This window comes from Enterobacter sp. YSU, assembly GCF_016082135.1.
GTDB classification, from domain to species: Bacteria; Pseudomonadota; Gammaproteobacteria; order Enterobacterales; family Enterobacteriaceae; genus Enterobacter; species Enterobacter hormaechei_C.
On sequence record NZ_CP059487.1, the window covers coordinates 3,057,838 to 3,115,508 of the forward strand.

44 protein-coding genes (2 of these 44 only partly in view) are annotated in these 57,671 nt (G+C 57.4%); 31 read left to right on the top strand and 13 right to left on the bottom strand.

Features of this window, described 5'->3' with window-relative positions; genetic code table 11:
• A protein-coding gene (gene sseB, locus H2Z33_RS14885; RefSeq protein WP_023325069.1) for an enhanced serine sensitivity protein SseB crosses the window boundary here: on the top strand, window positions 1-161 show its 3' end. It extends 616 nt beyond the left edge of the window; 161 of the gene's 777 nt are visible here — the last part of the coding sequence; its start codon lies beyond the left edge, outside the window; its stop codon occupies window positions 159-161.
• 17 nt (window positions 162-178) lie between these two features.
• On the opposite strand, the gene H2Z33_RS14890 is transcribed toward sseB, so the two are convergent.
• The 4 genes from H2Z33_RS14890 to H2Z33_RS14905 all read right to left on the bottom strand — a co-directional run bounded on the left by H2Z33_RS14890 (window position 179) and on the right by H2Z33_RS14905 (window position 4,808).
• Window positions 179-949, bottom strand: a complete 771-nt coding sequence (locus tag H2Z33_RS14890) for a MurR/RpiR family transcriptional regulator (protein ID WP_015572161.1) — start codon at window positions 947-949, stop codon at window positions 179-181.
• Window positions 949-1,794 carry a 3-mercaptopyruvate sulfurtransferase gene (gene sseA, locus H2Z33_RS14895; protein ID WP_017383536.1) on the bottom strand — a complete coding sequence of 282 codons (846 nt, stop codon included), beginning with the start codon at window positions 1,792-1,794 and terminating at the stop codon, window positions 949-951. The genes H2Z33_RS14890 and sseA overlap by 1 nt, the downstream gene beginning before the upstream one ends.
• A gap of 89 nt (window positions 1,795-1,883) precedes the next feature.
• Entirely contained in the window at window positions 1,884-3,251 is a 1,368-nt protein-coding gene (locus tag H2Z33_RS14900) for a 6-phospho-alpha-glucosidase (RefSeq protein ID WP_063134575.1), read from the bottom strand.
• Between the two features lie 12 nt (window positions 3,252-3,263).
• Window positions 3,264-4,808 carry a PTS transporter subunit EIIC gene (locus H2Z33_RS14905; RefSeq protein ID WP_063134574.1) on the bottom strand — a complete coding sequence of 515 codons (1,545 nt, stop codon included), beginning with the start codon at window positions 4,806-4,808 and terminating at the stop codon, window positions 3,264-3,266.
• Window positions 4,809-5,094: 286 nt separating this feature from the next.
• On the opposite strand from H2Z33_RS14905, the gene H2Z33_RS14910 reads away from it, so the two are divergent.
• From H2Z33_RS14910 to H2Z33_RS14990, 17 genes are all read left to right on the top strand, one after another.
• Window positions 5,095-10,047 carry an alpha-2-macroglobulin family protein gene (locus tag H2Z33_RS14910; protein ID WP_063134573.1) on the top strand — a complete coding sequence of 1,651 codons (4,953 nt, stop codon included), beginning with the start codon at window positions 5,095-5,097 and terminating at the stop codon, window positions 10,045-10,047.
• A gap of 1 nt (window position 10,048) precedes the next feature.
• On the top strand, window positions 10,049-12,376 hold the full coding sequence (pbpC, locus tag H2Z33_RS14915) for a peptidoglycan glycosyltransferase PbpC (RefSeq protein ID WP_063134572.1): 2,328 nt from the start codon (window positions 10,049-10,051) through the stop codon (window positions 12,374-12,376).
• Between the two features lie 88 nt (window positions 12,377-12,464).
• The gene (locus H2Z33_RS14920; RefSeq protein ID WP_045347560.1) at window positions 12,465-14,843 is read left to right on the top strand and encodes a DMSO/selenate family reductase complex A subunit; all 2,379 of its coding nucleotides are present in this window, start codon (window positions 12,465-12,467) and stop codon (window positions 14,841-14,843) included.
• Window positions 14,840-15,469: a DMSO/selenate family reductase complex B subunit gene (locus tag H2Z33_RS14925; protein ID WP_015572168.1), complete on the top strand. Its 630-nt coding sequence runs from the start codon at window positions 14,840-14,842 to the stop codon at window positions 15,467-15,469. The genes H2Z33_RS14920 and H2Z33_RS14925 overlap by 4 nt, the downstream gene beginning before the upstream one ends.
• Window positions 15,462-16,241, top strand: coding sequence for a dimethyl sulfoxide reductase anchor subunit family protein (locus H2Z33_RS14930; RefSeq protein WP_032103986.1), 780 nt, complete (start codon window positions 15,462-15,464; stop codon window positions 16,239-16,241). Before H2Z33_RS14925 ends, H2Z33_RS14930 begins: the two co-directional genes overlap by 8 nt.
• Window positions 16,241-17,116, top strand: a complete 876-nt coding sequence (locus H2Z33_RS14935; protein ID WP_047745908.1) for a 4Fe-4S binding protein — start codon at window positions 16,241-16,243, stop codon at window positions 17,114-17,116. Before H2Z33_RS14930 ends, H2Z33_RS14935 begins: the two co-directional genes overlap by 1 nt.
• Before the next feature lie 124 nt (window positions 17,117-17,240).
• On the top strand, window positions 17,241-17,672 hold the full coding sequence (gene ndk / locus H2Z33_RS14940; RefSeq protein WP_063134571.1) for a nucleoside-diphosphate kinase: 432 nt from the start codon (window positions 17,241-17,243) through the stop codon (window positions 17,670-17,672).
• Between the two features lie 147 nt (window positions 17,673-17,819).
• A complete protein-coding gene (locus tag H2Z33_RS14945; protein WP_003860623.1) occupies window positions 17,820-18,986 on the top strand; it encodes a bifunctional tRNA (adenosine(37)-C2)-methyltransferase TrmG/ribosomal RNA large subunit methyltransferase RlmN in 1,167 nt (388 codons plus the stop codon).
• A gap of 291 nt (window positions 18,987-19,277) precedes the next feature.
• Window positions 19,278-20,288 (top strand): cytoskeleton protein RodZ, encoded by a 1,011-nt coding sequence (rodZ, locus tag H2Z33_RS14950; protein ID WP_032649072.1) that lies wholly within the window; start codon window positions 19,278-19,280, stop codon window positions 20,286-20,288.
• A 26-nt stretch (window positions 20,289-20,314) separates the two neighbouring features.
• Window positions 20,315-21,433 carry a flavodoxin-dependent (E)-4-hydroxy-3-methylbut-2-enyl-diphosphate synthase gene (gene ispG, locus H2Z33_RS14955; protein WP_017383528.1) on the top strand — a complete coding sequence of 373 codons (1,119 nt, stop codon included), beginning with the start codon at window positions 20,315-20,317 and terminating at the stop codon, window positions 21,431-21,433.
• 81 nt (window positions 21,434-21,514) lie between these two features.
• Window positions 21,515-22,789, top strand: a complete 1,275-nt coding sequence (gene hisS, locus H2Z33_RS14960; RefSeq protein ID WP_022649001.1) for a histidine--tRNA ligase — start codon at window positions 21,515-21,517, stop codon at window positions 22,787-22,789.
• A 13-nt stretch (window positions 22,790-22,802) separates the two neighbouring features.
• On the top strand, window positions 22,803-23,423 hold the full coding sequence (locus H2Z33_RS14965) for a YfgM family protein (RefSeq protein ID WP_017383526.1): 621 nt from the start codon (window positions 22,803-22,805) through the stop codon (window positions 23,421-23,423).
• A 10-nt stretch (window positions 23,424-23,433) separates the two neighbouring features.
• Window positions 23,434-24,612, top strand: a complete 1,179-nt coding sequence (bamB, locus tag H2Z33_RS14970) for an outer membrane protein assembly factor BamB (protein ID WP_017383525.1) — start codon at window positions 23,434-23,436, stop codon at window positions 24,610-24,612.
• A gap of 112 nt (window positions 24,613-24,724) precedes the next feature.
• Window positions 24,725-26,197, top strand: coding sequence for a ribosome biogenesis GTPase Der (der, locus tag H2Z33_RS14975; protein WP_022648998.1), 1,473 nt, complete (start codon window positions 24,725-24,727; stop codon window positions 26,195-26,197).
• Window positions 26,198-26,496: 299 nt separating this feature from the next.
• Window positions 26,497-28,038, top strand: coding sequence for a peptide MFS transporter (locus H2Z33_RS14980; RefSeq protein ID WP_015572174.1), 1,542 nt, complete (start codon window positions 26,497-26,499; stop codon window positions 28,036-28,038).
• A 61-nt stretch (window positions 28,039-28,099) separates the two neighbouring features.
• The gene (locus tag H2Z33_RS14985) at window positions 28,100-29,134 is read left to right on the top strand and encodes a Gfo/Idh/MocA family oxidoreductase (RefSeq protein WP_063134570.1); all 1,035 of its coding nucleotides are present in this window, start codon (window positions 28,100-28,102) and stop codon (window positions 29,132-29,134) included.
• A gap of 50 nt (window positions 29,135-29,184) precedes the next feature.
• Entirely contained in the window at window positions 29,185-29,406 is a 222-nt protein-coding gene (locus tag H2Z33_RS14990; protein WP_017692930.1) for a zinc ribbon domain-containing protein, read from the top strand.
• Here the strand turns inward: H2Z33_RS14990 and H2Z33_RS14995 are convergent.
• The 3 genes from H2Z33_RS14995 to xseA are packed head-to-tail and all read right to left on the bottom strand — an operon-like array spanning window position 29,403 to window position 32,205.
• Entirely contained in the window at window positions 29,403-29,753 is a 351-nt protein-coding gene (locus H2Z33_RS14995) for a protealysin inhibitor emfourin (protein ID WP_006811517.1), read from the bottom strand. The genes H2Z33_RS14990 and H2Z33_RS14995 overlap by 4 nt on opposite strands.
• On the bottom strand, window positions 29,754-30,773 hold the full coding sequence (locus H2Z33_RS15000) for a M4 family metallopeptidase (RefSeq protein WP_063134569.1): 1,020 nt from the start codon (window positions 30,771-30,773) through the stop codon (window positions 29,754-29,756).
• A gap of 58 nt (window positions 30,774-30,831) precedes the next feature.
• A complete protein-coding gene (xseA, locus tag H2Z33_RS15005) occupies window positions 30,832-32,205 on the bottom strand; it encodes an exodeoxyribonuclease VII large subunit (protein ID WP_063413214.1) in 1,374 nt (457 codons plus the stop codon).
• Between the two features lie 159 nt (window positions 32,206-32,364).
• Between xseA and guaB the strand changes: the two genes are divergently transcribed.
• Both guaB and guaA read left to right on the top strand, forming a co-directional pair.
• Complete coding sequence (gene guaB, locus H2Z33_RS15010) at window positions 32,365-33,831, top strand: IMP dehydrogenase (RefSeq protein ID WP_003860601.1); 1,467 nt, start codon at window positions 32,365-32,367, stop codon at window positions 33,829-33,831.
• Between the two features lie 67 nt (window positions 33,832-33,898).
• The gene (gene guaA / locus H2Z33_RS15015) at window positions 33,899-35,476 is read left to right on the top strand and encodes a glutamine-hydrolyzing GMP synthase (protein WP_006811514.1); all 1,578 of its coding nucleotides are present in this window, start codon (window positions 33,899-33,901) and stop codon (window positions 35,474-35,476) included.
• A 55-nt stretch (window positions 35,477-35,531) separates the two neighbouring features.
• Here guaA and H2Z33_RS15020 read toward each other — a convergent pair whose 3' ends face one another.
• A complete protein-coding gene (locus H2Z33_RS15020; RefSeq protein WP_032654464.1) occupies window positions 35,532-36,362 on the bottom strand; it encodes a MurR/RpiR family transcriptional regulator in 831 nt (276 codons plus the stop codon).
• A 291-nt stretch (window positions 36,363-36,653) separates the two neighbouring features.
• On the opposite strand from H2Z33_RS15020, the gene H2Z33_RS15025 reads away from it, so the two are divergent.
• The 10 genes from H2Z33_RS15025 (at window position 36,654) to iolB (ending at window position 49,774) form a co-directional block, all read left to right on the top strand.
• Window positions 36,654-38,159 (top strand): CoA-acylating methylmalonate-semialdehyde dehydrogenase, encoded by a 1,506-nt coding sequence (locus tag H2Z33_RS15025; RefSeq protein ID WP_063134567.1) that lies wholly within the window; start codon window positions 36,654-36,656, stop codon window positions 38,157-38,159.
• 11 nt (window positions 38,160-38,170) lie between these two features.
• Window positions 38,171-40,096: a 3D-(3,5/4)-trihydroxycyclohexane-1,2-dione acylhydrolase (decyclizing) gene (gene iolD / locus H2Z33_RS15030; protein WP_063134566.1), complete on the top strand. Its 1,926-nt coding sequence runs from the start codon at window positions 38,171-38,173 to the stop codon at window positions 40,094-40,096.
• Window positions 40,097-40,395: 299 nt separating this feature from the next.
• Window positions 40,396-41,382, top strand: a complete 987-nt coding sequence (iolG, locus tag H2Z33_RS15035; protein WP_032669395.1) for an inositol 2-dehydrogenase — start codon at window positions 40,396-40,398, stop codon at window positions 41,380-41,382.
• A gap of 31 nt (window positions 41,383-41,413) precedes the next feature.
• Window positions 41,414-42,343, top strand: coding sequence for a substrate-binding domain-containing protein (locus H2Z33_RS15040; protein WP_032654457.1), 930 nt, complete (start codon window positions 41,414-41,416; stop codon window positions 42,341-42,343).
• A 48-nt stretch (window positions 42,344-42,391) separates the two neighbouring features.
• Window positions 42,392-43,939 carry a sugar ABC transporter ATP-binding protein gene (locus H2Z33_RS15045; protein WP_032669396.1) on the top strand — a complete coding sequence of 516 codons (1,548 nt, stop codon included), beginning with the start codon at window positions 42,392-42,394 and terminating at the stop codon, window positions 43,937-43,939.
• Window positions 43,940-43,950: 11 nt separating this feature from the next.
• Window positions 43,951-44,979, top strand: a complete 1,029-nt coding sequence (locus tag H2Z33_RS15050; protein WP_032669397.1) for an ABC transporter permease — start codon at window positions 43,951-43,953, stop codon at window positions 44,977-44,979.
• 8 nt (window positions 44,980-44,987) lie between these two features.
• Window positions 44,988-46,121 carry a Gfo/Idh/MocA family protein gene (locus H2Z33_RS15055; RefSeq protein ID WP_063134565.1) on the top strand — a complete coding sequence of 378 codons (1,134 nt, stop codon included), beginning with the start codon at window positions 44,988-44,990 and terminating at the stop codon, window positions 46,119-46,121.
• Between the two features lie 12 nt (window positions 46,122-46,133).
• Window positions 46,134-48,038, top strand: coding sequence for a bifunctional 5-dehydro-2-deoxygluconokinase/5-dehydro-2-deoxyphosphogluconate aldolase (locus H2Z33_RS15060; RefSeq protein WP_063134564.1), 1,905 nt, complete (start codon window positions 46,134-46,136; stop codon window positions 48,036-48,038).
• A gap of 11 nt (window positions 48,039-48,049) precedes the next feature.
• On the top strand, window positions 48,050-48,940 hold the full coding sequence (gene iolE, locus H2Z33_RS15065) for a myo-inosose-2 dehydratase (RefSeq protein ID WP_063134563.1): 891 nt from the start codon (window positions 48,050-48,052) through the stop codon (window positions 48,938-48,940).
• 9 nt (window positions 48,941-48,949) lie between these two features.
• Window positions 48,950-49,774 (top strand): 5-deoxy-glucuronate isomerase, encoded by an 825-nt coding sequence (gene iolB / locus H2Z33_RS15070; protein ID WP_032654443.1) that lies wholly within the window; start codon window positions 48,950-48,952, stop codon window positions 49,772-49,774.
• A gap of 340 nt (window positions 49,775-50,114) precedes the next feature.
• On the opposite strand, the gene H2Z33_RS15075 is transcribed toward iolB, so the two are convergent.
• On the bottom strand, window positions 50,115-50,303 hold the full coding sequence (locus tag H2Z33_RS15075) for a YfgG family protein (protein ID WP_032654440.1): 189 nt from the start codon (window positions 50,301-50,303) through the stop codon (window positions 50,115-50,117).
• 349 nt (window positions 50,304-50,652) lie between these two features.
• Here H2Z33_RS15075 and H2Z33_RS15080 point away from each other — a divergent pair, with 349 nt between their 5' ends.
• Window positions 50,653-52,893 (top strand): EAL domain-containing protein, encoded by a 2,241-nt coding sequence (locus H2Z33_RS15080; RefSeq protein ID WP_063134562.1) that lies wholly within the window; start codon window positions 50,653-50,655, stop codon window positions 52,891-52,893.
• A 4-nt stretch (window positions 52,894-52,897) separates the two neighbouring features.
• Here H2Z33_RS15080 and ppx read toward each other — a convergent pair whose 3' ends face one another.
• The 4 genes from ppx to purM all read right to left on the bottom strand — a co-directional run.
• The gene (gene ppx, locus H2Z33_RS15085) at window positions 52,898-54,436 is read right to left on the bottom strand and encodes an exopolyphosphatase (RefSeq protein WP_032671813.1); all 1,539 of its coding nucleotides are present in this window, start codon (window positions 54,434-54,436) and stop codon (window positions 52,898-52,900) included.
• 3 nt (window positions 54,437-54,439) lie between these two features.
• Window positions 54,440-56,500: a polyphosphate kinase 1 gene (ppk1, locus tag H2Z33_RS15090; RefSeq protein ID WP_015572188.1), complete on the bottom strand. Its 2,061-nt coding sequence runs from the start codon at window positions 56,498-56,500 to the stop codon at window positions 54,440-54,442.
• A 228-nt stretch (window positions 56,501-56,728) separates the two neighbouring features.
• Window positions 56,729-57,370: a phosphoribosylglycinamide formyltransferase gene (purN, locus tag H2Z33_RS15095; RefSeq protein ID WP_063134561.1), complete on the bottom strand. Its 642-nt coding sequence runs from the start codon at window positions 57,368-57,370 to the stop codon at window positions 56,729-56,731.
• Window positions 57,367-57,671 carry the 3' portion of a phosphoribosylformylglycinamidine cyclo-ligase gene (gene purM, locus H2Z33_RS15100; RefSeq protein WP_017383509.1) on the bottom strand. 733 nt of this gene lie beyond the right edge of the window, so the window shows 305 of its 1,038 coding nt (coding positions 734-1,038); its start codon lies beyond the right edge, outside the window; the stop codon is at window positions 57,367-57,369. The genes purN and purM overlap by 4 nt, the downstream gene beginning before the upstream one ends.

The window sequence follows — 57,671 nt, forward strand, 5'->3', positions numbered from 1 at the left end:
TAGCAACCGACACCCTGCCGGGCGATGAGCCGATTGATATCTGTCAGGTGAAGAAAGGTGAGAAGGGGATCAGCCACTTTATTACCGAGCACATCACCCCGTTCTACGAGCGTCGCTGGGGCGGCTTCCTGCGCGATCTCAAGACCAACCGCATTATCTGATTACGGCGGGGTGATCTTCACCCCGTTGCTTCAAGCAGCAGTAAATCCATCAGCAGCACCAGATTCGACTCAAACGACGTCACCCCTGCGGCTTCGGCGGCGAAATGTACCGCTTCGTCATAGAGGGCAAAATGCACGTCCGCCATACCCGCCAGCGTATTGGCCGACGCGCGGGTAAACGCGACGATGGTCATGCCGACGTTTTTGGCGATCCGCGCTTTATCCAGTACCTGCTCCGTTTCGCCGCTGCGCGAAACGGCAATAAACACCTGATAGCGCGCGGCGTTGCTGAGGAAAATATTCCGGCTGTCCCCCGGTCCGGAGATGAACGCCGTTTTTCCCAGCACCTGCAACTTCTTGGTCAGGTACTCGGCAAAAAGGTACGAAAACCCGGCGCCGTAGAGAAAGAAGCTCTCTTTCTGGCGCAGCAGGCTGGCAAACTGCTGGCGTTTGTCCTGAGTGACCCACTGGAAGGTCTGCTGATAGTTGGCAACGAACCGGGTAAAAAGCGCGGGCATTTCCGCATGTTGCTCAGGCTGTACGGTGATATGCGGCGTGTCAGAAAGCAGCTGCTTGCAGTGCCAGATAAACTCGCTAAAGCCGCTAAACCCCAGTTTCTGACACAGCCGCATAATCGTCGCGGTAGAGACAAATGTCGCCTGCGCCAGCTCGCGCACCGTGATGTTGCCCACCAGCAATGGATGCTCAGTGAGGTGGGCGAGGACGCGATACTCCGCGCGGGTCAGCGACGATCCGCGCGTTAACAGCGTTGCCAGGCGGTTATCCATTATTTCGCCGGTTCAACCGGCAGATCGTCCCGTGCACCCCATTCACTCCAGGCGCCGTCGTACAGAGTCACGTCATTCGCGCCAAGGGTTGCCAGCGCCAGGATCACCACGCAGGCCGTCACGCCGGAGCCGCAGCTGGCAATAACCGGACGATGCAAATCCACGCCCTGACGTTCAAAAATGGCACGCAATTCATCGGTGGTTTTCAGCTCGCCTTCAAACACCAGATCGCCCCACGGTACGTTCAGCGCCCCCGGGATATGTCCGCGTTTCAGTCCCGGACGCGGCTCGTCCGCTTCTGCGTTGAAACGTGGAGCGGGACGCGCATCGACGATTTGCGCCGTGTTTTCGTGGCTCACGACCAGCACATCGGTCAGGCGCTTGACCACGTTAGCGTCAAACGTGGCATCAAATTCCCCTTCCGGCAGCGTGACGTCACCCTGCTGAAGCGGTAGTTCGTCGCGCTTCCAGCCTGCAAGTCCGCCCGCCAGAATCGATACCTTTTCCACGCCGAAGTTTTTCAGCATCCACCACGCTCGCGGCGCGGAAAACAGATTACCTTCATCGTAAACAACAAGATGTTTATCTTTGCTGATGCCCAGCTCGCGCATCGCCACGGAAAACGCTTCCGGGCGAGGCAGCATGTGCGGCAGGGGAGAGGTGTGATCGGAGAGGGCTTCGATATCAAAAAATACCGCGCCAGGCAGGTGCCCTGCACGGTATTCAGCGGGAACGTCACGATGCTCCTGGCCCGGAGGGGCCATGCGCGCGTCGATAATCTGAACTTCCGGGTCGTCGCCGTGCTCAATCAGCCAGTCGGCAGCGACAAAATATGAGGTGGACATGGTTGCCTCCATTCTTTTCCGTAAAAAAGGATTGTCGGTGTTTTTTCTGACACCGACAAGCTAACCACGTTCAACTCGCGAGCAAGCCCCTATTTTTTCACCGCTTCACCGTCCTGCCAGGCCTTTTGCAGCGCAGGCCAGTAGTCGCGGTTGGCTTCGATCATCTCATCCAGAATCGCTTTCGCGTGCTCCATGGTCGGCACGGTGCGGTTCAGAGTGAACGCCTGCAACGCTTTCTCGTAGCTGCCTTCGATGGTTGCCTCAACCAGCAGCTGTTCAGAGGCCAGCTGCTGTTGCAGGAGCGTCTGGTGGAACAGCGGTACCTGACCCACGCGGACAGGCTCCGGCCCTTCGGAGGTGATATAGGCAGGCACTTCCACCACCGCATCGTACGGCAGGTTGGTAATCGCCCCGCGGTTTTCCACCATCACCAGATGGCGTTGGCGCAGGTTGAACGCCAGTGAGCAGGCGACATCGACGATAAATTCGCCGTGAACACCTACGTGGAAGGCGTCCGGTAAAATTCCGGTGCACTGGTACTCTTCGGCGGCGGCAAACAGCTTTTTCTCACGCCCGTTCATCACTTCGTTGGCGCGGGTATAGTCAGGGTTCTGATGCTCCACAATCTGGTTTGGCATCAGGTAGTACTGTAGATACGGGTTCGGCAGGTACTCCGGGAAGTTATCCATAATCGGCTTGATGTTGCGCCAGGTTTTCACCCACGACGGATCCGAGTGCTGCGGGTCGGTTTTCGCGGCATCTTCCGTCAGCAGGCCAAACTTCGCGATATGTTTACGCAGCTCCGGCAGCTTGTCCTCGCCGTCCACCCGCACGCGGGTAAACCAGCCGAAATGGTTGAGGCCAAAATAGTCCACCTCCAGTTTATGGCGATCCACGCCCAGAATGGCGCCCATATTGCGCATCGCGGCAACCGGCATATCGCAGATGTTCAGCACGCGTGCGTTGGGGCGCAGGCGACGCACGCCCTCAGCTACAATCGCCGCCGGGTTGGAGTAGTTCACGATCCACGCCTTTTCGTGCGCGTAGCGTTCCACCCGATCGATCAGCTCTACCATCGGCAGGATAGTACGCAGGCCATATGCCAGCCCGCCGGGTCCGCAGGTTTCCTGGCCGACCACCCCGTGGCGCAGCGGGATCTTTTCATCCTGCTCGCGCATTTTGTACTGTCCGACGCGCATCTGGGCAAAAACAAAATGCGCGCCGCTGAAGGCCACTTCCGGGTCGCTGGTGACGGTGAATTTGATGCTCTGGCTGTGGTCGCGAATAACCTTCTCCACCACGGGCGCAATGGTGTTCTGGCGCGCCTCGTCAATGTCATACAGGCGGATCTCTGCCAGAGGGAAATCATGCAGACGTACCATCAGGCTTTTCACAATACCTGGCGTGTAGGTGCTACCGCCGCCGGCAATCGACAGAATAAATGGGGGTGTAAACATCTTTAGCTCCTTTCAGAGAAACGTCTCAACGGCTTCTCGCATTTTTTTGACATGCAGCCCGTAGACCACCTGAACGTTGTTACCTTGTTTGATTATCCCTTTCGCGCCGGTCGCTTTCAGGCGCGGTTCGTCGATGATGGCGACGTCCTTCACCGTGACGCGTAAGCGGGTGTAGCAGTTATCTACCACCTCTATGTTTTCCCGACCGCCCAGACCCACCACGATGGATTCGCCCAGCCTGTCGTTATTGCCCTTCGCCTGGTACTCCTGCTTGCTGTAAAGGCGCGTCTCCTGGTCCTCATCCTCACGGCCCGGCGTTTTCATGTTGAAGCGCAGGATCAGGAAGCGGAATACCACGAAATAAAGGGCGAACATAATCAGCCCGACCACGATGTACATGGGCCAGTTGGACTTCTCCGTGCCGAGCGGCAGGTTGTAGAGGATGAAATCGATAATCCCGTTGGCGCCGATGGCGTGAACGCCAAACAGCGAGAACAGCATCATGCCGATGCCGGTCAGCACCGCATGCACCACGAACAGCAGCGGGGCGACGAACAGGAAGGAGAATTCAATCGGCTCGGTTACGCCGACCAGCAGCGAGGTCAGCGCCGCCGGGATCAGAATCGCTTTCGCAATCGCTTTACGCTCTGGCTTCGCGGTCATGTACATCGCCAGCGCGGCGGCAGGAAGGCCGAACATCTTGCTGATGCCGCGCGCATCCCACACCACGGTACTGCTGAGCTGCTTCACGTCCGGGCAGGCCATCTCGGCGAAGTAGATATTGCGCGCGCCCTGATAGGTTGCGCCACACACCTCCTGCGTACCGCCCAGTTCGGTATACAGGAACGGCGTATAGACCAGATGATGCAGGCCCGTCGGCACCAGAATGCGTTCAAGGAAACCGTAGATCGCCACGCCAAACGGACCGGACCCTTTGATCGCCAGCGCCAAAGCGCTTATTCCATGCTGTGCGTACGGCCAGAGTTCGCTCATGACCACGCCGAGCAGCATAGAGACAGGCAGCATCACAATCGCGACAAAGCAGTGGCCGGAGTAAATCGCCATCGCGCCGTTAAACTGGACACCGGAATATTTGTTGTACAGATAACCGGAGAGCGCCCCGGTCAGGATCCCGGCGAAAACGCCCATCTCCAGCACCTGGACGCCCAGCACCATGCTTTGTCCGGCGGCTTTCATCTGTTCCGCAGGGGCCAGTTCTCCCTGAAGCTGTAACGTCACGTTCATCGCGTTAATGAATACGATAAAGGTCACCAGCCCAATCAGCGCCGCGTAGCCTTTGTCTCGTGTTGCCAGTCCAATGGGGATCCCGACGGCAAACACCAGCGCCAGGTTGACCAGCACCGACACGGCAGATTTGGCGATCAGCTGGCCGACACTCTGGATCAGCGGGTGGCCGAGAAACGGCAGGTACTCGGCCAGATTGCCGTTACCCAGTACATTCCCGAAGGCGATAAACAGGCCGACGATGGGTAAGATAAGTACAGGTCCGTACAATGATTTTCCGAAATTTTGTAGGGCGTTCACGGCTCGTTTCATGGCTTTCTCTCTTATTGAACCGCGCACTCGGGGTGCGTCATGGTCATAAAACTAGCAGGCCTGATGCGAGCTTATCCAGCTATCTTCTTGTTTTAAAAACAAATGACGCGAAAGGTAACATGTTACGTTATGCGCTGTGATCGCCGTTCCATCACGGTTTGGCTGCGTGATGCCATTCTGCGAGGTGCTTTCCAGATTATAAAATTGGACTTTTTGTATTAACGAAACTTGCGGATAATACTTATCCGGACGATGACCAACAGGCCCCTCAGGCCAGGGACACAGGATGAAACCGTTTCGCTTAGCTGCGATCTCTCTCGCGCTGCTCACCACCTTTACGCTTGTCGGCTGTGATAACAGCGACGACAAACCTCAGGCCGCTGCCCCCGCAGCGTCTACTGCATCAGAACAGAAAACCCCGGCAAAACCGGATCCTGAAAAGCTGGCTAAGCTGGCCGCGCAGAGTCAGGGCAAGGCGTTGACGCTGCTGGATGCCTCTGAAGTGCAACTCGACGGCGCTGCGACGCTGGTTCTGACCTTCTCTGTACCGCTGGATCCCAGCCAGGATTTTGCGAAAACGGTGCATGTGGTGGATAAAAAAAGCGGCAAAGTGGACGGCGCCTGGGAACTGGCCCCCAATCTGAAAGAGCTGCGCCTGCGCCATCTGGAGCCGAATCGTAATCTGGTCGTCACCGTCGAACGTAATTTGCTGGCGCTGAACAAAGCGACATTCGGCATCGACTATGAAAAAGCGATCACCACCCGGGATGTTGAACCGACGGTCGGATTCGCCAGCCGCGGATCGCTGCTGCCGGGTAAGGTGGTGGAAGGATTGCCGGTGATGGCGCTCAACGTCAACAATGTGGATGTGAACTTCTATCGCGTGAAGCCGGAGTCGCTGGCCTCGTTTGTCAGCCAGTGGGAGTACCGTAACTCGCTGACCAACTGGGAATCTGACAACCTGCTGAAGATGGCGGAACTGGTCTACACCGGCCGTTTCGACCTCAACCCGGCGCGCAATACGCGTGAAAAACTGCTCCTGCCGCTCAAAGATATTAAGCCGCTCCAGCAGTCTGGCGTGTATATCGCCGTGATGAATCAGGCTGGTCACTATAACTACAGTAACGCCGCGACGCTCTTTACCTTAAGTGATATTGGGCTGTCCGCTCACCGTTATCATAACCGCCTGGACATCTTCACCCAGAGTCTTGAAAACGGTGCGGCGCAGTCAGGTGTGGCCATTACCCTTCTGAACGATAAAGGGCAGACCCTGGCCGAGGCGAACAGCGACGCCGATGGTCATGCGAAACTGGAAACCGATAAAGAAGCCGCGCTGATCCTGGCCAGTAAAGATGGCCAGACGACGCTTCTCGACCTCAAACTTCCGGCGCTGGATCTGGCGGAGTTTGATATCGCCGGTAACCCGGGTTACAGCAAACAGTTCTTTATGTTTGGCCCGCGCGATCTCTATCGTCCGGGTGAAACGGTGATCCTGAACGGCCTGCTTCGCGACAGCGATGGCAAACCGCTTCCCGATCAGCCGGTAAAACTTGACGTGCTGCGCCCGGACGGACAGGTGGCGCGTACGGTCGTTGTGCAACCTGAGAACGGCCTTTATCGCTTCAACTATCCGCTCGATAGCGGCGCCCAGACCGGCATGTGGCATATTCGCGCGAATACGGGCGATAACCAGCAGCGCATGTGGGATTTCCACGTCGAAGATTTTATGCCTGAGCGTATGGCGCTGAATCTGACCGGGCAAAAAACGCCGGTTTCCCCGCAGGATAATGTCGACTTTAACGTTGCTGGCTATTACCTGTATGGCGCGCCGGCTAACGGTAATTCTCTGCAAGGCCAGCTTTTCCTGCGTCCGCTACGTGACGCGGTGCCTGCGCTGCCTGGCTTCCAGTTCGGTGATATTGCCGAGGAGAACCTGAGCCGCAGCCTGGATGAAGTGCAGCTTACGCTGGACGAACAGGGGCGTGGGCAGGTTACCACCGAAAGCCAGTGGAAAGAGGCGCACTCGCCGCTGCAACTGATTTTGCAGGCCAGCCTGCTGGAATCAGGTGGGCGTCCGGTAACGCGACGCGCCGAGCAGGCTATCTGGCCTGCGGCTGAACTTCCGGGGATCCGCCCACAGTTCGCCAGCAAGGCCGTTTACGACTACCGTACCGATACCACCGTCAATCAGCCGATTGTCGATGAAAACGGCAACGCCAGCTTTGACATCGTCTATGCCGATGCCAGCGGGACGAAAAAAGCGGTATCTGGTTTGCAGGTGCGTCTGATCCGTGAGCGTCGCGACTACTTCTGGAACTGGTCCGAGAGTGAGGGCTGGCAGTCCCAGTTTGATCAAAAAGATCTGGTTGAGGGCGAGCAGGAGCTAAACCTCAAGGCCGATGAAACCGGTAAAGTCACCTTCCCGGTGGAGTGGGGCTCATACCGTCTGGAAGTGAAAGCCCCTGATGACATGGTCAGCAGCGTGCGCTTCTGGGCGGGGTACAGCTGGCAGGATAACAGCGATGGCACGGGCGCTGCTCGCCCGGATCGTGTGACGCTGAAACTGGACAAGCCATCCTATCAGCCAGGCGATACCATCAACCTGCATATTGCAGCGCCGGCCGCAGGCAAGGGCTATGCAATGATCGAATCCAGCGAAGGACCGCTGTGGTGGAAAGAGATCGACGTGCCAGCAAACGGTCTGGATCTCGCCATTCCGGTGGACAAGGACTGGAAACGTCACGATCTCTACCTCAGCACGCTGGTGGTTCGTCCTGGCGATAAATCCAAATCCGCCACGCCAAAACGGGCGGTTGGCCTGCTGCATCTGCCAATGGGGGACGAAAATCGTCGCCTGGCCATCGCACTGGATAACCCGCAAAAAATGCGTCCGAACCAGACGCTTTCTGTGAAAGTGAAAGCCAGCGTAAAAGAGGGGGCTGTGCCACAGAAGGTGAACGTGCTGGTCTCGGCTGTCGATAGCGGCGTGCTGAACATTACCGACTACGTCACGCCGGATCCGTGGGAAGCTTTCTTCGGTCAGAAGCGTTATGGCGCGGACATCTATGATGTTTACGGCCAGGTGATTGAAGGTCAGGGACGTCTGGCCGCACTGCGCTTTGGCGGAGACGGCGATGAACTGAAACGCGGCGGTAAGCCACCGGTGAACCATGTCACCATAATTGCCCAGCAGGCGCAGCCGGTTACGCTTGATGCCAACGGCGAAGGCACCATCACGCTGCCGATTGGCGATTTCAACGGCGAACTGCGTCTGATGGCGCAGGCCTGGACGGAAGACGATTTCGGCAGCAGCGAAAGCAAAATCATTGTGGCGGCTCCGATTATCACCGAGCTTAATACGCCGCGATTCCTCGCAAGTGGCGATAACTCTCGCCTGACGCTGGACCTGACTAACCTGACGGACCAGCCGCAAACGCTGAACATTGCGTTAACCGCAACCGGTAAGTTGTCGCTCGAAGGTGCTCAGCCAGAGCCGGTTAAGCTGCCGCCTGGCGCACGTAGCACCCTGTTTATTCCGGTGCGCGCCCTGGAAGGCTATGGTGATGGTGAAGTGACTGCTCAGGTGTCGGGGCTTCAGCTCCCTGGTGAGACGTTTGCGCCGCAGCAGAAGAGCTGGAAAATTGGCGTGCGTCCCGCATTCCCGGCGCAAACGGTGAATACGGGCACGATGCTGAACCCTAGCGAATCCTGGATTGCACCAGCACAGCATATCAACGGTTTCTCGCCTGCCACGCTACAGGGGCAGCTGTTGCTCAGCGGTAAACCACCTTTAAATCTGGCGCGCTACATTCGTGAACTTCAGGCCTATCCATACGGATGTCTTGAGCAGACCACCAGCGGCCTGTTCCCGTCGCTTTTCACCAACGCGGCACAACTTAAGGCACTGGGTATTAAAGGCGATACCGACGATAAACGCCGTGCGGCCATTGATATCGGGATCTCCCGTCTGCTGCAAATGCAGCGTGACGATGGCGGTTTTGCCTTGTGGGATAAAAACGGCCCGGAAGAGTACTGGCTGACCGCCTATGTCACGGACTTCCTGGTGCGGGCAGGGGAGCAGGGTTACAGCGTGCCTGCCGAGGCAGTGAATAACGCCAACAGCCGACTGTTGCGCTATTTACAGGATCCGGGGATGATGTCCATCCGCTACAGCGACGACACCCAGGCCAGCAAATTTGCTGTTCAGGCGTACGCTTCGCTGGTGCTGGCTCGTCAGCAAAAAGCGCCGCTCGGTGCGCTGCGTGAAATCTGGGAGCGCCACGCTCAGGCTGCTTCCGGGCTTCCTTTGATGCAGCTGGGCATGGCACTCAAACTGATGGGGGATGCACCGCGCAGCCAGCAGGCGCTGGATCTGGCTCTCAAAACTCCCCGTAACGACAGCCGAAACTGGATGGCGGATTACGGCAGCCAGCTGCGTGATAATGCCCTGATGCTCTCCCTGCTGGAAGAGTACAAGCTGCTGCCGGATGCGCAAAACAGGCTGCTGAACGCGTTATCTGAAGACGCGTTCAGCCAGCGCTGGCTGTCTACCCAGGAGAGCAATGCGCTGTTCATGGCCGGACGTTCACTGCAAACCTTGTCAGGCGCGTGGACGGCAACGACCAGCCTCTCTGAACAGACCCAGAGCAGTGATAAAGCGCAGGTAGAAAACCTGAACGGCGACCAGCTTGATGCCTTGCAGGTGACGAATACCGGCACTACGCCGCTGTGGGTACGACTGGACACTACTGGCTATCCGGAGTATGCGCCTCAGCCATCCTCTAATGTCTTGCAGATTGAACGTCATATCCTGGCGACAGACGGCAGCAGCAAGTCGCTCTCTTCTCTGAAGAGCGGTGAACTGGTTCTGGTATGGCTGGAGGTGAAGGCCAGCCAGAACGTGCCGGATGCGCTGGTGGTGGATCTGCTCCCGGCAGGTCTGGAGCTGGAAAACCAGAATCTGGCGAGCAGCAGCGCCAGCTTGCAGGACAGCGGCAGTGAAGTGCAAAACCTGCTGAATCAGATGCAACAGTCTGATATTCAGCACATGGAATTCCGCGACGATCGCTTTGTGGCCGCTGTGCCGGTCAATGAAGGTCAGCCGGTCACGCTGGTTTACCTGGCCCGTGCCGTTACGCCGGGAACCTACCAGGTGCCTGTTCCGATGGTCGAGTCCATGTACGTTCCGCAGTGGCGGGCAACGGGGGCGGCCAGTGGCCCGCTGATCGTTGTTCCGTAAGATGCGGATAGCACGCCTGATTCGCTCCCGCTGGCTGTGGCTGGCGGGAGCGCTTCTCGTTTCAGGGGGGCTGATTGTCGTCGCTGACCGCGTATGGCCGTTGCCCCTGAAAGAGGTCAACCCAGCGCGAGTGGTGGTGGATGAGCAGGGTGTTCCGCTGTGGCGTTTTGCCGACAGCGAAGGCATCTGGCGCTATCCGGTTACCATTGAAGAGGTTTCCCCACGCTATCTTGAGGCGCTGATCCAGTATGAAGATCGCTGGTTCTGGGATCACCCGGGCGTCAATCCGCTTTCTGTACTGCGTGCCGCCTGGCAGGATCTCACCTCCGGGAGAGTGGTTTCCGGCGGGAGCACGCTTACCATGCAGGTGGCGCGCCTGCTGGATCCGCATCCGCGTACCTTTGGCGGTAAAATTCGTCAGCTGTGGCGGGCGATGCAGCTGGAGTGGCATCTCTCCAAGCGTGAAATTCTGACGCTGTATCTTAACCGTGCCCCGTTTGGCGGCACGTTGCAGGGCGTGGGCGCGGCAAGCTGGACTTACCTTGGCAAACCGCCGTCTCAGCTGAGCTATTCCGACGCGGCGCTGCTGGCAGTGCTGCCGCAGGCACCCAGCCGTCTGCGCCCGGATCGCTGGCCGGAACGTGCCGAAGCGGCGCGGAACAAAGTGCTCGACCGTATGCTGACTCAGGGCGTCTGGTCTGAGAAGCAGGTGAAAGAGTCCCGTGAAGAGCCGGTCTGGCTGGCTCCCCGGCAGATGCCGCAGCTGGCGCCGCTCTTTTCCCGCATGATGCTGAGTAAAAGTCGTGACACAAAAATAGTCACCACGCTGGATGCAGCTTTGCAACGACAGCTTGAAGAGCTGGCAATGAACTGGAAATCACGCCTGCCTGCCCGCAGTTCGCTGGCGATGATCGTCGTGGATCATACATCCATGAAAGTGCGTGGCTGGGTAGGCTCGGTAGATATCAATGATGACAGCCGTTTCAGCCACGTGGATATGGTCAATGCGATCCGATCGCCGGGATCGGTCCTCAAGCCATTCATCTATGGCATGGCGCTGGACGATGGTCTGATCCATCCCGCTTCGTTATTGCAGGATGTGCCAAGAAAAACGGGGGATTATCGTCCCGGCAACTTTGACAGCGGCTTCCATGGGCCGGTCAGTATGAGCGAAGCCCTGGTGCGTTCCCTCAACCTGCCTGCGGTGCAGGTTCTGGAAGCGTACGGCCCAAAACGTTTTGCCGGAATGCTGAGCAACGCGGGATTACCGCTCATTCTGCCTGCGGGGGCACAGCCCAACCTCTCTCTAATCCTGGGGGGCGCAGGCGCACGCCTGGCTGATATCGCTGCCGCCTATAGCGCCTTTGCGCGTCAGGGTAAGGCGGGCCGGCTGCGTTTACAGCCGGGCGATCCGCTGATCGAACGTCCGCTGTTATCGCAGGGGGCGGCGTGGATCATTCGACGCATTCTCGCAAATGAAGCACAGCCCCTGCCGGACAGTGCGCTGCCCCAGGTTGCGCCGCTGGCGTGGAAAACGGGCACCAGCTATGGCTACCGGGATGCCTGGGCCATCGGCCTGAATGCCCGGTATGTCATTGGAATCTGGACCGGACGCCCGGACGGCACGCCCGTTGCCGGGCAGTTTGGTTTCGCCAGCGCGGTACCGCTCCTGAATCAGGTCAATAACATGCTTCAGTCCCGCTCGATGGTGGATGAAGCGCGCCTGCCGCGCGATCCGCGTCCTGCAAGCGTAGGACGGGGCGTGATTTGCTGGCCGGGGGGCCAGTCCCTGCCTGAAGGGAGCGAAAACTGTCGGCGTCGGCTGTCAACCTGGCTGCTGGAAGGCAGTGAACCGCCTACGCTACTGCTGCCGGAACAGGAAGGTATTCGCGGGATCCGTTTCCCGGTCTGGCTGGATAAAGAAGGCAAACGCGTTGCGGCGGATTGTCCTGATGCGACAGAGAAAGTGCTGGATGTCTGGCCGCTACCGCTGGAGCCCTGGCTGCCTGCTGCTGAAAAACGGGCTGCTCGTCTCCCCGCCCGTTCAGCTATTTGCCCTCCGCTGGATAACCATAATGCGGCGCCGATGATGTTGTCAGGCGTCAGAGAAGGGGCGGTAATTAAACGTCTTCCGGGTGAGAAAAATATGACCCTCAACGTTTCAACCAGCGGCGGGGAGGGACAACGATGGTGGTTTTTGAATGGCGAACCGCTGGACGGGCATCAGAAGAATTATTCACTGCAATTATATTTGCCGGGTGAATATCAATTAATTGTATTAGATGAAACAGGACAAACGGCGACAGTGAATTTTGAATTAGATCGCTAAGTATTACCCCTCAAGAGTTAGCTTGATAATTATCAATATTCGTTCCTGAAAAAAAACGAGAATGCGTTTTTATTTGAAGGAACGAGCAATGAAAAAAAATAAACATCAGGGAGAAGGGCTTATTCCCGCCATATCCCGGCGTCAGTTTATTCAGGCAGGGTCGGCGCTCGCCGCCCTGCCGTTTGTCGTCAAAACCGGCAAAGTACAGGCACAGGGCGCGGCGGTTTCAGACGCTACGCCTGAAGAAAAAGTGGTGCAAACCTGTAGTACGTTTGACTGCGGCGGGAAGTGTGATATTCGTGCTCACGTCAGTGATGGCGTTGTGACCCGAATTTCAACGCGTCCGGATAACGCGCTGGATCCGCAGATGCCAGTAATGCGCGCCTGCGTTCGTGGTCGGGCTTATCGGAAATTTGTTTATCACCCCGATCGACTGAAATATCCAATGAAACGCGTAGGTAAACGTGGCGAAGGAAAATTCGAGCGTATTACCTGGGATGAAGCCACCACCCTCATTGCGAATCAATTAAAAACTATTACGCAAAAATACGGTGCTGCGTCACGCTATGTTCATGTGGGCACCGCGGTGTCCGGCGGGACCTTTTCCGGCGATAAAATGGTTCGTCGTCTGCTCAACTTAACCGGCGGCTATCTCGAAAGCTATCACTCGGTCAGTATGGGTAACACGGCGGCGGCAACGCCGTATACCTATGGCACCGCCGCCAGCGGCAGCTCTCTGGACACGCTGCTGGACACCAAACTGGTCATTCTCTGGGGGCATAACCCGACGGAAACCATCTTCGGGCACAGCAACCACTTCTACCAGAAGATGAAGCAAAACGGCACGCGCTTCATTGTTGTCGACCCACGCTATTCCGATACGGTTTCCTCCCTTGCCGATCAGTGGATCCCATTGCTTCCTGCCACGGACAACGCCCTGATGGACGCGATGATGTATGTGATCGTCACGGAGAATCTGCACGATCGCGACTTTATTCAACGCTACACCCTGGGCTTTGACGAAGACGCCATGCCAGAGGGCGTTCCGGCCAATGAATCCCTGATGGCTTACCTGAGCGGTGCAAAGGATGGCGTGGCGAAAACGCCTGAGTGGGCAGAGAAAATCACCCACGTGCCTGCACAAACTATTCGTCAGCTGGCGCGTGACTACGCAACCACCAAACCCGCCGCGCTGATCCAGGGCTGGGGACCGCAGCGTCACAACTGCGGCGAGCGCACCGCGCGCGGCTCGACGATACTGGCCACGCTAACGGGTAACGTCGGGGTGAAAGGCGGCTGGGCAGCAGGCTATGGCGGCTGCGCAAACCGCAAATTTGCGGCCGGGCCAGAGATGCCGGACAACCCGGTCAACGCCAAAATTTCGGTCATGAACTGGGTGCAGGCCGCGGATGATGCTTCTAAGGTAACCGCGGAAGATGGCCTGAAGGATGCTGAGAAGCTGGACAGCAATATCCGCATCCTGTTCTCGCTGGCGGGCAATTATCTGGCTAACCAGAACCCGGATCTTCATCAGGCAACCCGTGTACTGGAAGACGAGTCGAAAATCGAGTTTATCGTCGCAAGCGATCTGTTTATGACGCCGAGCGCCAGATACGCCGACCTGCTTTTGCCGGAAACCAGCTTCATGGAACGCTGGAATATCGGCGAAACCTGGGGTACGGCAAGCTATCTGATCCTGTCAGAAAAGCTGATCGAACCTGAATTTGAACGCCGTTCAGACTACGACTGGCTGCGGGAGGTCGCTGCTAAGCTTGGCGTCGAGCCAGCGTTCAGCGAGGGCCGTGACGAAAAAGCGTGGATTGAGCACATCTGGGAGCAGACGCGGCTGTCCATGCCGGATGAAAACCTGCCGGACTTCGCGACGCTACAGAAGACGCGTCAGCATCTTTTCAAAAGCGCGCCGTACGTTGCCTTTGAAGACAACATTCGCGATCCGCAGAATCATCCGTTCCCGACGCCGTCCGGAAAAATTGAGATCTTCTCGAAGCGTCTGTACGACATGCAGCACCCGGAAATCCCGGCGCTGTCGCACTACGTGCCTGCCCATGAAGGGCCGGAAGACGAGCTGGTCAAAACCTTCCCGCTCCAGCTGATCACCTGGAAAGGGAAAAACCGCGCTAACTCCACCCAGTACGCCAACCCGTGGTTAATTGAGGCGCAGCAGCAAAAGCTGTGGATCAACCCGCAGGATGCGCAAAAGCGCGGCATTGCGCAGGGGGATACCGTGCGTATTCATAACGCGCGCGGCATTTGCGAGATCCCGGCGGAGGTCACGCCGCGCATCATTCCAGGCGTGGTGGCCATGCAGGCAGGCGCCTGGTGGCAGCCGGACGCGCAGGGTATCGATAAAGGCGGCTGCGCGAACGTGCTCAGTTCCGCCCGTATTACCGCGCTTGCGAAAGGGAATTCCCATCAAACCATGCTGGTGGAGGTAGCTAAAGCATGAGTCAGTTTAAACATTACGCACCGGTGAGCGACAAACAGCTGGGTTTTTATATCGACTCTTCTCGCTGCTCGGGCTGCAAGGCATGCCAGGTGGCGTGCAAAGATAAAAACAACCTTGAGGTCGGACGTCGTTTCCGTCGCGTTTATGAAGTCAACGGCGGGAGTTTTATCCCGACCGGGCAGGGCGGCGTCAGCAACAACGTTTTTGCCTACACGCTCTCTATTTCCTGTAACCACTGCGCAGACCCTGTCTGCACCAAAAACTGTCCAACCACCGCGATGCATAAGCGTCCGGGGGACGGCATTGTGCGCGTTGATACTGATAAGTGTGTCGGCTGCGGCTACTGCGCATGGTCTTGCCCTTACGGCGCGCCACAGCTCAACGAGCAGACCGGGCAGATGTCCAAATGTGATTTCTGCGTGGATCTCCAGGCGAAGGGAGAGCAGCCCGTCTGTGTGGCAACCTGTCCACTCGAAGCGATTAAATTCGGGCCGATTGATGAACTGCGGGCGAAGTATGGTGCGGTCTGTGATGTGAAAGGCCTGCCTGATTCCTCCATCACCAAACCAAACCTGGTGATCAAAGCGCATCAGGGCGCAGAGAAAGAGGGGAAACGTCATGCATGAGTTACCGCTGCTGATTTTTACGCTGTTCCTGCAAGGATCGGTTGGCGTTACGCTGTGGCTGGCGTTCGGAAGCACGCAACGCAGCGCGCTGCTGCCGGCAGCCGGAGCGTTTGTGCTGGCGAGTCTGGGGCTGCTCGCCTCCGCGCTGCACATGGGCTATCCGCTTAATGCTCTTAACGCGCTGCGCCACGTATCCAGCTCCTGGCTGAGTCGTGAGATTATCTTTGCCAGTCTTTATCTTGCGGCGCTTGGCTTCGCAACGCTGCTGATGTTTGTCAAAAAGCCAGGCTGGAAGCCACTGTTGGTTGTGGCAGGTCTGGTTGGTTTAGTCGACGTGTTCTGCATGGCGCAGATCTACATGCACGCATCCGTGGTGACATGGCAGCACGTTAACACGCTGGTGCTGTTTTTCGGTTCGGTGGGGATTATCGGTTCAGCCTGCATGGCCGTTGGGACGCGTTCCCAGACTACCGTGCGTGCGGCGGTTGTCATTATCACGCTGCTGGTGCTTGTGCGTCTGGTGATGCAGCCCGTCTGGCTGGCAGATATTACGGCTATGGACAACACTGTGGTGACGTTCCCTCACGCACCGCTACAGATGCTGGAGCAACTGCGAACCGTTCATCTGCTGAGCTGGTGCGTATCCGTTGCGGGTATGCTGTGCTTTGCTGCGGGCGGTCTGAAAGCGGCGCGATCTCCCATGCTGCTGGGAAGCGCATTGCTGATTGTCGGTGAGCTGATGCTGCGCTTCGTTTTCTTCAGTATTGGCTGATGGGCGGATTGACCTTTGCCCCGGCGATGGACGTGACGCATGCGTGCGTCCGTCGCCGTTTTCGCCACGCTTCCTGCCTCGCCTGCGCGGACGTCTGTCCTGTGCAGGCTTTTTCTTTTACCGACTCAAGCGTCTCGGTTGATGACAGCCGCTGTATTGAATGCGGTGACTGCCTGTTCGTCTGCCCCGCTGAGGCCATCACCGGCATCACGCCGCGAAAACGCTTTCTGTGTGGCGATACGCTTGTTGGGCCGTTTACTGACCGTGCGCCAGGGGTGAATGAGCTTCTGCTGTGGCACGCGCAGTACCACGTTCGTTTTATCAGTATCGACGCGGAGCAGAATCCTGACTGGTTGCTGGCGATTGCCCGGCTGAATCTGGCGCTTCGCCGACGCGGTGAAGCGGCGTGGGCGTTTAAATATATACCCGTCAACGAGGTTAATACCGCCCGGCGTGTGCTGATGCACGTTCCCCGAGAGGATGTCCAGGCCTGTAGCGTCGTGCCCGGTCAGCGTGAACTGCGCAGGGCGTTTTCTGCGTTTAGCGAGGCAGAGATAACTCTCGATACCGAATCCTGCGTACTGTGCGGCGCGTGCTGGCGGAGTTGTACGGAAAACGCGATTCGGTTTGAGAACGCTGAACTGGTCGTGGAAACCGGACGCTGTACGGGGTGCGGCGGCTGCGAAGCGGTATGCCAGCATGCGGCGATAAACGTGACGCAAACAGACGGGGTAGGGAAAAGCGTGACCATACCGGCATATGAAGCCGTTTGCCTGACGTGCCACCGTCATTTCTGGTCATTTACGTCTGATGAAAAGCAGTGTCCGCTCTGTTTTCATCATCAACACGGTATGCGAAATACGAGCTGTTGCTAATCTTCGTCTCATTTTAAAAAAATGTTATGCATAACCATAGGCAATGGCGCTATTGCTCTTTATAATCCGCGCCACACCATACTCAGGTATGCAAAAACAACAGAACATTTTACAGAGGTTATCAATGGCTATTGAACGTACTTTTTCCATCATCAAACCAAACGCGGTGGCAAAAAACGTTATTGGCAACATCTTCGCTCGCTTTGAATCAGCAGGGTTTAAGATCGTTGGCACCAAAATGCTGCACCTGACCGTTGAGCAGGCTCGCGGTTTCTACGCTGAGCACGAAGGTCGCCCATTCTTTGATGGTCTGGTCGAGTTCATGACCTCTGGCCCAATCGTGGTATCCGTACTGGAAGGCGAAAACGCGGTACAGCGTCACCGCGATCTGCTGGGTGCAACCAACCCGGACAACGCGCTGGCAGGTACTCTGCGCGCCGACTATGCAGACAGCTTCACCGAGAACGGCACCCACGGTTCCGACTCTGTTGAATCTGCTGCGCGCGAAATCGCGTTCTTCTTCGCTGAAGGCGAAGTGTGCCCGCGCACTCGCTAATAATTTCGTAAATGCCGCGTGCAAACGTGGCATCCCTGCGCCAGACTTTGTACAATGCAACGCCCCGGACGAGCAGACTGCTTACCGGGGCGTTTCTTTTCAACCCACCAAGGGCCACAACGTGTAACAACGAGGCCGGAAAAAATTATGTCTGAATTAGTGAATACCTCCGAAGTCGCCATTCCTGCGGTTCCCAATAAAAATGGAAAAATTAACCTGCTGGACCTGAACCGTCAGCAGATGCGCGAGTTCTTTAAAGAGATGGGTGAGAAGCCATTTCGTGCCGATCAGGTCATGAAATGGATGTACCACTATTGCAGCGACAACTTTGATGACATGACGGACATCAACAAAGTGCTGCGCAATAAGCTTAAAGAAGTGGCGGAAATCCGCGCACCGGAAGTGGTGGAAGAGCAGCGCTCTTCAGATGGAACCATCAAGTGGGCCATTGCCGTTGGCGATCAGCGCGTTGAAACCGTGTATATCCCGGAAGACGATCGCGCCACGCTGTGCGTCTCTTCTCAGGTGGGCTGTGCGCTGGAGTGCAAATTCTGCTCTACGGCGCAGCAGGGCTTTAACCGTAACCTACGCGTGTCGGAAATCATCGGCCAGGTCTGGCGTGCCGCGAAAATCGTGGGCGCGGCGAAAGTCACCGGTACACGTCCAATCACCAACGTGGTGATGATGGGGATGGGTGAACCGCTGCTCAACCTGACCAACGTCGTTCCGGCGATGGAAATTATGCTCGACGATTTCGGTTTTGGTCTGTCCAAGCGCCGCGTTACGCTCTCTACTTCCGGCGTTGTGCCTGCGCTGGACAAACTGGGCGACATGATTGACGTTGCGCTGGCCATCTCCCTTCACGCGCCAAACGACGCCATCCGTGACGAAATTGTGCCGATCAACAAAAAGTACAATATCGAAACCTTCCTGGCTGGCGTGCGCCGTTACCTGGAGAAATCCAATGCCAACCAGGGCCGCGTGACCATTGAATACGTGATGCTGGATCATGTTAACGACGGTACCGAACATGCACATGAGCTGGCTGAACTGCTGAAAGATACGCCATGTAAGATCAACCTGATCCCATGGAACCCGTTCCCGGGCGCGCCGTATGGCCGTAGCTCGAACAGCCGTATCGATCGCTTCTCAAAAGTGCTGATGGAGTATGGTTTCACCACCATCGTTCGTAAAACGCGTGGCGATGATATCGACGCAGCCTGTGGTCAGCTGGCGGGTGACGTTATTGACCGTACAAAACGTACGCTGCGTAAGCGCATGCAGGGTGAGTCAATCGCGGTCAAAACCGTTTGATTATTATGCATACACGGCGCGTTTTTTGCGCCGTGAAGCATTAATTTACTGAATATTCAGTCACAATCATTATGACTGATTAATAATTACGGTGCGTTTCATACGACTTTCGGGCAGTATGTAACGACGTAACAACAGTTTAGCGTGAAGGCCTGCCAGCGCTGTCATCTGCGGCCCGACAGTCTTATACTGTTTGTTCCAGGTTAACTGACCTAAAGTTTCGCGGTGCGGGTGGCATTGTGACTCACCGGCACCTGAACCCTTATTTTCACGTACCAGTAGTTGTAGCGAATGAATACTGAAGCCACTCACGATCAAAATGCAGCACTCTCCACTGGCGTTCGTCTTCGCAACGCCCGTGAACAACTCGGACTCAGCCAGCAAGCCGTTGCAGAACGCCTGTGCCTGAAGGTTTCCACCGTTCGCGATATTGAAGAAGATAAGGCACCCGCCGATCTGGCTTCAACATTTCTGCGCGGTTATATCCGTTCTTACGCCAAACTGGTTCATATCCCTGAAGACGAATTACTGCCGATGATGGAGAAGCAGGCGCCTGTGCGTGCGGCAAAAGTTGCGCCGATGCAGAGCTTCTCTCTGGGTAAACGTCGTAAAAAACGCGATGGCTGGCTGATGAGCTTTACCTGGCTGGTCCTGTTCGTGGTTGTCGGCCTGACGGGCGCATGGTGGTGGCAAAACCACAAAGCGCAGCAGGAAGAGATCACGACGATGGCCGATCAGTCCTCCGCTGAGCTCAATCAGTCTGGTAATAACGGCGCGCAAAGCGTGCCGCTGAGCACCGAAGGAGCTGCGACCTCCAGCGAACCTCAGGCGGCAGCAAGCAGCACGCCTGCAACCGAGCCAGCGACGACGCCAGAAGCGACGGCGAATACCGCACCAGCCACCCAGGCCCAGGATCAAAACGCGGTCGTATCACCTTCACAGGCCAATGTTGATACCGCCCCTGCGGCAACGGCACCGGCAGATAACACCGCGGCGTCACTGCCAACTGACCCGGCGGGTACGGCGGCACCTGCCGTTGATCCGAATGCGCTGGTGATGAATTTCACGGCGGATTGCTGGCTGGAAGTGACTGATGCGACAGGTAAAAAGCTGTTCAGCGGCCTGCAACGTAAAGATGGCACGTTAAATCTAACGGGCCAGGCACCTTACAAGCTTAAAATCGGCGCACCGGCAGCGGTACAGATCCAGTATCAAGGAAAACCTGTCGATCTGAGCCGCTTTATCAGAACTAACCAGGTTGCGCGTCTTACCGTTAATGCCGAACAATCAGCAGCACAGTAACAGACGGGCAATGCGGGAGATTTTACATGCATAACCAGGCTCCTATTCAACGTAGAAAATCGAAACGGATTTACGTTGGGAACGTGCCAGTCGGCGATGGGGCGCCTATCGCCGTCCAGTCGATGACCAATACGCGTACTACGGATGTAGAAGCGACGGTCAATCAAATCAAAGCATTAGAACGCGTAGGCGCGGACATTGTTCGCGTCTCTGTACCGACCATGGATGCCGCCGAGGCGTTCAAACTGATCAAGCAGCAGGTGAGCGTTCCGCTGGTTGCCGATATTCACTTCGATTACCGTATCGCGCTGAAAGTTGCTGAATATGGTGTCGATTGCCTGCGTATTAACCCAGGCAACATCGGCAACGAAGAGCGCATTCGCATGGTGGTTGACTGCGCCCGCGACAAAAACATTCCAATCCGTATCGGCGTGAACGCTGGCTCTCTGGAAAAAGATCTCCAGGAAAAGTACGGTGAGCCGACGCCGCAGGCGCTGCTCGAATCCGCAATGCGTCACGTCGATCATCTGGATCGCCTTAACTTCGATCAGTTTAAAGTGAGCGTGAAAGCGTCTGACGTCTTCCTGGCCGTTGAATCGTATCGTCTGCTGGCAAAACAGATCGATCAGCCGCTCCACCTTGGGATCACCGAGGCGGGCGGTCTGCGCAGCGGTTCGGTAAAATCGGCGATTGGTCTCGGCCTGCTGCTCTCTGAAGGCATCGGCGACACGTTACGCGTCTCCCTGGCCGCCGATCCGGTGGAAGAGATCAAAGTCGGTTTCGACATCCTGAAATCACTGCGTATCCGCGCGCGTGGGATCAACTTCATTGCCTGCCCAACCTGTTCACGTCAGGAGTTTGACGTGATCGGCACCGTGAATGCTCTGGAGCAGCGCCTGGAAGACATCATTACCCCGATGGACGTTTCCATCATCGGCTGCGTGGTGAACGGTCCGGGTGAAGCGCTGGTGTCCACGCTGGGCGTGACCGGCGGTAACAAGAAAAGTGGTCTCTATGAAGATGGCGTTCGTAAAGATCGTCTGGATAATAGTGATATGATCGACCAGCTCGAAGCCCGGATTCGCGCGAAAGCGACGATGATGGACGAAGCGAAGCGCATCAGCGTTCAGCAGGTTGAAAAATAACGTGATGGGAAGCAGGCTGCTTCCCATGTATGATTGAACCCATTCTTTGGGTTCTTTTTTGTATATAGAAAGAGAATAAACGTGGCAAAAAACATTCAAGCCATCCGCGGCATGAACGATTATCTGCCTGGCGAAACCGCCATCTGGCAGCGCATTGAAGGCACACTGAAGCAGGTGCTCGGCAGCTACGGTTACAGCGAAATTCGTTTGCCGATTGTAGAGCAGACCCCGTTATTCAAACGCGCGATCGGCGAAGTAACCGACGTGGTTGAAAAAGAGATGTACACCTTTGAGGACCGCAACGGCGACAGCCTGACTCTGCGTCCTGAGGGGACGGCGGGTTGCGTACGCGCCGGCATCGAACATGGTCTCCTGTACAATCAGGAGCAGCGCCTGTGGTATATCGGCCCGATGTTCCGCCACGAACGTCCGCAAAAAGGCCGCTACCGTCAGTTCAACCAGCTTGGCGTGGAAGTGTTTGGTCTGCAAGGACCAGATATTGATGCCGAACTGATTATGCTTACTGCCCGCTGGTGGCGTGCGCTCGGTATTTCTGAGCACGTTTCCCTGGAGCTGAACTCTATCGGTTCTCTGGAAGCGCGTGCGAACTATCGTGATGCGCTGGTGGCGTTCCTGGAACAGCACAAAGAGAAGCTCGACGAAGACTGTAAGCGTCGTATGTACAGCAACCCGCTGCGCGTACTCGATTCCAAAAATCCTGACGTACAGGCGCTGCTGAACGATGCGCCAGCGCTGGGTGACTACCTGGATGAGGACTCCCGCGAACACTTTGCCGGCCTGTGCAAGCTGCTTGAAGCGGCGGGCATTGCTTATACCGTTAACCAGCGTCTGGTGCGCGGTCTGGACTACTACAACCGCACCGTATTTGAGTGGGTCACCACCAGCCTCGGTTCGCAGGGCACCGTCTGTGCCGGCGGTCGTTATGACGGACTGGTCGAGCAACTGGGTGGTCGTGCAGCACCGGCTGTAGGCTTCGCGATGGGCCTTGAGCGACTTGTTTTGCTGGTTCAGGCAGTTAATCCGGAATTTAAAGCCGATCCTGTTGTCGATATATACCTGGTGGCTTCAGGTGCGGATACGCAGTCTGCGGCGATGCAGCTTGCCGAACGCGTGCGCGATGCGCTGCCGGACGTTAAGCTGATGACCAACCACGGCGGCGGCAACTTTAAAAAACAGTTTGCTCGTGCCGATAAGTGGGGCGCAAGTATCGCACTGGTGCTGGGTGAGTCCGAAGTGGCCAACGGCGAAGTGGTAGTCAAAGACCTGCGCTCTGGTGAGCAAACTACGGTAACGCAGGATGGCGTTGCGGCGCACTTGCGCACTCTATTGGGCTAAGGAGAAGGACTGCGTGGAAATTTACGAGAACGAACACGACCAGGTTGATGCGGTTAAGCGCTTCTTTGCTGAAAACGGCAAGGCACTGGTTGTAGGGGTTATTTTAGGTGTTGGTGCGCTGGTAGGCTGGCGTTACTGGAACAATCATCAGGCTGACTCTGCTCGCGGTTCGTCCCTGAACTACGAAAATACCGTTAGCGCAATCCGTGCCGATCAGCCGCAAACGCTGACGGCTGCGGAGAAATTTGCCGCTGACAACAAAAACACCTACGGCGCGCTGGCTGCGCTGGAAGTGGCTCAGCAGTATGTTGATAAAAACGAACTGGACAAAGCCGCTGCGCAACTGTCTCAGGGGCTTGCTGCTGCCAGTGACGAAAATCTGAAAGCGGTGATCAATCTGCGTCTGGCGCGTATTCAGGTTCAGCAGAAAAAAGCCGACGACGCGCTGAAAACGCTTGATACCATCAAAGGCGAAGGCTTTGCCGCTATTGTTGCCGATCTTCGCGGTGAAGCACTGCTGAGTAAAGGTGATAAAGCGGGCGCGCGTAAAGCGTGGCAAGCTGGCGTGGATAGTAAAGCTTCACCTGCGCTGAGCGAAATGATGCAGATGAAAATAAATAATTTGTCCGTCTGAGAGGGACCCAATGCAATTGCGTAAATTACTTCTGCCAGGACTGCTTTCTGTTACGTTATTGAGTGGTTGTTCACTGTTCAGTGGCGAAGAAGACGTTGTTAAAATGTCCCCGCTGCCGACGGTTGAAAACCAGTTCACCCCATCCACCGCCTGGGACACCTCCGTGGGTGATGGTATTGGCGATTTTTATTCCAACCTGCACCCGGCATTTGCTGACGGCGTTGTCTATGCGGCCGATCGCAAAGGCACCGTTAAAGCGCTGAACGCTGATGACGGAAAAGAAGTGTGGTCCATTAACCTGGCGGAAAAAGACGGCTGGTTCTCCCGTAAACCTGCACTGCTTTCTGGCGGCCTGACCGTTGCTGGCGGTCACGTGTATGTGGGCAGCGAAAAAGCGCAGGTTTACGCGCTGAATGCCAGCGACGGTTCGGTTGCATGGCAGACCACCGTTGCCGGTGAATCCTTGTCGCGTCCGGTTGTCAGCGACGGCCTGGTGCTGATCCATACCAGCAACGGCCAGTTGCAGGCGCTGAACGAAGCCGATGGTCTGGTAAAATGGACGGTTAACCTGGATATGCCAGCGCTGTCTCTGCGTGGCGAATCTGCTCCGGCGACCGCCTTTGGCGCCGCCATTGTGGGCGGTGACAACGGCCGTGTCAGCGCGGTACTGATGCAGCAGGGCCAGATGATCTGGCAGCAGCGTATTTCCCAGGCGACCGGTTCAACTGAAATTGACCGTCTGAGTGACGTGGACACCACGCCAGTTATCGTCGACGGTGTGGTTTACGCGCTGGCGTACAACGGCAACCTGACGGCGCTGGACCTGCGTAGCGGCCAGATCATGTGGAAACGTGAGCTGGGTTCCGTGAACGATTTCATCGTCGACGGCAACCGTATTTATATGGTGGATCAGAACGACCGTCTGCTGGCGCTGAGCACCGAAGGTGGCGTGACGCTGTGGACGCAGAGCGATCTGCTGCACCGTCTGCTGACCGCACCGGCACTGTATAACGGCAGCCTGGTGGTGGGCGACAGCGAAGGCTATATGCACTGGATCGATCCAGAGAATGGTCGCTTCGTGGCACAGCAGAAAGTGGATAGCTCAGGCTTCCTGACGGAGCCCGTTGTGGCTGACGGCAAACTGCTGATTCAGGCAAAAGACGGCACGCTGTACGCGATCACGCGTTAATTACACGGCGGTTGTAGTATACTAAACGGCTCCTGTTCACTCAGGAGCCGTTTTGACATTTTTAAAAACGCTGCGAAAGCGACGTTATTTTGAATTTTATGAGGCTTCAAACATGGTACCTGTGGTCGCGCTTGTCGGGCGCCCTAACGTTGGAAAATCCACTCTTTTTAACCGTTTAACACGCACCCGTGATGCGCTGGTTGCGGATTTCCCGGGGCTGACGCGTGACCGTAAGTACGGTCGTGCAGAGGTGGAAGGACGCGAGTTCATCTGTATCGATACCGGGGGTATTGACGGTACGGAAGACGGCGTAGAAACCCGCATGGCAGAGCAATCTCTGCTGGCTATCGAAGAAGCGGATGTGGTTCTGTTTATGGTGGATGCTCGCGCTGGCCTGATGCCCGCGGATTCTGCTATTGCTAAACATCTGCGTTCACGCGAAAAGCCTACCTTCCTGGTGGCGAACAAAACTGACGGCATCGATGCCGATCAGGCTGTTGCGGATTTCTGGTCTTTAGGCCTGGGCGATATTTATCCTATCGCGGCCTCGCATGGTCGTGGCGTCACCAGCCTGCTGGAAACCGTTCTGCTGCCGTGGGTAGATGAAGTGAACCCGCCGGAAGAGGTGGACGAGGACGCTGAATACTGGGCGCAGTTTGAAGCCGGAGAGGAAGGCGAGGAAGAGCCGGAAGACGACTTCAACCCGCAGGATCTGCCTATCAAGCTGGCTATCGTGGGTCGCCCAAACGTAGGTAAGTCTACGCTTACTAACCGTATTCTCGGTGAAGAGCGCGTGGTGGTTTACGACATGCCAGGCACAACGCGTGACAGCATTTACATTCCAATGCAGCGCGATGAACGTGAGTACGTACTTATCGACACCGCAGGGGTGCGTAAGCGCGGGAAAATCACCGATGTGGTGGAAAAATTCTCGGTGATCAAAACCCTTCAGGCGATTGAAGACGCCAACGTGGTGCTGCTGGTCATCGACGCACGTGAAGGTATCTCCGATCAGGATCTCTCTCTGCTTGGCTTTATCCTCAATAGTGGGCGCTCACTGGTTATCGTCGTCAACAAGTGGGACGGCCTGAGCAATGAAGTGCGCGAGCAGGTGAAAGAGACGCTGGACTTCCGTCTGGGCTTTATCGACTTTGCCCGCGTTCACTTCATTTCTGCCCTGCACGGGAGTGGTGTTGGCAACCTGTTCGAATCCGTTCGTGAAGCCTATGACAGCTCTACCCGCCGTCAGAGCACGGCGATGCTGACCCGTATCATGAACATGGCTGCTGAAGACCACCAACCGCCGCTGGTGCGCGGTCGTCGCGTGAAGCTGAAATATGCTCACGCCGGGGGGTATAACCCGCCTATCGTGGTGATCCACGGTAACCAGGTGAAGGATCTGCCGGACTCCTACAAACGCTACCTGATGAACTACTTCCGCAAGTCGCTGGACGTGATGGGTACGCCTATCCGTATTCAGTTCAAGGAAGGGGAGAACCCGTTTGCGAATAAACGCAACACCCTGACGCCGAACCAGATGCGTAAGCGTAAGCGTTTGATTAAGCACATTAAGAAAAGCAAATAATTCTTACCGAACTCACTAAAACCCGCGCCTGTCGCGGGTTTTTTTCGCCCATTCAAAAGGCCTGCCTTCCCTGTGTGATGTCAATCACTATTCGCTTTTAACCATGTTTATATCTAAGAAAGTAGACAATCATCGAATTTTCGTCTTAAAGTCCAGGGTTCGGTACTAGACAAAACTAGCGCCTGGTTATCAAATGGTTAACCAACATTTCGCCGCATGTAAAAAATCGATCGGATACGTAACCGTTCGGCGTACATGCTGGTGTTTACAAGCACGACACATACCTTTTCGGGAGAATTATGCAATCCTCTGTTAATCAAAAAGAGAGCCGAACCTTCTTCGGCCATCCTTATCCGCTCGGTTCGCTGTTCTTCACCGAGATGTGGGAGCGTTTTTCGTTTTACGGTATTCGCCCGCTACTGATTCTGTTTATGGCCGCCACCGTCTATGACGGCGGGATGGGCCTGGCGCGTGAAAACGCCTCGGCGATTGTCGGCATCTTTGCCGGCACCATGTACCTCGCTGCGCTGCCGGGCGGCTGGCTGGCGGATAACTGGCTCGGCCAGCAGCGGGCCGTCTGGTACGGTTCGATTTTGATTGCGCTCGGGCACCTGTCGATTGCCCTGTCGGCCATCATGGGCGACAACCTGTTCTTCATTGGCCTGATGTTTATCGTGCTCGGCTCCGGCCTGTTCAAGACCTGTATCTCGGTCATGGTGGGGACACTGTACAAAAAGGGCGATGCGCGTCGTGACGGCGGTTTCTCGCTGTTCTATATGGGCATCAACATGGGCTCGTTCATTGCCCCTCTGATTTCCGGCTGGCTGATTAAAACCCACGGCTGGCACTGGGGCTTTGGTATCGGTGGTATCGGGATGCTGGTCGCCCTGATTATTTTCCGCGTGTTTGCCGTTCCGGCCATGAAGCGCTACGACAGTGAAGTCGGTCTGGACTCCACCTGGAACAGTCCGGTAGTGAAACGTAACGGCGTGGGTGCCTGGCTGCTGGCGCTGGCTGTGGGTGTTGCAATCATCGTAACGTTGATTGCCCAGGGCGTGATTGTGATAAATCCGGTCGCGGTCGCCAGCGTGCTGGTGTATGTGATTGCCGCCTCCGTCGCGCTCTACTTCATCTATCTGTTCATCTTCGCCGGGCTGAATCGCAAAGAGCGCGCAAGGCTGCTGGTGTGCTTTATTCTGCTGGTCTCCGCCGCGTTCTTCTGGTCCGCGTTCGAGCAGAAGCCAACCTCCTTCAACCTGTTCGCCAACGACTACACTAACCGCATGATCGGTGATTTTGAGATCCCGGCGGTGTGGTTCCAGTCGATCAATGCCCTGTTCATCATTCTGCTGGCCCCGGTATTTAGCTGGGCATGGCCGAAGCTGGCGAGCAAAAACATTCGTCCGAGCAGCATCACCAAGTTCGTGATCGGTATTCTGTGCGCGGCGGCGGGATTTGGCCTGATGATGCTGGCGGCGCAGAACGTGCTGAGCAACGGTGGGGCAGGGGTTTCTCCGTTCTGGCTGGTGGGCAGTATCCTGATGCTGACGCTCGGGGAACTGTGCCTGAGTCCGATTGGTCTGGCGACCATGACCCTGCTGGCGCCGGAGAGAATGCGCGGCCAGATGATGGGCCTGTGGTTCTGCGCCAGTGCGCTGGGTAACCTGGCTGCGGGGCTGATTGGTGGTCACGTGAAGGCCGACCAGCTGGATATGCTGCCAGACCTCTTTGCCCGTTGCTCCATTGCGCTGCTGATTTGTGCTGCGGTGCTGATCGTCCTCATTGTTCCGGTGCGCCGCATGCTGGAAAATGCGCAGACTAAACCGGCCGCTAACGCCTGATAAACCTCGACCTTGCCGGGGTGGCGTTATGCCCCGGCAATTGACTTAACGAGGTAAGAACATGCTGTTAGGGTTTGTTGGGCTTGGTGCTGTGGTTGAAACGGCTTACTTACCGGCAATACGAAATCTTTTTCCTGATACTCCGCGCTGTTTAGGTTTTGATATTCATCCCGAGAAGCAGCCTGAAGGGGTCACACGTTGCGCGTCGCTCGGTGAACTTCTTTCCCACCCGCTGGATACCCTGTTTATCACCACTTCCTCCCTGTACCATCTCGAGGTACTTGAGCAGGCGCTGGCCTCACCCGCGTCGTGTATTGTGGTAGAAAAACCGATTGTCGCCACGCTGCCCCAAATTGAAAAACTGAAAGCGCTGCTGGCTCAACCGGGAGCCGCCGACCGCGTGCTGGCGCTCGATCACTGGATGGCGCGTCTCGATAGCGTAAAGCAATCACTGGTCGCTCATGTTTCTGACATCGTCAAAATCGAAGGTTTTTTGCAGGAGCCAAGCGGGTATAACGCCGAAGGAGAGCCCATTGCGCTCAACTTCGCCACCGGCGAGCCAGACGCGCGAACGCTTCGCCATCCAGATGGTGTGATTCTGGATATCGGCACGCACGTGCTGGCGATGCTGCGTGAAACGGTGCGTTACCTGGGCGGCAGTGACGATATGACGTTGCAGGTGGTGACAGCAAAAGACCGCCTGGGCAGCGATATTGAAACGGGCGATCTGACCACGGCGGAAGGCGAGGCGCATTTGCAGGGAAGCATCAGCGGCGTGCCGGTGGACATCTGGCTTAACAAATACGCGGGGCCAGCGGGCGGGCAAAAGGGATTACGCTTCCATTTGCGCGACGGGCGCATCGTCAGCCACGACCGACGCGGCGCAGAAGATGTGCTGGAGCTGATTAAGGGTAAAGAAATTCAGCGCTGGCATATTCCCGGTACGATCTACGAGCATTGCCTTGCGGAGCATATTCTGGGAGCAAAAAGTCTCTTTGAACGGGATCCGCACCAGGTGAGCCGCACGACGCGCCGCAGGGTCGAGGAGGTGACGCTGCTGCTGACCTTACAGCAACAGTTGCGTGGCCCGCACTGAACGCGACGTGGTAAAATTATCGCAGACCTGAACGCTTTGAAGGAGTCACCATGACGATTACCTGCCCGGATTGCCAGACACCGCTGGAGCCCCTGAATGGGGTAGCGCACTGCGAAAATTGTAATAAAGATATCGCGCTCGAAGCCCGCTGCCCGGAGTGTCATCAGCCACTCCAGGTACTAAAAGCCTGCGGTGCGGTGGACTATTTTTGCCAGAACGGCCACGGTCTTATCTCTAAAAAACGCGTGGAGTTTGTTCGGGCTGAAGGTTAATCGCACACGCAGCCTTCACCTTTCTGCCACAGTTCCACCAGCGACTCGGGTGCTTCCTGCTCGGGTACCAGCACGATGATATCGGCGTAGTGCGCCTGATTTTGGCCGGTCCAGATAATCTGGATGCGGAAATAGCGCTGGTCACCGCTGCCGGGGGAAGAGGCTTGCCCGGGCGGCTGGCCGCGCGGGAAAGCCTGCTCAAGAATGCTCACCAGGCGCTGGCGCTGGGCCTCATTAAGCGAGGAGAGCGCAATGGTGCGCTGGCCGCTCAGCTTAGGGATAAAGGCGACGCCGCCTTCCCGGGCCAGCTCAACCACGGCGTCATCCGTCAGTTCCGGAACCTGCATTTACAGCACTCCTACCTGTTCCCAGGCTTGTTTAATGGCCGCCCCAACGTCGCTACCGGATCGTTTCTCGCCGTGCGCGATCGTCAGTTTTGCAAAGGCGTCAAAATCCGCATCCTGCGCCAGGTTGCGATCGCAAACCGTGTCGTACCAGGCATAACCCGCTTTTTCCCAGGCGTAGCCACCGATCGCCGTTGCGGCCAGGTAAAACGCGCGGTTGGGGATGCCGGAGTTAAGATGCACGCCGCCGTTATCCTCGCGCGTTTTGATGAAGTCTTTCATGTGCGCGGGCTGCGGGTCTTTGCCGAGCAGCGGATCGTCGTAGGCGGTACCGGGTTCAGACATGGAACGTAGCCCTTTCCCGTTGATACCCTCCGCCAGCAGACCCTCGCCAATCAGCCAGTCTGCCCGATCGGCGGTTTGCTTAAGATGGTATTGCTTCACCAGCGAGCCAAACACGTCTGACAGCGACTCGTTTAGCGCGCCCGACTGTTCAAAATAAATCAGCCCGGCTTCGGTCTCGGTCACGCCGTGGCTCAGCTCATGCGCCACCACGTCGATGGCAATGGTGAAGCGGTTGAAGATTTCTCCGTCACCGTCGCCAAAGACCATCTGCTGGCCGTTCCAGAAGGCGTTCTGATATTCCCGACCATAATGCACGGTGCCGGTGAGGATCAGTCCTTTGTTATCGAGTGAATCGCGCTGATATTCTTTCCAGAAGAAATCATGGGTGATACCCAGATAATCGTACGCTTCATCCACCGCCACATCGCCGCTGGAGGGCTGGCCTTCATAGCGCACCTGGGTACCCGGCAGCTCCTGGGTCTGTTTCGCATCGTAGATGTCACGCTCAAGCTGACCGGCTTTATTCACATGCGGCGCGGCGGGTTTGCCCGGCATATGGGCCATCAGCGTCTGGACGTGGGTTAAGGTCTGACGGGCGCAGCGCTGCTGCGGCTCAGAACCGCTTTCGATAATACGGCGAAGAATATACGGAGGGATGACGCTATGAAAATGGGGCATGCTGCTCTCCTTATTAAAAAAGGCAATAGCAGCAGTATAGTTTGTAACCGGCGAAGATTTATCCGCTTTTACGCTGGCGCGTTTTTTTCACCGGTTTGATCTCTTTCACCTCACTCTCGACCCAGCCGTCAGAAAGCCGGGTGGTGAGCACATCCCCGGCTTTAACCTGTTTCGTTTGTTTCAGCACTTTGCCGTCCGTCGCGGTGGTCACACTATAGCCGCGAGCCAGCGTGGAGAGCGGGCTGACGGCTTCCAGATGGGTGACCGCATTGCCGAAACGCTCGCGCGTGATGCTCAGGCGTGAGCGGATATTTTCCGCGAGGCGGAACTCAAGCTGCTGGATACGCGTTTGTGCGCGATAAATCTTCGGCTGCGGGTTTTGCTGGTTCAGACGCTGCGTGACGCGCTGCTGGCGAGATACCGCACGCTTAAGCTGGTTATCCAGCGCGAAGTTCATCCGCTGACGCAGACGTTCCAGCACGGTTTGCTGACGCGCCAGACGCAATTGCGGATGCTGCTGTTGCAGACGATGGTGAAGCTGGGTAAAGCGGCGGGTACGGTTGGCGAGGAAGTAGTCCATCGCCATCTCCAGGCGCTGCTGCCCGTTCTGGATCTGACGCAGCAGCTCCAGCTGGTTACGGCTGACTACCTCTGCCGCCGCGGACGGCGTGGGCGCGCGTAAATCCGCGACAAAATCCGCAATCGTTACATCCGTTTCGTGACCGACGGCACTTACCACCGGGATAAGGCTGGCAAAGATTGCCCGCGCCACGCGCTCGTCGTTAAAGCTCCAAAGGTCTTCCAGCGAGCCGCCGCCGCGCCCGACGATTAATACATCACACTCCTGACGGGCATTTGCCAGTTCAATCGCGCGCACGATCTGCCCCGGCGCATCGTCACCCTGAACGGCAGTTGGGTAAATAATGACGGGCAGGGAAGGGTCACGGCGCTTCAGGACGTGCAAAATATCGTGCAGGGCCGCACCGGTTTTCGAGGTAATGACCCCAACGCAGTGAGCGGGTGAGGGCAGGGGCTTTTTAAACTGCTGGTCGAACAATCCCTCAGCCGAAAGCATGGCTTTGAGCTGCTCGTACTTCTGTTGCAGCAAGCCTTCACCGGCGGGCTGCATGCTCTCGACGATAATCTGATAATCGCCGCGCGGCTCATACAGGGTAATGTTGGCGCGAACCAGAACCTGCTGTCCATGCTGAGGACGGAACGTCACGCGACGGTTGCTGTTGCGGAACATCGCGCAGCGTACCTGAGCGGTGTCGTCTTTCAGCGTAAAGTACCAGTGACCGGAAGCAGGCTGCGTGAAGTTAGAGATTTCACCGCTGATCCAGACCTGTCCCATTTCCTGCTCAAGCAGCAAACGTACCGTCTGATTAAGGCGGCTGACAGTATAAATTGAGGGGGATTGAGAGGATAACATGTGAGCGGGATCAAATTCTAAATCAGCAAGTTATTCAGTCGATAGTAACCTGCTGAGAGGTGAGCGCAAGCATTTTTTTCAAAAAAGTGTGGATGCAATCGGTTACGCTCTGTATAATGCCACGGCAATATTTAACCACCCAGGTCAGAGATATTGCCCATGCTACGTATCGCTAAAGAAGCACTGACGTTTGACGACGTCCTCCTCGTTCCCGCTCACTCCACCGTTCTGCCGAATACTGCCGACCTCAGCACGCAGTTGACGAAAACCATTCGTCTGAACATTCCTATGCTCTCCGCAGCAATGGACACCGTGACTGAAGCGCGTCTGGCTATCGCCCTGGCACAGGAAGGCGGCATTGGCTTTATCCACAAAAACATGTCTATCGAGCGTCAGGCGGAAGAAGTTCGCCGCGTGAAGAAGCATGAATCCGGTATCGTGTCCGATCCTCAGACCGTTCTGCCAACCACCACGCTGCACGAAGTGAAAGCCCTGACCGAGCGTAACGGCTTTGCAGGCTATCCGGTAGTCACTGAAGACAACGAACTGGTGGGTATCATTACCGGTCGTGACGTGCGTTTCGTGACTGACCTGAACCAGCCTGTCAGCGTCTACATGACGCCAAAAGAGCGTCTGGTGACCGTGCGTGAAGGCGAAACCCGCGACGTGGTGCTGGCGAAAATGCACGAAAAACGCGTTGAGAAAGCGCTGGTTGTGGACGCGAACTTCCACCTGCGCGGCATGATCACCGTTAAAGATTTCCAGAAAGCAGAACGTAAACCGAACGCCTGTAAAGATGAGCATGGCCGTCTGCGCGTCGGCGCTGCGGTGGGCGCCGGTGCGGGTAACGAAGAGCGCGTTGACGCGCTGGTTGCTGCGGGCGTTGACGTGCTGCTGATTGACTCCTCCCACGGCCACTCCGAAGGCGTTCTGCAACGTATTCGTGAAACCCGTGCTAAATACCCGGATCTCCAGATCATCGGCGGTAACGTGGCAACCGGCGCAGGCGCTCGCGCGCTGGCGGAAGCGGGTTGCAGCGCGGTGAAAGTGGGTATCGGTCCTGGCTCTATCTGTACCACCCGTATCGTCACCGGCGTAGGCGTGCCGCAGATCACGGCGGTTTCTGACGCGGTTGAAGCGCTGGAAGGTACCGGTATTCCGGTAATCGCGGACGGCGGTATCCGTTTCTCTGGCGACATCGCCAAAGCGATCGCCGCAGGTGCCGCAGCCGTGATGGTGGGCTCCATGCTGGCCGGTACCGAAGAATCCCCGGGTGAAATCGAACTCTACCAGGGGCGTTCTTATAAATCCTACCGCGGTATGGGCTCCCTGGGCGCGATGTCTAAAGGTTCCTCTGACCGTTACTTCCAGACCGATAACGCCGCAGACAAACTGGTGCCGGAAGGTATCGAAGGCCGTGTGGCGTATAAAGGCCGCCTGAAAGAGATCATTCACCAGCAGATGGGCGGCCTGCGCTCCTGTATGGGGCTGACCGGCTGTGGTACCATTGACCTGCTGCGTACCAAAGCGGAATTCGTACGCATCAGCGGTGCGGGTATCCAGGAGAGCCACGTTCACGACGTGACGATCACCAAAGAGTCCCCGAACTACCGTCTGGGCTCCTGATAAATTTCCGCGCCCGGCTCAATGCCGGGCGCTTTGTTTTGTTTCACTTGCCTCGGAATTAGCGTCAATGACGGAAAACATTCATAAACATCGCATTCTCATCCTGGACTTTGGTTCTCAGTACACTCAGCTGGTGGCGCGCCGCGTGCGTGAACTGGGCGTTTACTGTGAGCTGTGGGCGTGGGATGTCACGGAAGCACAGATTCGCGAGTTCAATCCAAGCGGCATCATCCTGTCCGGCGGCCCGGAAAGCACTACCGAAGAGAACAGCCCGCGTGCGCCGCAGTACGTGTTCGAAGCGGGCGTACCTGTGTTCGGCGTTTGCTACGGCATGCAGACCATGGCGATGCAGCTGGGCGGCCACGTAGAAGGCTCTAACGAGCGTGAGTTCGGCTATGCACAGGTTGAAGTCGTCACCGACAGCGCGCTGGTGCGCGGTATCGAAGACTCCCTGACCGCAGACGGCAAACCGCTGCTGGACGTGTGGATGAGCCACGGCGACAAAGTCACCGCTATCCCGTCCGACTTCGTGACCGTTGCCAGCACCGAAAGCTGCCCGTTCGCGATCATGGCGAACGAAGAAAAACGCTTCTACGGCGTGCAGTTCCACCCGGAAGTGACCCACACCCGTCAGGGTATGCGCATGCTGGAGCGCTTCGTGCGTGACATCTGCCAGTGCGAAGCCCTGTGGACCCCGGCAAAAATCATCGACGACGCCGTGGAGCGTATCCGCCAGCAGGTTGGCGATGACAAAGTGATCCTCGGCCTCTCCGGCGGCGTGGACTCCTCCGTAACCGCAATGCTGCTGCACCGCGCCATCGGTAAAAACCTGACCTGCGTCTTCGTGGACAACGGTCTGCTGCGTCTGAACGAAGCCCAGCAGGTTATGGACATGTTTGGCGACCACTTCGGTCTGAACATCGTTCACGTGGAAGGCGAGCAGCGCTTCCTGGACGCGCTGAAAGGCGAGAACGATCCGGAAGCGAAACGTAAAATCATCGGTCGCGTGTTCGTGGAAGTGTTCGACGAAGAAGCACTGAAGCTGGAAGATGTGAAATGGCTGGCGCAGGGCACCATCTACCCTGACGTGATCGAGTCTGCGGCCTCCGCCACCGGTAAAGCGCACGTCATCAAATCTCACCACAACGTGGGCGGCCTGCCGAAAGAGATGAAGATGGGCCTGGTTGAACCGCTGCGTGAGCTGTTCAAAGACGAAGTGCGTAAGATCGGCCTGGAGCTGGGTCTGCCGTACGACATGCTCTACCGTCATCCGTTCCCGGGCCCGGGTCTGGGCGTGCGCGTGCTGGGCGAAGTGAAGAAAGAGTACTGCGACCTGCTGCGTCGCGCGGACGCGATCTTCATCGAAGAGCTGCACAAAGCTGACCTGTACAACAAAGTGAGCCAGGCGTTCACCGTGTTCCTGCCGGTTCGCTCCGTTGGCGTGATGGGCGATGGCCGTAAGTACGACTGGGTTGTTTCCCTGCGTGCGGTGGAAACCATCGACTTCATGACCGCGCACTGGGCGCACCTGCCGTATGACTTCTTAGGCCGCGTGTCTAACCGCATCATCAACGAAGTGAACGGCATTTCCCGCGTGGTGTATGACATCAGCGGCAAGCCACCGGCTACGATTGAGTGGGAATAATCTCCCTCTGAATTAACACCCAAACCCTCTGCCTGTGCAGGGGGTTTTTATTTCCTCACTTCCCTTCACCCAACCTATACGCCAGGGCCACTACCAGCGACTGCACCAGGCACAGCGTTGCCGACTGAGACCGAAACGCATCCACCTGCGCCTCTTTCACCACAAAGCAAAGATCGCTAAACGTCGCCAGGGGGCTTATCTGGCTGTCCGTAATCACGATCTGCCGCGCGCCGACGCTGGCGGCAGTTTCACTGACCATCACTGTCTCTTCGGCGTACGGCGAGAAGCTGATCGACACCACAATGTCGCGCGCTTTAATGCGGCTGATCTGTTCGCGCAGCATTCCGCCCATGCCGTCGAGCAGAATAGGGCGGCACTCCAGATGACTCAGGGCATAGGTCAGGTAAGCCGCGACGCTAAAGGAGCGGCGCAGTCCGGCGATGTAGATGGTGTCGGCGTCAGCCAGCAGCTGCACTGCGCGCTCCAGCATTTCCGGTTCCGCGCGGGCGGCCAGCTGCTGGAGCGCCTGCGCGTTCGAGCGGGCGAACTCGTGCAGAATATCGAGCGGCGTCTCCGGCACGGCCTCGCTCTCCATTTCACGGAACAGCCGCGCGCGGTCGCTGTAGCTGGCGGTCTCTTCCACCAGGTTCATGCGAAACAGCTGTTTCATTTCGTTAAAGCCGGTGAAGTCAAAGGCGTTGGCGAAGCGGATCAGCGTCGAGGGCGGCACGTCGGCGCGCTCGGCAATAACGGCAACCGTATCAAAGGCCACGCTGTTGGTGTTATCCAGTACATAGCGGGAGACCTGCTGCAACCTCTTACTCAGGTTATCGTATCGCTCGCGGATTTGCTGCTGCAGTTCGTTCAGGCTGGTTGCTGTCGTCATCTTATCCCCCAAATACAGTCTCATGATTCTAAACGCAAAACCGCGTCTTTTAAATGTCGGCCATCCATCTGGCAGCAAAAATGAAACAGAAACTTCAGTCATTTCCTCGCCCGAAATTTCTTAATAGCGCACGCTGAGCCAGTGTTACTGGCTGTAAACATAAAAATCCATCCTTGATCCCAATAATCATTATTTATTTTATTTCAACTTAAAATGGAACGTTTGTTTCATATATAGTGTTTGTACACAGTGTTCAGTCAACAGTCACGTATCAACAGCGAGAGGTTAAGGATGGAGACGGTAGCGAATTTTATTCACGGCGAATGTGTCACCGGTTCAGGCCAGCGCGTTCAGGCGATCTTCAACCCAGCCACGGGCGAGCAGATCCGCCAGGTGGTAATGAGTACGGCGCAGGAAACCGGGCAGGCGATTGCCGCCGCGCAGCAGGCGTTTCCTGCGTGGGCGCGCCAGGCTCCGCTTAAGCGCGCGCGCGTGATGTTCCGCTTCAAGTCGCTGCTGGAGGAGAACATGACGCGCCTGGCCCGCATCATCAGCGAAGAGCACGGCAAGGTCTTCTCCGACGCGGTGGGCGAATTGACCCGTGGCCTGGAAGTGGTGGAATTTGCCTGCGGTATTCCGCATTTGCAAAAGGGTGAGCACTCTGCGAACGTCGGCACCGGCGTCGACAGCCACTCGCTGATGCAGCCGCTCGGGGTCTGCGTTGGGATCACACCGTTTAACTTCCCGGCGATGGTGCCGATGTGGATGTTCCCGATTGCGCTGGCGACAGGGAATACCTTCGTGCTGAAACCCTCGGAAAAAGATCCTTCTCTCGCGCTCGCGCTGGCGCAGCTCCTGAAAGAGGCCGGCCTGCCGGATGGCGTCTTCAACGTGGTGCAGGGTGATAAAGAGTCCGTTGACGTGCTACTGACCGATCCGCGCGTGCAGGCGGTGAGCTTTGTTGGCTCTACGCCGATTGCGGAATACATTTACCAGACCGCGTCCGCCCACGGCAAACGCTGTCAGGCGCTGGGTGGGGCGAAAAACCACTGCATTTTAATGCCGGATGCCGACATGGAGATGGCAACCAACGCCATTATGGGCGCGGCCTACGGCGCGGCGGGGGAACGCTGTATGGCGCTTTCAGTGGTACTGGCGGTGGGCGATAAAACCGCCGATGACCTCTGCGCCCGTCTGGAAAAACAGATTGCCGCGCTGCGCGTTGGGCCAGGGCTGGACCAGACGCCAGAAAACGAAATGGGGCCGCTCATCTCCTCCGCGCACCGCAGCAAGGTGCTGGGCTACATCGACAGCGGGGAAGCGCAGGGAGCGAAACTTCGCGTGGACGGTCGCGGCTTCAGCGTGAAGGGCCACGAGCAGGGCTACTTCGTCGGGCCGACGCTGTTCGATAGCGTCACCCCGGAGATGACCATCTATAAAGAAGAAATTTTTGGCCCGGTGCTTTCTGTGGTTCGCGTAGCAGATTACAGCAGCGCGGTGGACCTGATTAATCGCCACGAATATGGTAATGGTACGGCGATTTTCACCCGTGATGGCGGCTGCGCCCGCCGCTTCTGCGAGGAGGTGCAGGCGGGCATGGTGGGCGTCAACGTGCCGATTCCGGTGCCGATGGCATTTCACAGTTTCGGTGGCTGGAAGCGTTCCATCTTCGGTGCGCTCAACGTCCATGGTAACGACGGCGTGCGTTTCTACACCCGAATGAAAACCGTCACCGCACGCTGGCCGGAAATGCAGCAGGAGACAGGCGCTGCGTTCTCCATGCCGACGCTGGGCTGACAGGAGGTTTTATGCAAACCGAACGTATGACCATGGCCCAGGCGCTGGTCCGGTTCCTTAATCAACAGTACGTCAGCATTGATGGCATTGAAACGCCCTTCGTGGAGGGCGTCGCCACCATCTTTGGTCACGGCAACGTGCTCGGTATCGGCCAGGCGCTGGAGCAGGATCCCGGTCATCTGAAAATCATGCAGGGGTGCAACGAGCAGGGGATTGCCCACATGGCGACGGGGTTCGCCAAACAGCATCGCCGTCAGCGCATTTTTGCCGTCACTTCCTCCGTCGGGCCAGGCGCTGCCAATATGATTACCGCAGCGGCAACGGCGACGGCGAACCGCATCCCGCTGTTACTACTGCCGGGAGATATCTACGCCAGCCGCCAGCCGGACCCCGTACTGCAGCAGATCGAGCAGTATCACGATCTTAGCATCAGCACTAATGACTGCTTCCGTCCGGTCTCCCGCTACTGGGACCGCATCAACCGGCCGGAACAGCTGATGAGCGCGATGCTAAGCGCGATGCGAACGCTCACTGACCCCGCCGATACCGGCGCGGTGACCATTTGCCTGCCGCAGGACGTGCAGGGAGAAGCCTGGGACTACCCGCTGAGCTTCTTCGCGCGTCGCGTGCACCACATCGAGCGCCGCCCGCCAGATCCGGAGCGCCTGGAGCAGGCGCGGGCGCTGATCGCCCGCAAGCGCCGTCCGCTGGTGGTTTGCGGCGGCGGCGTGCGCTATTCCGGCGCGCATGAAGCGTTTCGCGAATTTGTCGAGACGCTGCGGCTGCCGTTTGCCGAAACCCAGGCCGGAAAGGGGGCGCTGGTAAGTGACCACCCACTTAACCTGGGCGGCGTGGGGGTAACCGGTGGTATGGCCGCCAACCAGCTTGCGCCACAGGCTGACTTAGTGATTGGCATCGGCACGCGTCTTACCGACTTTACCACCGGCTCCAAGGCGCTCTTTTCCCACCCTGACGTTGAGTTCCTGCTGCTGAACGTGGCCGAGTTTGATGCCCTGAAGCTGGACGCCACCGCGCTGATTGCCGATGCCCAAACCGGGCTGAGAGGCTTGACCCACGCGCTCGCCGGGTATCGCAGCGCCTGGGGAGAAGCGATTGCCGGGGCGAAGTCCGCCTGGCGCGACGAGTGCTGCCGCCTGTGGGATCGCCAGTGGCGTCCTGATGACGCACCCGAAGTGGCTGGACACCTGGATGCGCAGCTGGCGGAATACGGCGAGACGCTCAACACCCGGCTGACCCAGACGCGGGTGCTGGGGCTGATCAACCAGCATATTGAGGATAACGCCATCATGGTGGGCGCGGCCGGTTCGCTGCCGGGCGATTTACAGCGTCTCTGGCAGGTCAAAACGCCGGACAGTTATCATCTGGAGTACGGCTACTCGTGCATGGGCTATGAGATCGCGGCAGCTATTGGCGCGAAGCTCGCGAAACCGCAGCTACCGGTTTATGCCATGGTGGGGGATGGTTCGTACATGATGCTCCATTCCGAGCTGCAAACCGCCGTACAGGAGGGGATCAAAGTCACCATTCTGTTATTTGATAACGCCGGCTTTGGCTGCATTAACAACCTACAGATGGGGCACGGAATGGGCAGTTTTGGCACGGAAAACCGCAGGCGCAACCCGGAAACCGGGCGGCTTGACGGGCCGCTGGTGAAGGTCGACTTTGCGCAAAATGCGGAAAGCTACGGCTGCCGTGCGTGGCGTGTGAACGATGAGCAAAGCCTGCTGGCGGCGCTTGAGGCGTCACGCGCGCACCCTGGCCCGACGCTGCTGGACATTAAAGTGCTGCCGAAGACCATGACCCATGACTATGCGTCGTGGTGGCGTACCGGTGACGCGCAGGTGGCGGCGTCGTCTGCCGTGCGCAAAGCCGCGGAGCAAACGCAGGCGCAGCTGAAAAAAGCCCGGCAGTATTAAGTTTTTTCGCCTTAACGAAATTTTCATTTCATTTTCCCCTTACCCTACCCTCTCCCCAAAGGGAGAGGGGATAGTTTGGTGCGCTCTTTTCTCCCTCGCCCCTTTGGGGAGAGGGCCGGGGTGAGGGGAGTTGCCGCACGTCCTTCCATGTTGTGAGATTGATAACAAAATTTATCTCATTCATCTCAAAAGTGTTAACTCACACTCAAAAACATAATTTTCACTATTTATAAAAATGAAATAAATGTTTTATTTATAGGGTCGTTAGTTCACAGCATTCACCAACACCGGGAGCCGTTATGTTTAACATTGCTTTACTGGGCGCTGGCCGAATTGGCCAGGTTCATGCAGCTAACATCGCCAGCCACGGCGCGACCACGCTCTGGTCCGTGGTTGACCCGAATCAGGAATTTGCAACCCGTCTCGCCGCGCAGTATCAGGCCCGCCAGCAGAGCTTGATTGATGCGATGACCGACCCTAACGTGCACGCCGTGCTGATCGCCTCCGCGACTGATACCCACGCGGACCTGATTGAAATGGCCGCCCGCCACGGCAAAGCCATCTTTTGTGAAAAGCCGGTACACCTCGACCTCGCCCGCGTGCGCGACTGCCTGAAAGTGGTCAAAGAGTACGATGTGCCGCTGTTTATCGGCTTTAACCGCCGCTTTGACCCGCAGTTCCGTCGCGTTAAAACCGACGTGCAGGCCGGGTGCATCGGCAAGCCGGAATCGCTGCTGATTATCTCCCGCGATCCATCTCCGCCGCCTGTGGAATACGTGCGCGTCTCCGGCGGCATGTTCCGCGATATGACTATCCACGATTTTGACATGGCACGCTTCATCATGGGCGAAGAGCCGGTGTCGGTGTATGCCCAGGGCAGCAACCTGGTGGATCCGGCGATTGGCGAGGCGGGGGATATCGATACCGCGTTTATCGTTCTGAAATACGCCTCCGGCGCGATGGCGACCATCGTTAACAGCCGCCGTTCATCTTACGGCTACGACCAGCGCCTGGAGTTGCACGGCTCCGAAGGGCTGCTGTGCGCGGGCAACATCCTTGAAAACCAGGTGCAACACTACGGTAAACAGGGCTGCACCAGCGCGCTGCCGGAACATTTCTTCCTGCAGCGCTACAAATCCGCTTACGCCGCGGAATGGGAACACTTTGTTGCGGTCCTGCGTGGCGAAGCGGTACCTGACTGCAGCGGCGATGATGGTGAACGTGCGCTGTACCTTGCGGATAAAGCGCTGGAGTCGCTGCGTAGCCAGCGCGAGATCGTCCTCTAAACACCACAACCCTACACAGAGAGACATAATAATGAAAAAACTGATCGTAGCCGCCCTCATCGCCATGACGTCCGGGGCCGCCCTCGCCGAAAACGAGCAAATAGTTTTCAGTACGCCAAACCTGGCCATGCCGTTTGAAGTTCACATGCAGCGCACGGCGGTGAAAGCCGCAAAAGAGATGGGCGTGAAGCTTCAGGTGCTGGACGGGCAGGGCAGTTCACCGAAACAGGTAGCTGACCTGGAAAACGCCATCACCCGCGGGGCGCAGGGCTTTATCGTCTCCCCGAACGACGTAAACGCGGTCTCCAGCGCGGTGGATGAAATTCAGGATGCGAAGCTGCCGGTGGTCACGCTCGACCGCTCCGTCGACAGCCAGAAGAAAGTGCCGCACTTCGGCGCCAACAACTACAAGGGCGGCCAGGCAATTGGCGACTTCGTCAAAACCAAATTCCCCAACGGCGCGGACATCATTCTCCTCACCGGTCAGCCGGGCTCTTCCTCCAATATCGAACGCACCAAAGGGATCCGCGACAGTCTGAAGGCGGGCGGGGATAAGTACAAGATCGTCGCCGATCAGACCGGCAACTGGATGCGTTCCGAAGGGATGCGCATTGTGGAAAGCGTTCTGCCTTCGCTGCCGAAACGCCCGCAGGTGATCCTCTCCGCCAACGACGATATGGCGCTGGGGGCTATTGAAGCGCTGCAAGGCCAGGGCGTAAAGCCGGGAGAAATTCTGGTCACCGGCTTTGATGCGGTACCGGAAGCGCTGGCTCGCGTGCGCGACGGCTGGCTGGCGGTGACGGCTGATCAGCGTCCGGGCTTTGCGGTGCAGACGGCGATGAGCCAGCTGGTGGCCAACGTGCGCGAGAAGAAAGCCATCACCGGAGCCGACTACCCGCCGACGCTGATCACCAAAGAGAACCTACAGCAGGCCGAGCGTATCGGTGAGGCCGGTAACTGATATGTCCCGAGCCGCCTCTGGCGGCTCAACATGAGGAGGAGCAGACCGATGTCGCAACCCTTACTGAAAGTGACCGACCTGGCAAAAAGCTTTTCCGGCGTCTGGGCGCTGAGCAGCGCTCAGCTGACCGTCGGTAGCGGAGAAATCCACGCCCTGCTGGGGGAAAACGGGGCGGGAAAATCTACATTGCTGAAAGCGCTCGCGGGCGCGCAGCCGCAAACCCGCGGGGATATCTGGTTTAACGACGAAACGCTGCCGGTAGATGACTCTCCAGTGGAACGCCAGAACAAGGGCATTATCACCATCTATCAGGAGTTCAACCTGCTGCCCAACATGACCGTTGCGGAAAACATGTTTCTCGGGCGCGAACCGCGCAGGCGCAACCTGATCGTTGACGAAAAAGCAGTAAACCAGGAGGCGCAGGTCATTCTGGATTACCTGCAACTGAATGTTGCGCCGACCACACCGGTTGCCCGCCTGAGTGTGGCCCAGCAGCAGATGGTGGAGATCGCGAGAGCGCTGACCCTTAACGCCCGGCTGATCATCATGGATGAACCTTCCGCCGCGCTGAGCGACAGCGAAGTAGAAAGCCTGCACCGCGTGGTGCGGGAGCTTAAAAACCGTGGCGTGAGTATTATCTATGTAACTCACCGCCTGCACGAAGTTTTCCAGCTCTGCGATCGCTTCACCGTTTTCCAGGACGGCCGCTTCACCGGCACCGGCGCGGTGGTGGAGACCAACGTAGAGCAGCTGATCCGCCTGATGGTCGGGCGCGACGTAGCCTTTAACCGCCGTCCTGCCAGCGAAACGCATCATGAAGACAAACCCGTCCGCCTGGCAGTGAAGGGGCTGAGCCGCGAGAAGCCGCCGCTGGATCCGCACGGTATTGCCCTGCACGACATCAGCTTCCACGTCCACGCCGGGGAGGTGCTGGGCATCGCCGGACTGGTGGGCGCGGGACGTACCGAGGTGGCGCGCTGCCTGTTTGGCGCAGACGCGTTTACCTCGGGCAGCTTTGAGCTGGACGGCGTGCCGTATCAGCCGCGTGACCCGTTGTATGCCCTCGATCAGGGCGTGGCGCTGGTGCCGGAAGATCGCAAAAAGGAAGGGGCGGTGCTGGGGCTGTCGATCCGAGATAACCTGTCGCTCTCCTGCCTTTCGTCGCTGCTGAAATGGCGCTGGTTTGTGAACACCCGCAAGGAAGACGATCTGATTGAATCCTACCGCCAGGCGCTTCAGATCAAAATGGTCAACAGCGCGCAGGAGGTGCGCAAGCTCTCCGGCGGTAACCAGCAAAAAGTCATCCTCGCGCGCTGTATGGCACTCAACCCGCGGGTGCTGATCGTCGATGAGCCGACGCGCGGCATCGATGTGGGGACCAAATCGGAAGTGCATCAGGTGCTGTTTGACATGGCAAAAAAGGGCGTGGCGGTGATCGTGATCTCCTCCGATCTGCCTGAGGTGATGGCGGTGTCTGACCGGATCATCACCCTCAGCGAAGGTCGGGTAACCGGCGAGATCCACGGTGACGACGCTAACGAAGAACGGCTGATGACGATGATGGCTATCAACCATAACGCCCTGAACGCGGCATAACGGAGTTTCCCATGACGCAGATGATTTCTAAAACGCAGGCCCCGGTCAAACGCGCCGGACGCATCGATCCCATCGCCTTCTTCGAGCGCTTCGGGGTGCTGATTTTCATGATCCTGCTGCTGATCTTCTTCCAGTCGCAGAACAGCAACTTTTTCTCTGAACGCAATATTTTCAACATTCTGACCGAAGTCTCCATCTATGGGATCATGGCCGTGGGGATGACCTTCGTTATTCTCACCGCCGGGATCGACCTCTCCGTCGGCTCCATTCTGGCGGTGTGCGCCATGACCGCGGCGTACGTGATTAAGGGCGACAACTTTACCACCGTTGACCCGAACGCCTGGGGCGGCATGAGCTGGCTGATCGGCCTGGGGATTTGTCTGGCGATGGGCACGGCGATTGGATTTCTCCATGGCCTGGGCGTCACCCGCCTGCGCCTGCCGCCGTTTATCGTCACCCTCGGCGGGATGACCATCTGGCGCGGCCTGACGCTGGTGATTAACGATGGCGCGCCGATCGCCGGTTTCGACCCAGGCTACCGCTGGTGGGGGCGCGGGGAGTTGCTCGGCATCTCCATTCCGATCTGGATCTTCGCCATCGTCGCCGTCGGCGGCTATCTGGCGCTGCATAAAACCCGCTGGGGCCGCTTCGTCTACGCCATCGGCGGCAACCCGGAGGCGGCGCGCCTGGCGGGCGTCAACGTCAAGCGCGTGCTGGTCAGCGTCTACGTGCTGATTGGCTGTCTGGCGGGGCTGGCAGGCTTCATCCTGAGCGCGCGTCTGGGCAGTGCTGAGGCGGTGGCCGGAATTTCCTTTGAGCTGCGCGTTATCGCCTCGGTGGTGATTGGCGGCACCTCGCTGATGGGCGGCTACGGGCGCATCGGCGGCACCGTTATCGGCTCCATCATCATGGGCATTCTGATTAACGGCCTGGTGCTGATGAACGTCTCGGCCTACTACCAGCAAATTATCACCGGATTAATTATCGTTCTGGCGGTGGCATTCGATACCTATGCCAAGAGCCGTCGCGGCGCACTGTGAGGATCGTGATGAAAGAGATTCGTATTGGATTGATTGGCACCGGGTATATCGGCAAGGCGCACGCCATCGCCTATGCCCAGGCCCCGACGGTGTTCAACCTGCGCGGCACACTGGTGCGCGAGATGGTGGCGGAAGTGACGCCGGAGCTGGCGGCAGCACGTGCGCAGGCGTTTGGCTTCAACCGCTCCACTGGCGACTGGCGGGCGCTGGTGGCCGACCCGGCCATTGATGTAGTGGATATTTGCTCACCCAACCATCTGCATAAAGAGATGGCGCTGGAGGCGATCCGCCACGGCAAGCACGTCTACTCGGAGAAGCCGCTGGCGCTTAACGCCCACGACGCGCGCGCGATGGTCGATGCCGCGAAGCGGGCCGGGGTGAAAACGCTGGTGGGGTTCAACTACATGAAGAACCCGACCGCGCAGCTGGCGAAGGAGATTATCGCCCGCGGCGAGATTGGCGAGGTGATCCACTTCTACGGCACCCACAACGAAGACTACATGGCCGACCCGCTGTCGCACATTCACTGGCACTGCTTTAAAGAGACCGCCGGGCTGGGCGCGCTGGGCGACCTTGCGGCGCACATCGTCAATATGGCCCAGTACCTGGTGGGGGATATCGAGCAGGTCTGCGGCGACCTGAAGATCGTGGTCCCGGAGCGCCCGGCGAAGGCCGGATCGTCGGAGATGATTGCCGTCGAAAACGAGGATCAGGCCCACGCGATGGTGCGCTTCGCGAGCGGGGCGCAGGGCGTCATTGAAACCTCCCGCGTCGCCTGCGGCCGCAAGATGGGGCTGTCGTACGTCATCACCGGGACCAAAGGCGCCATCAGCTTCACCCAGGAGCGCATGGCGGAGCTGAAGCTCTATCTGCATGACGATCCGGTGAACCGTCAGGGGTTCCGCACGCTGCTCGTTGGCCCGGCGCACCCGGACTACGCCGCGTTCTGCATGGGCGCGGGCCATGGTATTGGCTTTAACGATCAAAAAACGGTGGAGGTGCGCGACCTGGTGGACGGGATTGCCGCCGACGCGCCAATGTGGCCGGACTTCGAAGAGGGCTGGAAGGTGTCGCGCGTGCTGGACGCGATCGCGCTCTCACACCTGGAAGGCCGCTGGCTGAACGTGAACGATATTGTCTGATGAGGTATCAACGTGGAAAAGCAGTTTGATGTGATATGCATGGGCCGCGTGGCGGTAGACCTCTACAGCCAGCAGGTTGGTGCCCGTCTGGAGGACGCGTCGAGCTTCGCCAAATATCTCGGCGGGTCTTCCGGCAACGTGGCGTACGGCACCGCGCGCCAGGGTTTACGCTCGTCGATGCTGGCGCGCGTTGGCGATGAACATATGGGCCGCTTCCTGCGCGAAGAGCTCAACCAGGTTGGCTGCGATACCCGCCATCTGATTATTGATAAAGAACGCCTCACGGCGCTGGTGCTACTCGGCATTAAAGACCGTGACACTTTTCCTCTGATTTTTTATCGCGATAACTGCGCGGATATGGCTATTACGGCCAGCGATGTGGACGAAAGCTACATTGCCTCCGCCCGTTGTCTTGCCATCACCGGGACGCATCTTTCTCATCCGCAGACCCGCGAGGCGGTGCTGACGGCGCTGGGCTATGCCCGCCGTCACGGCGTGCGCACAGTGCTGGACATCGACTTCCGTCCGGTGCTGTGGGGGCTGACCTCCTTAGGCGACGGTGAAACGCGATTTATCGCCGCCGACAAGGTCACCCGTGAGCTACAGGAGGTGCTGCACCTCTTCGACGTCATTGTCGGCACCGAAGAGGAGTTTCACATTGCGGGTGGCAGTACGGATACGCTACAGGCGCTGGCTCAGGTGCGTGGCGTGAGTCAGGCGACGCTGGTCTGCAAACGCGGCGCGCTGGGCTGCTCGGTCTATACAGACGCTATTCCGCCTCGTCTGGACGACGGCCTGACGGTGACTGGCGTGCGCGTGGAGGTGCTAAACGTCCTCGGCGCGGGGGACGCATTTATGTCCGGCCTGCTGCGCGGCTACCTGAACGACGAGGGCTGGGAGCAGGCGTGCCGCTATGCCAACGCCTGCGGCGCGCTGGTGGTGTCGCGCCACGGCTGCGCCCCGGCGATGCCGAGCAAAATTGAGCTGGATGACTATCTTTCCCGCGCTGCGGATGTGCCGCGCCCGGATCTCGACCCGCGTCTTAACCATCTCCACCGGGTGACCACCCGTCGCCGCGAGTGGCCGGAGCTGTGCGTGATGGCGTTCGATCACCGCAGCCAGCTTGAGGATATGGCGATGCAGTGCGGCGCGTCGCTTAAGCGCATTCCGGCGCTGAAGCAACTGATCCTGCAGGCCAGCCGCGAGGCGGCGAGCCGCGCCGGGCTGGAAGGTAAAGCTGGTCTGCTGTGCGACGGCACCTTTGGTCAGGACGCGCTGAACGCCATCACCGGGGAAGGGTGGTGGATTGGCCGCCCCATCGAGCTGCCTGGCTCCCGGCCTCTGGAGATGGAGCACGGCAACATCGGCACCCAGCTTATCAGCTGGCCGCAGGAGCACGTGGTGAAGTGCCTGGTCTTCTTCCACCCGGAAGATGCCCACGGCCTGCGCCTGGAGCAGGAGCAGAAAATCGCCGAGGTCTACCACGCCTGCTGCCAGTCCGGGCACGAGCTGCTGCTGGAAGTGATTTTGCCCGCCAGCATGCCGCGCAGCGACGAACTTTACCTGCGGGCCATTTCTCGCTTCTACAACCTGGGGATTTACCCCGACTGGTGGAAACTGCCACCGCTCTCCGCAGAGGGCTGGACGGCGTTGAGCGAGATTATCGAACGCCGGAACCCGTACTGCCGTGGGGTGGTGATCCTCGGGCTGGATGCTCCGGCAGAACAGCTCCGGGCCGACTTCAGAGCCGCGGCGGGGCAGCCGCTGGTGAAAGGTTTCGCCGTGGGACGCACGCTGTTTGGCGATGCTTCCCGCGCGTGGCTGAAACATGATATTGACGATGCGCAGCTGGTGGCGCGCATCCGGGACAACTACCTACAGCTTATCGCCTGGTGGCGCGAGCGCGGACACGCATAATGGAGACGACAATGAGTGTGCAATTAGGCATTAACCCGCTGACGTGGACGAACGACGATCTGCCTTCTCTCGGGGCGGAAACCTCGCTGGAGACCTGTCTGAGCGAAGGCAAAGCGGCAGGCTTTGCCGGTTTCGAGCTGGGGAACAAATTCCCGCGCGAAGCGCACCTGCTCGGCCCTGTTCTACAGCGCCACGACCTGCAGCTGGTTTCCGGCTGGTACTCCGGCCGCCTGCTGGAGCGCAGCGTGGAGGAGGAGATCGCCGCCGTGCAGCCGCACCTGACGCTGCTGCGCGAGTTGGGGGCGAAGGTGCTGGTCTTTGCGGAGGTGAGCGGCTGCATTCATGGCGAGCAGCAGACCCCGGTGCATCTGCGCCCGCGCTTCCCGCAGGAATGCTGGAAAGAGTATGGCGAGAAGCTCACCGAATTTGCCCGCTACACCCAGCAGCAGGGCGTGCAGATTGCCTACCATCACCATATGGGCACGGTAATTGAGTCCGCTGAGGACGTGGACAACCTGATGATCCACACCGGGGAGGCGGTCGGTTTGCTGCTGGATACCGGACATCTGACCTTTGCCGGGGCCGATCCGCTGGCGGTGGCGCAGCGCTGGGCGTCGCGCATCAACCACGTTCACTGCAAAGACGTGCGCGCCGACGTGCTGGCGGAGGTCAAAAACCGCAAAACCAGCTTCCTTGATGCGGTGCTCAGCGGCGTGTTTACCGTGCCGGGCGACGGCTGTGTGAATTACTCGCCCATCATGCGGCTGCTGAAAGCGCAGAATTATCACGGCTGGCTGGTGGTGGAGGCCGAGCAGGACCCGGCAATCGCCCATCCGCTTACCTATGCCCGACTGGGGTATAACAACCTGCACCGCCTGGCGCGCAATGCCGGACTTATTTGAGGAGGTGACATGTCACGTCTGTTATCACGCTGGCAACAGCCGAACGCGGAGGGGCGCACGCAGTCCGTTACGCCAGAAAGCGCTGACTGGGGGTATGTCGGCTTTGAAGCTTATGAGTTGCAGGAGGGGCAGCAGCTGACGCTGCCTGCTGTCAGCGAAGAGCGCTGTCTGGTGCTGGTTGCCGGTCGCGCTTCCATCAGCACCCCTTCCGCCCGGTTTAACGACATCGGCGAGCGGATGAGTCCGTTCGAGCGCATTAAGCCCTGGGCGGTTTACGTGACCCCACAGGAGACTGTAGAGGTGAAAGCGCTGACTAAGCTGGAACTGGCCGTCTGCGCTGCGCCGGGCACAGGAGCGTATCCGACGCGGCTGATTGCCCCACAGGATATCGACGGCGAAGCGCGCGGTATGGGCCACAACCAGCGCTACGTGCACAACATCCTGCCAGAAGACAAGCCTGCCGACAGCCTGCTGGTGGTGGAAGTGTGGACCAGTGAGGGCTGCACCAGCTCGTATCCCAGTCATAAGCACGACACCGATAACCCGTCGCAGGAGACGTACCTGGAAGAAACCTACTACCATCGTCTTAACCCTGCGCAGGGTTTCTGCATGCAGCGCGTCTACACCGACGACAGAACGCTGGATGAGTGTATGGCGGTCTATAACCGTGACGTGGTGATGGTGCCCAGGGGGTACCATCCTGTGGCAACGATGGCCGGGTATGACAGTTATTACCTCAACGTGATGGCCGGCCCGGTGCGCAAATGGATGTTTACGTGGGAGAAGGACCACGCATGGATTAACAGGAGTTATCCTGTAGATAACAGGCGCTGAAATCGGCTTTTCTTGTCGGGTGGCGCTGAGCCTACCCGACCTGCGAAACTTTGCCATCGCGCGCTCAGGTTCAGGATCATTCATCCGCTCACTCTTACTAACCACGAGCCATCCTGGTTTGTTATCCCACGCCACGTGAGTCACTTTTTCCCGACCCGACCCGCCATCTGACAGATAATCATTTTTAGGTATCGGAGATAGTTGGCGGCTATCGCCAGTCCGGAAAAGACCCGCGTCAACCCGAGGTAAATCTGCGGTGATGACCATACCCGGTCGGATGAAATCGCTCGTACAAAAGGATTGCAGGCATTATTCGAATAGTGCAAAAACACCCGGTACGTTAGCGCTCGGGCGTTTCAACGCTAAGACTGGTTTGCTGCGACTGAATTTTGTCCTGATGGTGATACCAGGCGCCAATGGAGGAATAAACAAAGCGGCCAAAGAAAAACAGGAAACTGATAAGCAGTATGATGCGGGTCATCCGGGTGTTAAATCGATGTCGTTTTCGCATACGCGTAGCCTGACTCACTTTCTTTTCCTGAGTATACCCTTTTGGGCGATACGGCTATTAAGGCACAGCCGCAAGTCAGGGTCAATTCGGCGAAATGTAAAATAGCGTCAATGCTTACATTAATTTATGTTATTAAAAACAACGCTTTTATTTATCGCATTGATAATTACAGGAAAAATATTCAAAAAAAACGTGAAAAAGGTTTATTCAGATAAATTAATTTGATTTAGGTCAACCGCATCCCGTCGTTGCTATTTAAAATCCCTCCTCCACTGTGCTTGCCAGGAATTTCCAGGCAACGTGTACGTCAGGTTGGATGCCTGTCTTCATTTACCCTCTGGAGCGCAAGGGTTGTAAACGAGCATCTATGAATATTCACCACATCCTGAAGCAAAATAAAGACCGCTGGTGGGCACTTCCTCTTATTTTACCCGTCGTGTTACTCCCGGTGCTTAGTGTGGCTAATACCTTAACGCAGTTGGGCGACGGTATCGTTGCGCTCTATTATCTCCCGCTCTCCTTTTTGCTGACGCTGATGTTATTCTTTGGCCTGGAAGCCCTCCCCGGGGTGGTGGTGTCGCTGTTTTTACATTATTACCCCTCCGTTGGGTTATTTGAAGCCATGGCCGGCATTCTGCATTTTATCGTTCCTCTGGTGCTCAGCTGGGGCGGTTATCGCGTGTTTGCGCCCCGGCGCAATATGACCGCTTACGATGACATACGCCTGATGGGGCAGCGTATTTTCTGGCAGGTGTTTTGCCCGGCAACGCTATTTCTGCTGCTGTTTCAGTTTGCGGTCTATCTCGGCGTCTATGAGAGCCGCCAGAGCCTCGCAGGACTGAATCCCCTCAATATTCGGACCCTTATTAACTATCAGGGGCTGCTGGTGAGCGGGCTGACGGGCGTGCCGCTAAGCTACCTGCTGATCCGTCTGATACGTCATCCGCGCTATATCAAGGGACTGATGTCCCAGCTCCGCGCGCAAATAGACAAAAAGGTGACGGTCTTTGAGTTTGTGGTGTGGTTTATAGCCCTGGGCGGGTTGCTGGTCATGCTGCTGCTGCCTATGAATGCAAACAGTTCCATTTTCAGTACCAACTACACCTTGTCCCTGCTGATGCCCGTGATGCTCTGGGGGGCGATGCGCTTTGGCTACAAGCTGATGTCACTCATCTGGACGCCGGTCCTGCTGGTGTCGATTCATTTTTTTTATCACTACATTCCGGTGCAAGAGGGGTATGGCATTCAGCTGGCGATCACCTCATCCAGCTATCTGGTCTTTTCCTTCGTTGTGACGTACATGTCGATGCTGGCGACACGCCAGCGGGCCATCAATATTCGCTCCCGCAGTCAGGCTTTTCTCGATCCGGTGGTGCATATGCCCAACCTGCGGGCGCTGTCGCGCGAGCTGGCCAGTCATCCGTGGTCAGCGCTCTGTTTACTGCGTGTGCCCGAGCTGGAGGTGCTGGGACGCAATTACGGCGTGATGCTGCGGATCCAGTATAAACAGCAGCTGGCGCAATGGATAAACGGCACCCTTCAGCCCAATGAGCGAGTCTATCACCTCACCGGGTATGACATGGCGGTGCGTCTGGAGGCGGAGTCGCATCAACAGCGCATTGAAACGCTGGACGAGCATATCAAGCAGTTTGTTTTTATCTGGGATGGTATGCCGGTACAGCCTCAGGTCGGCGTGAGCTATTGCTATGTACGCTCACCCGTCAATCATCTCTATCTGGTGCTGGGGGAACTGGGCATCGTGGCCGATCTCTCCCTTTCTACCAACCACCCGGAAAATCTTCAGCAGCGCGGGGCTGTTCATTTGCAGCGTAGCCTGAAAGATAAGGTCGCGATGATGAGTCGTTTGCAGGCCGCGCTGGAGCAGGACGCTTTTACCCTGCTGGTTCAGCCCGTTCGCGGGCTGCGCGGTGATTGTTATCACGAGGTGCTGCTGCGAATGCGTGATGATAACGGGGCGCTGATCTTCCCCGAGCAGTTCCTGCCCATTGCACAGGAGTTTGGTTTATCGTCGCGTGTTGATTTATGGGTACTGGAGCATACGTTGAGTTTTCTGGCACAGCACCGCCAGCGTTTGCCGGGCCAGCGCTTTGCGATCAACCTCGCACCTTCTACCGCCTACAGGGCGCAGTTCCCGCTTGAAGTGAGCCGCCTGTTAGCCAAATACGCCGTTGAAGCGTGGCAGTTGATCTTTGAAGTGACCGAAAGCAGCGCCTTTGGTCATGCGGATCTGGCGGCGTCGACCCTCAGGAAATTACAAAAAATGGGCATCCGGATCGCCATTGATGATTTTGGCACGGGCTACGCCAGCTATGCGCGGTTAAAAAGCGTGGACGCAGACATTCTCAAAATCGACGGCGGCTTTATTCGCAATATTGTCAGCAACAGCCTGGATTACCAGATTGTGGCTTCCATTTGCCATCTGGCCCGGATGAAGAAAATGCTGGTGGTGGCGGAATATGTGGAAACGGAAGAGATACGTAGCGCGGTGCACGCGCTAGGTATCGATTATGTGCAGGGCTATTTGATTGGGTTGCCGACTGAGCTTGATACGTTGCTCAACACGCAGCCTTCTCAGGAGACCGCCTGAGCCGTTACGCTGCCGCCTCAGAACTCTCTTCTTCAATCTTCAACAGCCAGCCGGTGACCGCTTCCCAGTACTGCTGCTCTTTTTCCAGATCCAGCAGCACCAGCGCGTTCTGGCTAAACCAGTCGTTCGGGAAGCTCAGCGTCCAGTGATAGTCATCCGTTTTTAGCTTCAGCGTCGGCGGCGTGGTGGTTGCCTGTCGCTGATTATTGAGCAACACGCCCAGGCGCAACAGCTGAATGAGCGGCAGGAACTGCTTTTTCTTAAATAACGTAAAGCGCGGCAGATCGTCGAGCTTGATGGCTTTGCGGTGATAGCGCACCAGCGTCGCCATCATGGTTTGCTGCTCCTGGTTGAAACCAGGCAGATCGCTGTTTTGCAGAATATAGGCTGAATGGCGATGCATTCCGCTGTGGTTAATGTTCAGCCCCACCTCGTGCAACATGGCGGCCCATTTCAACAGCGCGGCCAGCTGCGGATGCGCCAGCTTCGGATTCTGCTCCTCCCACTGCTCGTACATCTGAACCGTGGTTTCGAGCACCCGTTTCGCCTGTTCGCGGTCAATGTTGTACTGGTTGGCCAGGCTCTGCGCGGTGCGGCTGCGAATATCCTGATGACGGAAACGGCCTTCCATCTCATACAGCACGCCTTCACGCAGGGCGCCGTCAGAGAGGCGCAGCTCTTTGATCGCCAGCGCGTCAAACACGCCGCAGAGGATCGCCAGCCCCGGTACGAACACGGCTTTACGTTCGTCGGACAGACCCGGCAAACTCAGGGCGTCGAAGCTCTTATGCTTAAGCACCTCTTCGGTGAGTTTCACCAGGCGCTCAGGCGTAATAAACCCGTCTTTTTCACCCATTGCCAGCAGCACTTCATGGGCCGCTTTAATCGAACCCGATGCGCCCAGCGCCACGTTCCAGCCCTGAATACGGTATTGCCAGGCCAGATTTTCCAGTTTTTGTACGGCGGCCATGCGCGCGCGCTGGAAGTTTTCGCGGGTGATGACGCCGCCAGGGAAATACATCTGCGCGAAACTGACGCAGCCCATACGGCGGCTTTCCACCAGACGCGGCTCGAAGTCTTCGCCAATCACCAGTTCCGTGGAACCACCGCCGATATCAATCACCAGCTTGCGGCCTTTTTCCGGCTGCGTATGCTCCACGCCCATAAAAATCAGGCGCGCTTCTTCGTTACCGGAGATGATCTCAATCGGGTAGGGGATAACCTTTTCCGCGCGCTTAAGAAACTCCGGCGCGTTCAGCGCCTGGCGTAGCGTATGCGTCCCGACGATGCAGACGCTGGACGGCGAAAAGCCTTGCAAACGTTCTGCGAACAGCGACAGACAGTTCAGCCCGCGCTCCATGGCCTCTTCGCTCAGCATGTTACGCGCGTCGAGACCATCGGCCAGATGCACACGCTGCTTCAGACGACCGATGATCTGCATCGCGCCATCCACCTCGCGGGCGATGACCATATGGAAACTGTTTGAGCCAAGATCGACCGCGGCGAACTCCTGCGGGCGTGGGGTATTATCGTTTATTGGCATAGGTTAATCGGATTGCTCAAGTGATTTAATGTAATCGTAAATCGCCAGCTGCGAGCGCACTTTACGGCGATTGCCGCGCGGTACATAGCGATTACTGAGTTCTTTGTCGATATAACGTGCTTTCACCGTATCGCTGAACAGGATCTCGATAATGTCCAGGATACGCTGCTTAAGGCGAGGATCCAGCAGCGGTGCCGCCACTTCAATACGGTAATCAATGTTACGCGTCATCCAGTCGGCGGACGAGAGGTATACGCGCTTATCACCGGCGTTATCGAAAATATAGACGCGATCGTGTTCAAGATAGCGATCCACAATGCTGATCACGCGGATATTGTCGCTGATGCCTTCTAGTTCCGGAATGAGCGAGCACATGCCGCGAATGAGCAGATTTACCGGAACGCCGGAGCTGGAGGCCGCGTACAGGCGGTCCACCAGCCCTTTGTCCACCAGATTGTTGAGCTTCAGCGTGATGCCGGACGACAAGCCGTTCTGCGCATTGGCAATCTCTTTATCGATCATATCGTACAGCAGGCGCCGTGAGTTCTGCGGTGACACCAGCAGATAATCGAAGCTCACCGGGCGGTACGGGTTCTCAATGAAGTTGAACACCCGACGCACTTCGTTGGTGATGCGGGCATCGGCAGTCAGCAGCGAATAGTCGGTGTAAATTCGCGCGGTTTTCTCGTTAAAGTTCCCGGTACCGATATGGGCGTAGCGCACCACGTCGTCGCCCTCTTTACGGGAGATCAGGAACAGCTTGGCGTGAATTTTCAGCCCTGGCGCGGAGAAGATGACGTGTACGCCCGCTTCCGTCAGTCGGCGCGCCCAGTGGATGTTGGCCTCCTCGTCGAAGCGAGCCTGGAGCTCAACCACCACGGTCACTTTCTTGCCGTTGTGCGCCGCGTGGATCATCGCATCGATGATACGGGAATCTTTCGCCACGCGATAAATGTTGATTTTGATCGCCAGCACGTTCGGATCGAACGAGGCCTGACGCAGCAATTCCAGCACGTGTTCAAAGGTGTGATACGGATAGTAGAGCAGCACATCCCGTTCGCGGATGGCGTCGAACCCGTTGCGGAACTTATCGAACCAGATATGGCGCAGGCGCGGCAGCGGTTTGTTCACCAGATTGGCCTTGCCGACGTTCGGGAAGCCAATGAAATCTTTAAAGTTGTGGTAACGCCCACCGGGGATAATGGAGTCGTAGCGGGAGATGGTCAGCTTATCGCGCAGCATCTCCACCATCGCGTCCGGCATATCGCGTTGATAGACAAACCGCACCGGCTCCGCCGTCAGGCGCTGCTTGAGGCTGGAAGACATCAGCTCCATCATGCTGGCCTCCATCTCATGCACCAGATCGTACTCGGCGTCACGGGTCATCTTCATCGAGTAGGCGTTGAGCGCGTCGTAATCGAAGAAGCCTTTGAAGATATCGTCCAGGCAGTAGCGCAGGATGTTATCCAGCAGGATCATCGGCTTACGCCGGCGCGGGGTTTCCGGCGGCAGGTTTACAAAGCGTGGGACTTTATCAGACGGTATTTCCAGCAACGCGTAGTTAATGGTCTCACCACGAATGATTTCTACCGCCAGATAGGTGTAATCATCTTTCAGGAACTGCACCAGATCGGTTTCACGGTTGATCAGAATCGGGGTAATGTGCTGGCGCAGATAATGTTTGAAATAGTGGCGCAGCCAGTTTTGCTGATTCGCGGAGAGCTGGCGTTCGTTGATCAGGAAGATTTGGTTGCGTGCCATTTCCAGCAGCAGCTCGTTATAGAGGCCATCAAATTCCTGATCGGCTTTCATGACGCGAGACTGGATTTTTCCAAGCAGATGCCGCGAGTGGGAGTTTAAGCCCTGTTCTTCGCTGATGATGATTCGGCGTTTCAGTTCGGCGAAGCGAACCTTGTAGAACTCATCCAGATTGTTGGAATAGATGCCTAAAAAACGCATACGTTCAATCAGCGGGTTGCTTTTATCGGCCGCTTCCTGAAGTACACGTTCGTTGAATGCTAACCAGCTTAGCTCTTTCTCGATGTATAACTTTTCCTGACCCATTACAGCTCACACTCCAGTTCAATCACAGGACGTGGTAAATCCGTCTCGTCCTTATTATGGCGAGCATTTCCACGATATGTCCAACAGTGCCAGAAAAGTATGACAGTTATTTTTTTGTTGGGGAATTTAGAGGGTTGGGGGAGGGGGGGTCGGGTGGCGCTGCGCTTACCACGACCTACGGGACCGTAGGCCCGTGCAAGCGAAGCGCCGCCGGGCAATTCAAACAGACTACTCTTCAGCCGCATAACCCTGCGGGGGCAACTTCACGCCGTCCAGCCAGGCTGCGCCGTTGCGCATCTCCAGACGTCCATCGACAAACCAGCTTACCACCAGCGGATAAATGGCGTGTTCCTGCGTCTGCACACGTTCGGTCACGTCGTCTTCGTTGTCGCCGTCAAAGACCGGTACTTTTGCCTGCAAAATGACCGGACCGCCGTCCAGCTCGTCGGTGACGAAATGCACGGAGGTACCATGCTCCTCATCGCCGTTTTCCAGCACCTGACGATGGGTGTGCAGGCCGGGATATTTCGGCAGAAGAGAAGGGTGAATATTGAGCAGTCGTCCGGCGAAGTGTTCGACAAATGCCGGGCTCAGGATACGCATGTAACCCGCCAGCACCACCACGTCAGGTGCGTAGGCGTCAATCTCCTGCACCAGCTGACGGTCAAAGGCTTCACGCCCGGCGAACTGGCTGGCTTCCAGCGCGTGCGCAGGAATGTTCGCTACCCGCGCGCGCTCAAGGCCGAATGCATCGGCCTTGTTGCTGAATACTGCCCGAATGGTGCCATTGATTTTCTTCTGTTTGCAGGCGTCTATGATTGCCTGCAAATTGCTTCCGTTGCCGGAAATGAGCACCACGATGTTTTTCATTCAATGACCACACGCTGTTCGGAATCGGAAGCTTTAATCGTACCGATTTTCCACGCGTTTTCACCTTTTTCTGTCAGCAGCTTAACCGCTTTATCCGCTTCGCTGGCGGGCAGGGCGATAACCATGCCCACGCCGCAGTTAAAGGTGCGGTACATTTCGTGAGAGCTCACGTTGCCTGCGGTTTGCAGCCAGTTGAAGACGGACGGCCACTGCCATGAGGATGCGTCGATCACCGCCTGGGTATTGTCCGGCAGCACGCGCGGAATGTTTTCCCAGAAGCCGCCGCCGGTGAGGTGAGCGA

What these genes read in the sequence shown, in the direction of transcription:
- H2Z33_RS14890 (WP_015572161.1), bottom strand. Translation starts at nt 949, where the DNA reads ATGGATAACCGCCTGGCAACGCTGTTAACGCGCGGATCGTCGCTGACC.
- sseA (WP_017383536.1), bottom strand. Translation starts at nt 1,794, where the DNA reads ATGTCCACCTCATATTTTGTCGCTGCCGACTGGCTGATTGAGCACGGC.
- H2Z33_RS14900 (WP_063134575.1), bottom strand. Translation starts at nt 3,251, where the DNA reads ATGTTTACACCCCCATTTATTCTGTCGATTGCCGGCGGCGGTAGCACC.
- H2Z33_RS14905 (WP_063134574.1), bottom strand. Translation starts at nt 4,808, where the DNA reads ATGAAACGAGCCGTGAACGCCCTACAAAATTTCGGAAAATCATTGTAC.
- H2Z33_RS14910 (WP_063134573.1), top strand. Translation starts at nt 5,095, where the DNA reads ATGAAACCGTTTCGCTTAGCTGCGATCTCTCTCGCGCTGCTCACCACC.
- pbpC (WP_063134572.1), top strand. Translation starts at nt 10,049, where the DNA reads ATGCGGATAGCACGCCTGATTCGCTCCCGCTGGCTGTGGCTGGCGGGA.
- H2Z33_RS14920 (WP_045347560.1), top strand. Translation starts at nt 12,465, where the DNA reads ATGAAAAAAAATAAACATCAGGGAGAAGGGCTTATTCCCGCCATATCC.
- H2Z33_RS14925 (WP_015572168.1), top strand. Translation starts at nt 14,840, where the DNA reads ATGAGTCAGTTTAAACATTACGCACCGGTGAGCGACAAACAGCTGGGT.
- H2Z33_RS14930 (WP_032103986.1), top strand. Translation starts at nt 15,462, where the DNA reads ATGCATGAGTTACCGCTGCTGATTTTTACGCTGTTCCTGCAAGGATCG.
- H2Z33_RS14935 (WP_047745908.1), top strand. Translation starts at nt 16,241, where the DNA reads ATGGGCGGATTGACCTTTGCCCCGGCGATGGACGTGACGCATGCGTGC.
- ndk (WP_063134571.1), top strand. Translation starts at nt 17,241, where the DNA reads ATGGCTATTGAACGTACTTTTTCCATCATCAAACCAAACGCGGTGGCA.
- H2Z33_RS14945 (WP_003860623.1), top strand. Translation starts at nt 17,820, where the DNA reads ATGTCTGAATTAGTGAATACCTCCGAAGTCGCCATTCCTGCGGTTCCC.
- rodZ (WP_032649072.1), top strand. Translation starts at nt 19,278, where the DNA reads ATGAATACTGAAGCCACTCACGATCAAAATGCAGCACTCTCCACTGGC.
- ispG (WP_017383528.1), top strand. Translation starts at nt 20,315, where the DNA reads ATGCATAACCAGGCTCCTATTCAACGTAGAAAATCGAAACGGATTTAC.
- bamB (WP_017383525.1), top strand. Translation starts at nt 23,434, where the DNA reads ATGCAATTGCGTAAATTACTTCTGCCAGGACTGCTTTCTGTTACGTTA.
- der (WP_022648998.1), top strand. Translation starts at nt 24,725, where the DNA reads ATGGTACCTGTGGTCGCGCTTGTCGGGCGCCCTAACGTTGGAAAATCC.
- H2Z33_RS14980 (WP_015572174.1), top strand. Translation starts at nt 26,497, where the DNA reads ATGCAATCCTCTGTTAATCAAAAAGAGAGCCGAACCTTCTTCGGCCAT.
- H2Z33_RS14985 (WP_063134570.1), top strand. Translation starts at nt 28,100, where the DNA reads ATGCTGTTAGGGTTTGTTGGGCTTGGTGCTGTGGTTGAAACGGCTTAC.
- H2Z33_RS14990 (WP_017692930.1), top strand. Translation starts at nt 29,185, where the DNA reads ATGACGATTACCTGCCCGGATTGCCAGACACCGCTGGAGCCCCTGAAT.
- H2Z33_RS14995 (WP_006811517.1), bottom strand. Translation starts at nt 29,753, where the DNA reads ATGCAGGTTCCGGAACTGACGGATGACGCCGTGGTTGAGCTGGCCCGG.
- H2Z33_RS15000 (WP_063134569.1), bottom strand. Translation starts at nt 30,773, where the DNA reads ATGCCCCATTTTCATAGCGTCATCCCTCCGTATATTCTTCGCCGTATT.
- xseA (WP_063413214.1), bottom strand. Translation starts at nt 32,205, where the DNA reads ATGTTATCCTCTCAATCCCCCTCAATTTATACTGTCAGCCGCCTTAAT.
- guaB (WP_003860601.1), top strand. Translation starts at nt 32,365, where the DNA reads ATGCTACGTATCGCTAAAGAAGCACTGACGTTTGACGACGTCCTCCTC.
- guaA (WP_006811514.1), top strand. Translation starts at nt 33,899, where the DNA reads ATGACGGAAAACATTCATAAACATCGCATTCTCATCCTGGACTTTGGT.
- H2Z33_RS15020 (WP_032654464.1), bottom strand. Translation starts at nt 36,362, where the DNA reads ATGACGACAGCAACCAGCCTGAACGAACTGCAGCAGCAAATCCGCGAG.
- H2Z33_RS15025 (WP_063134567.1), top strand. Translation starts at nt 36,654, where the DNA reads ATGGAGACGGTAGCGAATTTTATTCACGGCGAATGTGTCACCGGTTCA.
- iolD (WP_063134566.1), top strand. Translation starts at nt 38,171, where the DNA reads ATGCAAACCGAACGTATGACCATGGCCCAGGCGCTGGTCCGGTTCCTT.
- iolG (WP_032669395.1), top strand. Translation starts at nt 40,396, where the DNA reads ATGTTTAACATTGCTTTACTGGGCGCTGGCCGAATTGGCCAGGTTCAT.
- H2Z33_RS15040 (WP_032654457.1), top strand. Translation starts at nt 41,414, where the DNA reads ATGAAAAAACTGATCGTAGCCGCCCTCATCGCCATGACGTCCGGGGCC.
- H2Z33_RS15045 (WP_032669396.1), top strand. Translation starts at nt 42,392, where the DNA reads ATGTCGCAACCCTTACTGAAAGTGACCGACCTGGCAAAAAGCTTTTCC.
- H2Z33_RS15050 (WP_032669397.1), top strand. Translation starts at nt 43,951, where the DNA reads ATGACGCAGATGATTTCTAAAACGCAGGCCCCGGTCAAACGCGCCGGA.
- H2Z33_RS15055 (WP_063134565.1), top strand. Translation starts at nt 44,988, where the DNA reads ATGAAAGAGATTCGTATTGGATTGATTGGCACCGGGTATATCGGCAAG.
- iolE (WP_063134563.1), top strand. Translation starts at nt 48,050, where the DNA reads ATGAGTGTGCAATTAGGCATTAACCCGCTGACGTGGACGAACGACGAT.
- iolB (WP_032654443.1), top strand. Translation starts at nt 48,950, where the DNA reads ATGTCACGTCTGTTATCACGCTGGCAACAGCCGAACGCGGAGGGGCGC.
- H2Z33_RS15080 (WP_063134562.1), top strand. Translation starts at nt 50,653, where the DNA reads ATGAATATTCACCACATCCTGAAGCAAAATAAAGACCGCTGGTGGGCA.
- ppx (WP_032671813.1), bottom strand. Translation starts at nt 54,436, where the DNA reads ATGCCAATAAACGATAATACCCCACGCCCGCAGGAGTTCGCCGCGGTC.
- ppk1 (WP_015572188.1), bottom strand. Translation starts at nt 56,500, where the DNA reads ATGGGTCAGGAAAAGTTATACATCGAGAAAGAGCTAAGCTGGTTAGCA.
- purN (WP_063134561.1), bottom strand. Translation starts at nt 57,370, where the DNA reads ATGAAAAACATCGTGGTGCTCATTTCCGGCAACGGAAGCAATTTGCAG.